The organism is Streptomyces sp. NPDC051217 (assembly GCF_044455465.1).
GTDB lineage: Bacteria > Actinomycetota > Actinomycetes > Streptomycetales > Streptomycetaceae > Streptomyces.
Genome location: NZ_JBITEV010000011.1, coordinates 1 through 54,975, shown reverse-complemented (window position 1 = coordinate 54,975; position 54,975 = coordinate 1). Strand labels below are relative to the sequence as shown.

The following is a 54,975-nucleotide window of genomic DNA, read 5'->3' as shown; positions in this document are numbered from 1 at the left end:
AGTACACCGCGCCCCGGTCGGCGGCGACGAACAGCCCGCCGAGGATCACGACGACGATCAGAAGAATTCGCACTGCGCGCATTGCTCGGTGTCCCCCACCCTGGTCGTACGAGCCCCCATGACGACCGTGAGCCTAACGGCAGCGTTGATCGCTCCGACGTGCGGATCTCGGATGAACTCGGTTGATCTCGGTTGATCTCGGTTGATCTCGAACACGGTCGTGCGACGACCGCATCTGGCTCGACGTCCGTGGCGGTGGTTCGGTTCCCGGGGGCCGTTGTCCCCGCGTCAGGCCAGCGCCCGTCCGAGCAGGTAGATCGCGGGCACGGCGACCGTGAGCGGCAGCGCGACCCCGGCCGTCATGTGCACGAAGCGCGAGGGGTAGTCGTAGCTCGCCACCCGCAGCCCGATCAGCGCGCACACACCGGCGCCGAGGCCGAGGAGCGCGCCCTGGCCTCCGATGTCCGTCAGTCCGCCCGCCGCGACTCCGGCTCCCGCGGCGGCCGCGAGCGCGACCACGACCGAGACGAAGCCCGGCAGCGGGAGCGCGCGGGCGACGGTCGCGGCGGCGACGGCGATCGCGCCGACCGTCACCGCGTCCGGCGTCACCGCGAGATTCCCGGTGGCGATGATGGCGAGCGAGGCCGAGGCGACGGTGGCCATCAGGCCCTGCATGCGTTCGTCGGCGCCCGCGTAACTGCGCAGTTGCAGTACGACCGTGAGCAGCACCCACGCGCCGAGCGTGCCGAGGATCGCGGCGAGCGAGTGTTCCTCGTCGACGGCGAGCACCGCGGCATCGGCGACGAGCGCGCCGGCGAAGGCGAGCGCGATGCCCTGGCGGGCGGGCCACATGCCGTTCAGCCGGAACCACCCGGCGGCGGTGACCGCCTGGAGGATGACGAGCGGGACGACCAGCGCGTACGGGCCGGCCGCCGCGCCGCCCGCGAGCAGCAGGGCGAGCACGGCGGTGAGCCCGGCGGGCTGGATGCCGGGCGGGATGATCGGCGACCGGCCCTCGGCGCGGGCGCGCTGGGCGTCGGTGATGCGGGCGTTGCCCATCGTGGTGGGCGAGCTGTAGCTGTCCGCGGCGGGGGCGGGGGCCGTGGCGGCCGGGACCGGAGCCGGCGCCGGGGTCTGCTGCTGGTACGGCGAGTGGCCGTTGGCCGGGACCTCCGGCGGCAGCGGGTACGCGCCGGACTGCTGCGGCAGATAGGCCGTGTCGGCGGCGGCCTGCTGCGGGTGGGGCTGCTGGTACTGGACCTGCGGCTGGTACTGCGTGTCCCAGGTCTGGCCCTCCCAGGTCTGCGCGCCCTGCCCGTTGCCGGGCTCCTGGTACGAAGGATCCGGGAACGAGGGGTCCTGGTACGAGGGGTCCTGGTACGGCTGCTGGTGGGGGTCGTACGACTGGGCCGGTCCCGGTACGCCGTACTGCTGCTGCCCGTGCTGCCCGGAGTCGTAATTCCGGTCGTGACCGGGACGGCCATGACCGTGCTGCCCGTGTCCCTGCCGGCCCTGCTGTCCGTGCCCGCGATGCTGGTCGTACTGGTCGTTGCTCATGCTCTGCTGTTCACCCTCCTGCGAACGGCGGGAGCACTTCGACCGTGCCGCCCTCGGCAAGCCGTACGGTCTCATGCCCGCGGGTCCCGACGGGGTCACCGTCGACGAGGAACGAACACCTCTGGAGTACGCGGACCAGCTCACCCGGGTGTTTCTCCCGTGCGACGTCGAGCGCCTGGGCCAGGTTGTCCGCCGCGTAAGGCTCTTCGGCGACACCCGCCGCCGCCTTGGCCGCGGCCCAGTAGCGGATGGTTCCCGCTGCCATGGCGCACTCCTCCCGATAATTTCTCGGCAATATTCCCGTCGGATTCTGTTCGGCTCCGTCGGCCCTCCATGATGGCCGATCCCCAGCCCCGCCACGGCATCCGGAGCCCCCGCGGTCTCCCGGGGCCGGCAGGCTGAACCAATAACGGGCTGTTCGCACCCTCTGACAGCGAGCGCCCGTGGGTTATTCTCCTCCGGAAGAGGATCCGGGCAATGTAGCCCCCGGGTCCTTTTGCGCTTTCCGACCCCAGGGCGCGGGCCGGTCAGTGGTGCCACATACGCCCCCACCCCCTCAGCGGTGTGGGAGGTGCCCCCTTGCAGGGACCGAGGAGGAACCGACGTAATGGGCGAACCAACGATGCAGACATGTGAATACTGTCCGACCCAGGCAGGTGGGCGGCGATGAGTTCTCTGCTGCTGCTCACCAATGCCCTCCAGCCTTCGACGGAGGTGCTGCCCGCCCTCGGACTCCTTCTTCACCACGTGCGGGTGGCCCCGGCCGAAGGACCGGCCCTCGTCGACACCCCGGGTGCCGACGTCATACTGATCGACGGCCGGCGCGACCTGCCTCAGGTGCGCTCGCTGTGCCAGTTGCTGCGCTCCACCGGGCCCGGCTGCCCGCTGGTTCTCGTGGTGACCGAGGGCGGCCTCACCGCCGTCACCGCCGACTGGGGCTTCGACGACGTCCTGCTCGACACCGCCGGCCCGGCCGAGGTCGAGGCACGGCTGCGGCTGGTCACCGGGCGTCAGCAGATCTCGACCGACGACTCCCCGATGGAGATCCGCAACGGTGATCTCTCCGTGGACGAGGCGACCTACAGCGCGAAGCTGAAGGGGCGGGTCCTGGACCTGACCTTCAAGGAGTTCGAGCTGATCAAGTATCTGGCGCAGCACCCGGGCCGGGTGTTCACCCGCGCGCAGCTGCTCCAAGAGGTCTGGGGCTACGACTACTTCGGCGGGACGCGGACGGTCGACGTGCACGTACGGCGGCTGCGCGCGAAGCTCGGCCCCGAGCACGAGTCGCTGATCGGGACGGTCCGGAACGTCGGGTACCGCTTCGTCACGCCGGAGAAGGTCGAGCGCGCGGCGGAGGAGGCGAAGGCGAAGGCCATCGCGGAAGCGGCGGCGAAGGTGAAGGCGACGCTGCCGCCGGCCGACGCGCGCGAGCAGGCGCCGGAGGGTGCGGGAGAAGGCTCCCGCGAGCCGGTCCGGAGCATGTCGCGGGCCGCGGACGACGACACCACTCATTCGGCTGACACGTCCGACGTACGCGAAGGGGCCGTCCGGCCTGCCGGGAGGTAGGTCACCACGCGTAGACTGCCGCGCGTGGCCAAGGTGACGCGGGACGACGTGGCACGACTGGCGGGAACTTCGACCGCGGTCGTCAGTTACGTCATCAACAACGGACCGAGGCCGGTCGCCCCGGCCACGCGCGAGCGTGTACTCGCCGCGATCAAGGAGCTGGGCTACCGGCCCGACCGGGTCGCGCAGGCGATGGCGTCGCGGCGGACCGACCTCATAGGGGTCGTCGTGCCCGACGCGCGCCAGCCGTTCTTCGCGGAGATGGCGCACGCGGTCGAACAGGCCGCCGCCGAGCGCGGAAAGATGGTGCTCGTCGGCAACTCCGACTATCGCAACGAGCGCGAGGTCCACTATCTGCGGGCCTTCCTCGGCATGCGGGTCTCCGGGCTGATCCTGGTCAGCCAGGGCCCGAGCGAGCGGGCGGCGGCGGAGATAGAGGCGTGGGACGCCCGCGTCGTCCTGCTGCACGAACGGCCCGAGGGCATCGACGATGTCGCCGTCGTCACCGACGACATCGGTGGCGCCCAGCTCGCCACCCGTCATCTGCTGGAGCACGGCTATCCGTACGTGGCGTGCCTCGGCGGCGTCGAGTCGACCCCGGTCGTCGGCGACCCGGTGACCGACCACGTCGAGGGCTGGCGCCGGGCGATGCGGGAAGCCGGGCTGTCGACGGAGGGGCGGCTCTTCAAGGCGCTCTACAACCGTTACGACGCCTACAACGTCGCGCTGACCCTGCTGGCCGGCCCCGACCGCCCCCCGGCGATCTTCTGCTCCACCGACGACCAGGCGATCGGCGTCCTGCGCGCGGCCCGCGAGCTCCGCATCGACGTCCCGGGCGAACTGGCGGTGGCAGGCTTCGACGACGTCAAGGAGGCGGGCCTCACGGACCCCCCGCTGACGACGGTCTCCTCCGACCGCCCGGCGATGGCACGGGCGGCGGTGGACCTGGTGCTGGACGACGGCCTGCGGGTGGCGGGATCACGCAGGGAACGGGTGAAGCAGTTCCCGTCGGCGCTGATCGTCAGGCGCTCGTGCGGGTGTTTCTGAGCGCGTGACCGCCCCTGCGGGGACGGGCCCGCCCGGCGCCTTTACATGGGACATACACGGTTCTGTCGGGCTTCTCAGGACGTCTTCAGACTGCTCTCATCTTGCGGGCGGAATCTCGGGGACATGGACGACAACTACCGTCGCAGCGGCGACGAAGACGCGAACCAGCAGGGCCCCGGCAGCCAGGCGTACCCGCCGCCGCCTCCGTACGACCCGAGCGGGTCGCAGGAGCCCCAGGCGGGGTACGGGCACCCGCAGCACGCGCAGCCGGGGCACGCCACCTGGGGATGGGGTGCCGCCGCTCCGGCGCACGCGCCCGCGCATGCCCGGCGTGCCAAGCGGCCCGTCGCGTTGCTCGCCGCCGCCGCGTTCGTCGCTGCCGTCGTCGGTGGGGGGACCGCCGCGTTGACCGAGACGTTGACCCACAACTCCTCGGACGCCGCCGCGAGCACCGTCAGCGGTACGACCGTGTCGCAGAGCAGCAAGGGCACGGTCGCGGGCGTGGCCGCGGCCGTATCCCCCGCCATCGTGGAGATCACCGCCTCGTCCAACTCCGGGCAGTCCACCGGCTCCGGTGTGGTCATCACGGGTGACGGCGAGATCGTGACCAACAACCACGTCGTCGCGGGCGCTGAGACGGTGAAGGTGCAGCTCAGCACCGGTAAGACCTACACCGCGGACGTCGTGGGCACCAGCCCGGACAAGGACCTCGCGCTGATCAAGCTCCAGGGCGCGAGCGGTCTCAAGACGGCCGCCCTCGGTGACTCCGACAGCGTGAAGGTCGGCGACGAGGTCGTGGCGATCGGCTCGCCCGAGGGCCTGACCGGCACCGTGACCAGCGGTATCGTCTCCGCGCTCGACCGGGACGTCACCGTGTCGAAGGAGCAGGGCCAGCAGCAGCAACAGCAGGGCGGTGGCGGCGGCCGGTGGCCGTTCGAGTTCGGCGGTCAGCAGTTCAACGGCGACACGGGCTCCTCCACGACCACGTACAAGGCGATCCAGACCGACGCGTCGCTCAACCCGGGCAACTCCGGTGGCGCGCTGATCAACATGAACGGCGAGATCATCGGCATCAACTCCGCCATGTTCTCGGCGAGCGGGTCCAGCGCCGACAGTTCGACGGCCGGCAGCGTCGGTCTCGGCTTCTCCATCCCGGTCAACACGGTCAAGGCCGACCTGAGCGCCCTGCGCGCCGGGTAACAGCGACCGGGACGCACCTGACGTGCGAGGCTGAAGCGCGCAAGAGACCCAAGGCCGTGAGAGAAAGAGCGACGACATGAGCCCCGCCGAAGGCGATCCGCAACGCGTCCTGATCGTCGACGACGAGCCCGCCGTCCGCGAGGCGCTCCAGCGCAGCCTCGCCTTCGACGGGTACGGGACCGAGGTCGCCGTCGACGGTGTCGACGCGCTCGCCAAGGCCGCCGCCTACCAGCCCGACCTGATCGTGCTCGACATCCAGATGCCGCGCATGGACGGGCTGACGGCGGCCCGCCGGCTGCGCGCCACCGGATCGACCGTGCCGATCCTGATGCTCACCGCACGCGACACGGTCGGTGACCGCGTCACCGGGCTCGACGCGGGCGCCGACGACTATCTGGTGAAGCCCTTCGAGCTGGACGAGCTGTTCGCCCGTATCCGCGCGCTGCTGCGCCGCAGCTCGTACGCGGGGTCGGCGGGCGGCGAGCTGCCGCAGGACGACGTCCTGGCCTTCGCCGATCTGCGGATGGACCTGGCGACGCGCGAGGTCACGCGCGGCACGCGCCGAGTGGAGCTGACGCGTACCGAATTCACCCTCCTTGAGATGTTCCTCGCCCACCCGCGCCAGGTGCTGACGCGCGAGCAGATCCTGAAGGCCGTCTGGGGCTTCGACTTCGAGCCGAGCTCCAATTCCCTGGACGTGTACGTGATGTATCTGCGGCGCAAGACGGAGAGCGGCGGCGAGCCGCGGCTGGTGCACACGGTGCGCGGGGTGGGTTACGCGCTGCGCGCGGAGGGCGGACCCTCGGCCACCGGCGGGCACGGCGGTTCCGAGTGACCTCTCTCGCCCGGCGGTTGCGTACGCTGCCCCTCCGCTCCCGCCTCGCGATGCTCGTCGCCACCGCGGTCGCCGTGGCCGTGGCGGCGGCGGCCGTCGCGTGCTGGCTGCTGACCCGTGCCCAGCTGGAGGCGGAGCTCGACAACTCGCTGCGCAACACCTCGGCGCCCCTCAATCTGGTGCAGGACGCGCTGAACAGGTGCAGGGCGGGCGAGACTCCCCAGGACACCTCCGAATCGGGGTTCGCCTACGTCCAGATCGTCGGCAGCGACGGCAGCCGGTGTGTGGACGCCTCGTCGCAGCCGGTGAAGGTCCAGCCCTCCGACGTGGCCGTGGCCCGCGGCACCGAGCGGAGCACGCTGCACGACTCCACCACCGCGGACGGCGCCGCGGTACGCGTCCACACCCAGCCTGTCCTGGTCGGCCGGACCGGTGAGCAGGTGACCGTCTCCGTGTCGCGTCCGCTCGGCGAGATCGACTCCTCGCTGAACCGGCTCGCCCTGCTGCTGACCGCCGTCGCCGGCATCGGCGTCGTCGGGGCGGGCGCCGCCGGGCTCTGGGTCGCCAGGACCGGTCTGCGGCCGGTCGACGGGCTGACCCGCGCGGTCGAGCATGTCGCGCGGACCGAGGACCTGAGCCTGCGCATCCCGGCCGAGGGCGAGGACGAGATCGCCCGCCTCTCCCGCTCCTTCAACTCGATGACGGCCGCGCTCGCCTCCTCGCGCGACCGCCAGGCGCAGCTCATCGCCGACGCGGGGCACGAGCTGCGTACGCCGCTGACGTCGCTGCGTACGAACGTCGAACTGCTCGCCCGCAGCGACGAGACCGGCCGCGCGATCCCCCCGGAGGACCGTACGGCGCTGATGGCGTCGGTGAAGGCGCAGATGACGGAGCTGGCCTCGCTGATCGGGGACCTCCAGGAGCTGTCCAGGCCGGACGCTTCCCACCCCGGCCCGCTCCAGGTCGTCGCGCTGCACACGATCGTGGAGAGCGCGCTGGAACGCGCCCGGCTGCGCGGGCCGGACCTGACGATAGAGGTGACGCTGCGGCCCTGGTACGTACGGGCGGAACCGGCCGGGCTGGAGCGTGCGCTGGTCAACGTCCTCGACAACGCGGTGAAGTTCAGCCCGCCGGGCGCGGCCATCGAGGTCGCGCTGAGCACCCAGGGCGAGTTGACGGTACGGGACCACGGCCCCGGCATCCCGGCGGAGGAACTCCCGCACGTCTTCGAACGCTTCTGGCGCTCCCCGTCGGCCCGCGCACTGCCGGGTTCGGGCCTCGGACTGTCGATCGTGGCGCGCACGGTGCAGCAGACGGGTGGCGAGATCGCGCTGCGCCCGGCGGCGGGCGGCGGCACGGTGGCGGCGATCCGCATCCCGGGCGCGCCGACCCCGCCGCCGGGCCGGCCGGGCACGTAGTCCCGGTCGGCGCGACCCACCGAGCGGGGGCGCGGTCAGTGGGCCTCGCGGACCCAGTCCCGGTAGTGCGTGGCCGCCAGGTGCGCGTCCGGCCCCGGGAGGAGCACCTCGCCGTCGATCACCGCGAACATGCCGGCCTGGTCGTCGACGACGACGTTCCGCGTATCGCCCTGTGCCTCCAGGGTGATCCCGCCGAGCTCGTCGAGCGCGAAACGGTCGGGTCCTCCGACGTTCCGGATTCCTCCCAGCGGCGCGCCGGTGGCGACCTCGAAGACGGCCGACGCGACGTCCGCGGAGGCCATCGGCTGGATCGGGGTCGCGGGCAGCCGGACGGTCTCGGCGTCGGAGGTCCAGGACATGACCGCGTTCATGAACTCGAAGAACTGGGTGGCGCGGACGATCGAGTACGGCGTCGGCCCCTGCCGCAGCAACTCCTCCTGGAGCGCCTTGGCCCGGTAGTAGTCCAGCTGCGGCACCTGCTCCACGCCGACGATGGAGAGAATCACCTGGTGCCCGACACCGGCCTTCTCCCCCGCGGCGAGCAGGTTGTCCATGGAGGTGCGGAAGAAGTCGAGGGACTTGTCGTCGAAGGTCGGTGAGTTGGCCAGGTTGACCACGACCCGGGCACCCTCCAGCGCCTGGTCCAGGCCCTTCCCCGTCAGCAGGTCGACGCCGGTCGAGGGCCCCGCGGGGAGGGCCTCGTGTCCCGCGTCGGTCAGCTTCCGGACCACCTGTGTGCCGATCAGTCCGGTCCCGCCGATCACCGTGAACTTCATCTCTGCCACCTTTCACGGCACGCCAACGGGCACACGGGGGTGCGCGCAGGACGCACCCCCAACTCGGATACTCCTTGTCCGAGATATTAGTCGGATATCCTTTGTCCGAGTCAACCGGAGGGAGGCGCAGGCGTATGAAGTTGTCAGGCGGGGTCGAATGGGCGTTGCACTGCTGCGTGGTTCTGACCACGGGGACGGAGCCGGTGCCGGCGGCCCGGCTCGCGGAGTTGCACGACGTGTCCGGCAGCTATCTCGCCAAACAGCTCCAGGCGCTCTCCCGCGCCGGACTCGTCACATCCGTCCAGGGCAAGGCGGGCGGATACGTCCTGACCAGGGCACCGGAGCAGATCACGGTCCTCGATGTGGTCACGGCCGTCGACGGCGACCGTCCCGCGTTCGTCTGCACGGAGATCCGGCAGCGCGGCCCGCTGGCCTCGCCGCCGGAAGCCTGCGAGCGGCCCTGCGCGATCTCGCGCGCGATGGCCGGCGCCGACGCCGCTTGGCGCGCGGCCCTTGAGGCGATATCCGTCGCGGACCTCGCCAGGGGCGTCGAGGAGGACTACGGCCCGACCGCGCTCGGAGGGATCCGCACCTGGCTGACCGGGCCGGGCGACGCGTCGCTTCCCGCGCGCTGATCGCGGCACTGATCGCGCGCCGGCCCGGACCGCGTATGTCAGCCGTTGTGGCGGATCAGTGAGTCCACCAGCCCGCCCCTGGTCTCCGGGAAGTCCATCGGCACGATGCCGAGTCCACGCCAGCCCGCGGCCCCCGAACTGTCGAGCAGCGTGTGCACCTGCGGGTTCAGCCGGTCGGAGTTCCAGCGGATGGGCAGGAGCGCGGCCGTGCTGACGAAGTTGATGAACTGCTTGCCCGGCTGCTGTACGGCCTTACGGAAGTGCGCCTCGATCTTGGGGTACTTGGCGCCCGGCTCCGCCATGTAGTCGTCCTGGATGTCGAAGAGCCCGCCGTCCCCGTACCGCACACCCGGCATCCCGCCGCTGTCCGCGAGCAGCACGACCTTGCCGCGCGCCTCGCCGAGCGTGGGCAGGTTGCTGTCGAGCCGGAAGAGGGAACGCCAGCCCTTCCCGTCCAGATAGGTGTCGAAGATCCGGCGGAACTCGCCGTCGCTCTCCGTCGAATACTCCTGCTTGAGGCGCATCAGGACTGTCTCGGAGGGGTGCGCCCGGAGGAAGTCCCGGCAGGCGCCCAGGACATCGTCGAAATTGAGATTCTGGTAGTACGCGCCGTGGTGGATCGGGAAGGCGTTCTCGAACGCCCGGCAGCGCACGTCGAGGAACCTGACACCGGTGTTCAACTGCTCCGCGATGGTGGTTCCTTGGCAGGCGACGTACGCACCGCCACTGCGCGCGCCGGAGTTGTGCGTGCCGGGGAGGGTGAGGCGCTGTACGGGGGTGGAGTCGCCGATCCCGGCGAGCCAGTCGGAGGGGGCGAGGGCGCGTCGGACCTTGGCGGTGGACGCGCCGGGGGCGGCTGCCGAGGCCGTCGCGGAGCCCGTACCGACGAGTGCGGTGGCGGAGAACGCGAGGGCGCCGGCGAGAACTCCGCGTCGGCCAAGTCCAGTGCTGGTGGGGGGAGTTGTGCCTCTGTCTGTGACCATGCGGCAAATTATGGCGTGTACGCATCACGCACGGACAGGGTCGGCGGACGGCGATTGGCTCACACCGGAGGGCCCGCTCCCCAAGGCCCGCCGAGCACTCGCGCGGCGGGCCCCCGGCACGGGCAGGCTCTTGCCGCCACCACCGCTCGGGGCGGGATCGCGCGGCGCCTCGGGGGGCTTGGGCCCTCCGTCGTGCTTGCCGCCGTCGTCCACCGACCGGTTCGCGGGGTGACGGAACGGAACGCCCCGCCACTCCTCGGCGTCCGGCGTGCGCGTCTCGTAGGTGTCGAGGGTCCCTGCGCTCATGCGCCGACCTCCTCTTTCGTGAAGGGCCACGCCGCCGTACGGTCGACGGCGTGACCGGTGAACCGTGAGGCTTCAGCCCCACGGGCTGGCCATCCGCCCCGACCACTTGACCTGTCCAGGGTTCTCACCGGTCGGGGCGGACGTTTGATGGGGCTACGACGCGCGGGGCAGGAGCGACAGGTCGCTCACGTCGAAGGCCAGATACGGGCGTACGGTCCACTCGATCCACCGCCCCTCGCTGCTGAGCGAGAACCCGCACGGCTCCCCCCGGTACAGCGCGGCGACGGCCCCGACGGAGCCCCCGGGCCCGGTCCACCGCAGGGCCCGCTCGCGCTCGGCGGGCGCCAGGGTGTCCTTGATCGCACGCACATCGACACGGATCGCGCGGATGGCCTCGCCCGGGTTGGGCCGCGAACACCGCGAGGTGTGCGTACGGCTGTCGGCGCCGAGCGTTTCGTACACGACCCGCTCGCACCAGAAGGCTGTGAGCGGTGGGCCAGGTTGACGCGATTGACGCATGCCGGGACTCCTGGGTGCGGCGGCGGCAGCCACCCCCTGCCTGCGGCCGGCGTGACGAGCGGCGAGCAGGGGGCGGCCCTTCGAACGCCCCCAACTGGCGCAGAGTTGGGGAGCGATGAGCCGAACGCTAGCGTTTGATACTGACCCGTATCAAGAGTGTTACGTCTAACGAGTGATACGCAAAATGCCAACGGGCGGTCCCACCTGCGCCGGTGGGGACCACCCGTTGGTAACGTGCTGCGGTTCAGGCGAAGTTGTCGAACTCGCCTTCCTTGGCACCGTCGAGGAACGCGCGCAGCTTTATACGGGTGGTGCGGATGACCACACCAGGATCGTCGCTCTCGCGCATCAAGATCTCGCCGTCGTGCTCAGCCAGTTCCAGGCAGCCGTCGCCGTCGCCTTCTGCCGACTTCGAGGACTTGCGCCACTGAATTGCCATCGTTCTCACGCCTTCATAGTTGCTGTGCGATTGTGCGGATGAAGTCCCGCGAACTGTCCGGATCGAGCGAGCACTCCTCGGTACGGTCGAGCACCGCCCGCCAGTTCGCGAGCGGCGTTTCCGCGTCCAGGAACGCCGACCCGCTCGGGGTGTCCGTCTGGACGGTGTCGAGCTGCGGAACCACGCCGTATACGTACTGAGTCGAACTACCCGGGTTCGGGAAACCGCCCGCCGCGAAGGGGATCGCGCGGATGGTGACATTGTCGCGCTCGGACTCCTTCAACAGGTGATCGAGCTGGCTGCGGGCAACTTCGACCCCGCCGTACGTCATCCGCAGTGCCGCCTCATGAATGAGGAACGTGCAGGCCGGCGGGTTCTCACGGTCGAGCACATCCCGGCGCTTCAGCCGATGCGAAAGCCGTCGCCGTAGGCGCGCGGGGCTTGGCTTCGGCACAGCGCCCGAGTAGAGCGCGCGGATGTAGTCCTCGGTCTGAAGCACACCGGGTACGTGCATGAGCTGCACGGACCGGATGCCTGTGGCGTGGTGTTCCAACTCGGCTAGGTCCAGGGCTCTGTTGACCAGCTCGTTGCGATACTCCTCCCACCAGCCATGGCCGCGTTCGGCCGCCATGTCGGCGAGCGCGTCGATGTAGGCCGTGTCAGGACATTGGTAGGCGTTGGCCCACGCACGTACCCGCTCAGCACTCACACCGAATCTCGCCGACTCGGTATTGCTGATGGTGGTGCGGTCGGTGCCGACCATCTCGGCGCCCTCGGCGATGGTGCACCCCGCGCGCTCCCGCATCTTGCGCAGCTCGGTACCCAATCGGCGCTGACGTGCCGTAGGCGCTTTCCTCGGTGGCATCGACCTCTCCATCTCGTCGGGTCTCAGTGTGTCCCGGCCCACGACGGTAGTTCAACAGTCACTCCACTGCTCCCCATGTGTACAACTAATGATACGTACCGCTACGGTTCTTCCAACACTGGCCCCCACGCTGGGAGACAACGCCATGACCACCCCCATGCCAACTCCCCTTCAAGGCGGGGAGATCTACCGACTCGCCGTACCGAACACGGCCGCCGCCCCAAAAATCGCCCGGGACTTCCTCGATTCAGTCCTCCGTGTCAGCCGGCACGGCTCCCTCATGGACGACGCCCGCCTCTGCGTAACCGAGTTGGTCACGAACGCACACCGGCATACACAAACGCCCCTGATCCGCGTGACCGTCGCCGTCAACCGGAAGCGGATCACCGTGTACGTAACGGACGACACGCCCTGGTCGCTGCCCGCACCCAACCTCAACCCCACGGAGCACGAACTCGGCTGCGGCCAGGGCGTGTTCCTGCTGGACAGGGTCGCCGAGACATGGGGGTCGACCATCTACGGGGGACTGACCCCCAGCCACAAGGCCGTCTGGTTCACCCTCGCCGGGAAAGGCACACCGACATGACCCACCCCGCGGCTCCCGACCAGTCGCTGTGGGACTTCGTGGTTCCGGCCATCTGCCTTGGGCTGCTCGCCGGCTCGCTCGTCTTCACGTCCGCTCCGAAGCGCCCCAAGAGGCCGGGGGCGCCCACCGATCCCGCCCGCACGTCCAACCCGGGGGCGGAGCCCCCTCTGTGAGTTTTGCCCTGGACAGGCGAGTTCGGGAACATGGATCGAATGGCCACCTCGAAGCAGTTCGATCCCGCATCCGGGACCCGCGATTTCCTCGCAGCCGAGTTCGAAAAGCGCGAGCGCGCCTTCGCGACCATCCGTGCGGAGTTCGCGCGCTTCGGCTTCCAGCCGCTCCAGACCCCGGCGTTCGAGCGTCTTGACGTGCTCACGGGCAAGTACGGTGACGAAGGCGACAAGCTCATCTTCAAGATCCTCCGGCGCGGCGAGCATGAGGCGAGCGGGGAGGCGGACCTCGCACTGCGCTACGACCTCACGGTCCCCTGGCCCGCGCATCGGCGGCCTACGGCAGCCAACTCCCGTCGCCGTACAAGCGATACGCCATCGCTCCGGTGTGGCGAGCCGACCGCCCCGGCAAGGGACGGTTCCGGGAGTTCGTCCACTCCATGACGTTCTCGCGGCGCTGGGGGTCCATGAGTTCCGTTTCCTGGTGAACTCCCGGCACGCGCTGTTCGGCCTGCTGGAGGCTTACGAGGTTCCGGACGAGCTTGGTTCCGGGGTGCTCATCACCCTCGACAAGCTCGACAAGCTCGCTCCGGCGGCAGTCGTGACCGAGCTGGTGTCCAGCCGTGGCCTCTCGCCCGAAACCGCGGAAGGGCTGGTGGAGGATCTCACCGCGACGGATTCGGTCGAGCGCGTCACGACGCGACTGAAATCCAGTGAGACCGGCCAGGCCGGCCTGGCGGAGGTGGATCGGCTGCTGGAACTGACCAAGGACGCGATCCCCTCCGAACGAATCGGATTCACGCCGAATCTCGTACGCGGGCTCGACTACTACACCGGCATCATCTTCGAGGTCGTCGCCCCCGGAACACCTGGATCGATCGCCTCGGGTGGCCGGTACGACGGCCTCATCGGCAAGCTCGGCGGCAAGGACTCACCCGCGTGCGGCGGTTCGCTGGGCATCGAGCGCATCCTGCCCCTGCTGACGGATGCGGACGAAGCCCCCTACTCGCAGATCGACGTGGCGGTCACGGTCATGGGTGAGGAGCAGTCGGCGGACAGCTTCCGGCTGGCGGAGCGGATCCGCCGTACCGGAGTCCGCACGGGCATCTATCTCGGGTCAAGTGGGAAGTTCGCCAAACAGATGAAATGGGCCGGCGATCAAGGAGCCCGATTCTGTGTGATTTATGGGGCAAATGAGCGCGAGGCGGATACGGTCACACTGCGGGACATGGAGAGCGGCGAACAGACCCAAGTCCCGTTCGATCAGGCCGCCGACGAACTCTCACGGCGGTGCGCACCATCCAATTGACGCGCGGCGGACTCACTCCGCCGACGGCTCGTTCCGAGGAGGAGCGGATGGGAACGCAAGGCGATCGCATCTCTCACATCACCGCTGAGCGGGGTTTCCGGACCCCTGACTCAGCTTCGGAGACTCCCTCTGCGACGAGGCAGCCCTGAGCACAGAGCTGACCCGCGCCACCGGGCGGTGGCATGAAGCCTGGGACGGCGAAGTCGCCTCCGGTGTGGTGGACCGCATCACGTCCATCGAGTGCGACCTGGCCAGCATCGAAGCGCCCATGCATTGCGACGTGTGCAAGAAGACGATCACCGCGCTTTTGTACCTGGATGAGCCGCAGGCCTGACTCGATCGGCACGACGCACCGCCCTCCCCCTCGGTACCGGTGGGCGGCGGGCTCCCAGGCGCGCCGCCGATCGGCACAGAACTCGACCTGCGGCGGCTGGGGGTGAGCCCGAAGTCCGACTGACGTTACCCCCTTCCCCTATCACTCCCCATTTTCCACTTCGAGCGGCACTTGGAGTAACATTCGCACCTATGGAGAGCAGTGACCGCGAGCTGTACTCGGTCAGCGAGGTCGCCGAGCGGCTGGGGCTGCATGTGCGGACCGTGCGGAACTATGTCCGGGACGGGCGGCTGAAGGCCGTGCGGATCGGCAAGCAGTACCGCATCAGCCGGGCGGACTTCGAGGCACTGACCGGGGAGTCGGCGGCGGCGGCCGGGATTCCGCGCGGGCGGCACGTGGAGGTGTCGAGCATCGTGCAGATCGACTCGGTCGGCCCGGAGTCCGCGAGCCGGCTGAGCACGTTCGTCACGGCGAGCGCGCAGTCCGCGCGGGGTGCGGCGCACTCCCTGCGTATCCAGACCGTCTACGACCGGGAACGGGGCCGTATGAAGATCGTGATCCTCGGTGACGCCGCCGAGACCGCCGATGTGCTGCGACTGCTCGACAGTGTGCTCGGCCCGGACAACGACCTTCTGCCCTCCGAGGGACGGGAGACGGACCGTGCCTGAACCGCTCGTGGAGCACCACGGCGTACCTGTGCTCGTGCTCGACGCCGAGGGCGCTCCGATCGCCACCGCGCAGGACGCGCTCGACCTCCTGGTGAGCGCGTCCTACGAGGGAGCGGAGCTGGTGGCGGTCCCGGCCGGGCGGTTCGACGACAGTTTCTACGACCTCAGCAGCGGTCTGGCCGGGGAGATTCTCCAGAAGCTCGCCAACTACCGGCTGCGGCTGGCGGTGTTCGGTGACATCTCGCACCATCTGCGAGCCAGCAAGGCCCTGCCCGACCTCGTACGGGAATCGAACCGGGGCCGGGACGTCTGGTTCGTGGCAGATCTGGACGAACTGACGGCGCGGCTCTCGGGCTGAGCGCACGCGAAAGGGCGGCGGGACGAGTATCCGTCCCGCCGCCTGCCGATGACTGATGACTACTTGATGACCGTGATCCGGTCCGTCGCCGGCGGCGCCAGCGGCGCCTCGGCCGTGGAGTGCGCCGCCAGGTAGGCGTTGAACAGGTCCAGGTCGGCCGGGCCGACCAGCTTGTTCGTGCCCTGGCCCAGGGCCGCGAAGCCGTCGCCGCCGCCGCCGAGGAACTCGTTCATCGCGACGCGGTACGTCTTCGCCGGGTCGAGCGCCTCGCCGTTCAGCTTCACCGTGTCGGTGACGATCCGGGCGGCGCCCGTCTTCGTCATGTCCAGGGTGTAGGTGAAGCCCTTGGAGACCTGGAGGATCTTGTTGGACGCCTCGTTGGAGCCGCTGACCTGCTGCTGAAGAGCGGTGATGACCTGCGCGCCGGTGAGGTCGACGACGTTCATCATGTTGGTGAACGGCTGCACGGTGAACGCCTCGCCGTACGTCACCACACCGTCGCCCTCGCCGCCCGACGCCGCGTACACGAGGTCGGCGCGGATACCGCCCGGGTTCATGAACGCCAGCTGCGCGCCGCCCTTGTCGGCCGGAGCCAGTCCTTCGAGCTGCGCGTCGGCGATGACGTTGCCGAGCGGCTGCTCCGGCGTGCCGGCGCCGCGGCCGTTGATGTCGGCGGAGATGAAGCCCTGCGGGGCACTCGCGATCGGCGCCGCCGTCTCGTTCCAGCGGGCGATCAGGTCGGTCATGTCCTTGGCCTTGGCCTGGTCACGGCTGACGACGTGGTTGGCCGACTGCACCTTCGTACGGACGATGTCCTTGGTCCGCAGGTCGTAGGTGAGCGTGGTGTCGGTGTAGACCTTGCCGAACGACGCCGCCGAGGTGACCATGCGGTCGTTGCCCGCCGGGTCCGGCACGGTGCACGCGTACGCCTGGTGCGTGTGGCCGGTGACCAGCGCGTCGACCTTGGGCGTGATGCCCTTCGCGATGTCGACGATCGGACCCGAGATGCCGTCACCGGGGCCGGGGCTGTCGCAGTCGTAGTTGTACGAGGTGGAGGCCGGGGCCCCGCCCTCGTGGATCAGCGCGACGATGGACTTGACGCCCTGGCGGTCGAGCTCCTTGGCGTACTTGTTGACGGTCTCGATCTCGTCGTGGAACTTCAGGCCCTTGACGCCCTCTGCGGTGACGATGTTCGGGGTGCCCTCCAGGGTCACTCCGATGAAGCCGACCTTGACGCCGTTCTTCTTCCAGACGGTGTACGGCTTGAGGACCGGCTTCCCGGACTTCTCGTACGTGGCGTTGGCCGCCAGGTAGGGGAAGTCGGCGCCCTGGAACTTCTTGCCCTTCTCGTAGCAGCCGTCCGTCGGGTGACAGCCGCCGTTCTGAAGGCGGGTCAGCTCCGCGGAGCCTTCGTCGAACTCGTGGTTGCCCACGGCCGTGACATCGAGGTCCATCTTGTTGAGCGCCTCGACAGTGGGCTCGTCGTGGAACAGCCCGGACAGCAGCGGGCTCGCGCCGACCATGTCGCCGGCGGCGGCGGTGATGGAGTACGGGTTGCCCTTGCGCGCGGTACGCAGCGAACTCGCCAGGTACTCGGCGCCTCCGGCGGGAACGGCCTTGACCGTGCCGTCGGCCTGGATCTCGTTGACATTCCCGGAGGACCCGGCCGGCGGCTCCAGGTTCCCGTGCAGGTCGTTGAAGGACAGCAACTGAACATCCACGGTGCGGGGCTTGGGGTGCCCGTGCCCATGGCCGTGCCCGTCGCCCCACCCCTGCGCCCCGGCGGCGGGCGCGGCGGCGGCGAGTGCGCCGAACGTGGCGAGTCCGGCCACGACGGCCAGCACCCGCCGGGCCGCGCGGTTTTTCTGTGGTGTCGCTGACATCGGTCCCCTTGTTGCTTCCGCTTGTAAGTTCCGTGTGAGGGAGAAGAGCTGCGAGCGGCAGCCTAAAGTCCACGCGCGTAGAGCAACAGGGGTGTTCTGGTTACGACCTGGTTGCCAATGGCCGTCAAGGGCGGTCCCCGCGTACCACCCGTGCGGCGGACATATCAACGCAGGAACGTCACCGCACGGACGAACACCGGAAGTGTGTACGCCATGGACAGCAAGATCGCGGCAAAAACCGTCGTACCCGCCCAGGCGTCCGGACTGCCCGCCGGTTTCTTCGCGTTGATCGACGACCTCAAGTCGCTCGTTCGCGGCGCGCACGTACGGGCTCAGCTCAAGGTCAACACGGAGATGATCCAGATGTACTTGGACATCGGCAGGACGATCCTGGAGCGGCAGCGTGAGGAAACGTGGGGAGCGAAGGTCATCGACCGGATCTCCACCGAACTGCGGACTGAGTTCCCGAACCAGCGCGGCTTCAGCCGCAGCAATCTCAAGTACATGCAGCAGATGGCCCGTACCTGGCCGGAGCCAATTGGCCAACAAGCTGTTGGCCAATTGCCCTGGGGCCACATCGTGGTCCTCATGAGCAAGTGCGACACCCGCTTCGAGCTGGACTTCTACGCCCAGCACGCGGGCCCAGCCCGCGCACCTCGGGCAGCTCGGCTTCTATGTCGGCGCCGTGGACGCCTTCCTCCGTGATCCGGACCGGGACGACGACACCATCGGCATCCTGATCGCCGAGAGCCGCGACAAGGCATCCGTCGAGTTCGCCCTTCAGCTCCAGAACCAGCCCCTCGCTGTCGGCACGTATGCCGGGCTGCCGGACCAGGTGAAGGAGCTGATGCCCAGCGCCGAGGATCTGTCACGGATCGCCGACAAGGTCCTTCACCCCGGGGCCGCCGACCGCCGGGCGTGAATCCTGGGGATCGGGTGGGGGCGCCGTACCCTCGACGCATGAATGAAACGGCAGCCCTCGACCCGGGCCGGCAGATCGACACCCTTGACGAGATCACCCCTGAGCAGGCACGGGACGTCCTCGAACTGCTCGACGCGGCAGCCCGTTCCGACGGGGTGCAGGCCGTGTCCGAGCAGGGGCGGTTGCAGTTGCGCGGGGGGCCGAGGGTCGGGGTGCGGCATTTTCTGCTGACCGTCGGTGGGGAGCTGCTGGGGTACGCCCAGCTGGAGGACACCGATCCCGTCGAGGCGCCGGCCGCCGAGCTGGTCGTGCATCCGGCGCAGCGGGGACGCGGGCACGGGCGGGCGCTCGGGGCCGCGTTGCTGGCCGCGTCGGGGAAGCGGCTGCGTGTGTGGGCGCACGGCGGCAAGTCGTCCGCCCGGCATCTGGCGCAGGTGCTGGGGCTGTCCATGTTCCGTGAACTGCGGCAGTTGCGGCGGCCGTTGGCGCCCCTGGACATCCCGGAGCCGGTGCTGCCCGACGGTGTCACCGTCCGTACCTTCGTACCCGGCCGGGACGACGCCGCCTGGCTCGCCGTCAACGCCGCCGCCTTCGCCCACCACCCCGAGCAGGGCGGACTCACCCAGCGCGATCTCGACGACCGCATGGCCGAGCCGTGGTTCGACCCGAAGGGCTTCTTCCTCGCCGAGCGGGACGGCCAACTCGTCGGCTTCCACTGGACGAAGGTGCACGCCGAGGAACAGCTCGGCGAGGTGTACGTCGTCGGCATCAGCCCCGACGCGCAGGGCGGCGGTCTCGGCAAGGCGCTCACCGCGATCGGGCTGCGGCACCTGGCCGCGCGGGGCCTGCCGACCGCGATGCTCTACGTGGACGCCGACAACACGGCCGCCGTGACGGTCTACGAGCGCCTCGGCTTCGCGACCCACGAGGTCGACCTCATGTACCGCACGGAGTCGTAGCAGCCACTCGGACAAGTACCCGAAGGGGCGGTGGAGTTGACACCGCCCCTTCTTCGTTCCATGCTTTCACTACTTCCCTAGTGAAAGGGTGCTTGCGGGTGATCGAATTCCGCATCGACCGGCGCAGCGGCATCGCCACGTACCTCCAGATCGTCCAGCAGACCAAACAGGCCCTCCGGCTCGGCCTGCTCGAACCCGGCGACAAACTGCCCACGGCACGCGAGGTCGTGGAGGCCACCGCCATCAACCCCAACACCGTCCTCAAGGCCTACCGCGAGCTCGAACGCGAGGGCCTGGCCGAGGGCCGCCGCGGGCTCGGCACCTTCGTACGCGGCACCCTCGGCGGCGACTCGGCCGACCACCGCGCCCTGCGCGCCGAGTTGCGCGCCGAACTCGCCGCGTGGACCGAACGGGCCCGCGCGGGCGGGCTGGAGAAGGACGACGTCACCGCGCTCTTCACCTCCGTCGCCGACGAACGCTTCGACCGCCCGGACACCGACCACCAGAAACAGGGGGAGCCCTCATGACCACCGCGGCGATCGAGGCGACCGGCCTCGGCAAGCGCTACCGGAAGAAGGGCCGATGGGCCCTGCGTGACTGTTCGTTCCGCGTGCCCGCCGGCCGCGTCTGCGCCCTCGTCGGCCCCAACGGCGCCGGCAAGTCCACCCTCCTCGCGCAGGCCGCGGGGCTGCTGCCCGCCACCGAGGGAAGCGTGCGCGTCCTCGGCGAGCGTCCCGCCGACGCCCGCGACCGCGTCGCGTACGTCGCCCAGGACAAGCCCCTGTACGGGCAGTTGACGATCGGCGAGACCCTGCGCATGGGGAGCGAGCTGAACCCCGGCCGCTGGGACGCCGAAACCGCCGAGCGGATCGTCACCGAGGGCCGGCTGGACCCGGCCGTACGCGTACGTACCCTCTCCGGCGGCCAGCGCACCCGCGTGGCTCTCGCCCTCGCCCTCGGCAAACGCCCCGAACTGATGCTGCTCGACGAGCCGATGGCCGACCTCGACCCGCTCGCCCGCCACCAGCTGATGGGCACGCTCATGGCCGAGGCCGCCGAGCACGACACCACGGTCGTGATCTCGTCGCACATCCTCACCGAGCTGGAAGGCACCTGCGACTACCTGCTGCTCGTCGACGGCGGGCACATCCGCCTCGGTGGCGAGACCGAGGACCTGCTGACCGCGCACCGGCTTCTCACCGGCCCCGTACGGGACCTGGCGCCGCACACGGTCGTCGAATCCCGCACCACGGGACGCCGGCTCACCGCGCTGATCCGCCCCGAAGGACCGGTCGACGGCGACTGGCAGACCATGGAACCTTCCCTGGAGGAACTGTTGCTCGCCCATCTGCGCTCACCGGGCGCGCCCGTCCTGCTCACGCCGTCCGCCGAATCACCGGACACCGAGCGCCCAGTGGCGGTGACGGCATGAGCGCGCTCCTCGAAGAACGGCCACCGGCGCCGAAGACCACAGCCGCACGACCGGGTGCGCGCGGCCCCCTGTGGCTGGTGCTGCGGCAACACCGCACCACCCTGCTGATCGGCGGCGGCGCGATCCTCGCGGGCGTCCTGGTCCTCGTCGCGTCCAAGATCTGGGCCGGCGGTGTCGTGGACGACTTCGCGGCGACGGGCTGCCGCGTCTGGAACATCGACCGCCCGGAGTGCTTCCAGACGTTCCGCGACTACAGCGACGACACGCACGGATTCGACCGTGTCCTGACGTACGGCAGCTACGTCCTGCAGTTCCTTCCCGGCGTGATCGCCGCGTTCGTCGCCGGTCCCATGGTCGCGCGGGAGCTGGAGTCGGGAACGTACAAGCTGGCCTGGACCCAGTCGGTCAGCCCGGCCCGCTGGCTCGCCTCGAAGCTGCTGGCACTGGCGCTGCCGGTGCTGGTGCTCGTCGCGCTGCTGACGGCCGTACGCGCGTGGGCCGCCACGGGGGTCCCCGACGACAGTCCCTACCCCGCCTCACAGTGGTACGAGCCGACCACCTACCTCTCGCTCGGCACCGCCCCGGTGGCGTACGCCCTGCTCGGAATCGCGGCCGGTGCGCTCGTGGGGCTGCTGGTGGGACGTACTCTCCCGGCGATGTCCGTCGCCCTGCTGGCGCTCGGCGGTGTGTTCCTGGCCATGAAGCAGGTACGCGACCGCCTCTGGCCGATCAAGACCGCCACCAGCCCCGGCGACGACATTCCGTCGGAGGACGGGACCAATTGGTGGCTGGACGAAGGCCTGGTCATGGCCAACGGCGACCGCGTCCCCGACGACAGGTGCAACAGCTCCTTCGAAGACCAGCTGGGGTGCCTCGCGGATCGGGGCGCCACGGGCCGGTACGTCGAGTACCACCCCGGCTCGCACTTCTGGCCGATCCAGCTGGTCGAGACCGGCATCGTGCTGGCGCTGGGCGCGGTGTGTCTCCTCGCGGCGTTCAAGGTATTGCGCCGCCGCCACGGCTGATCCGGCCGCACCCGCCCGATCCGGGCACCCGTCCGGTCCGCGCACACGCCCCATCCGGGCACCCGTCCGGTCCGCGCGCACGCCCGATCCGGCCGCACACGGCTCGTCCGGCCGCATACGAGGTCCCGTCCGCCCCCTGGCGGACGGGACCTCGCCCGTTCACCTGTACCTTCACCTCGGACAACCGTGCGCCGCGCGCCCACCGACCCCGTGGAGCCCCGCCCCGCTTCCCTGCACGTCATGTCGCCGTTACCGGCCATTCAGACGCGCTTGCGACCCTCTCGGAATGCAGCCCGCTGTGCCCCCCACTCCGAACGGCAGGTTCCACCTCGCCCCCGCCGGTTCCGACGCGCCTGTCGTGCCCTCCGCGCGGAACAATGGAGGTATGAGCCAGCAGCCTGCCGAGATCCCGGTACACCCGCAACCGTCCGTCGGGTCCATCGCCTCGCACCGGCCCCACGCGGTCGGCGCGCCCACGTCCGACCTGGAGCCCGACCTCGACGGCGATCTCGACTCCTACGAGCAGGACGGCGACGCCGAGGGCGGGGAGCTGCCCCAGGGCCGCTTCCTCGACCGTGAGCGCAGCTGGCTCGCCTTCAACGAACGCGTGCTGGAGCTGGCCGAGGACCCGGCCACCCCGCTGCTCGAACGGGCGAACTTCCTCGCCATCTTCGCGTCCAACCTGGACGAGTTCTTCATGGTCCGCGTCGCGGGCCTGAAGAGGCGCATAGCGACCGGCGTCGCCACCCGTTCGGCCTCAGGGCTCCAGCCCCGTGAGGTGCTCGACCTGATCTGGACCCGGTCCCGGGAGATCATGGCCCGGCACGCCGCCTGCTTCCAGCAGGACGTCTCCCCCGCGCTGGCCGACGAGGGCATCCACCTGATCCGCTGGGGCGACCTCACGGAGAAGGAGCAGGCGCGCCTGTTCACCCTGTTCCGGCAGCAGATCTTCCCCGTCCTGACGCCGCTGGCCGTGGACCCCGCACACCCCTTCCCGTACATCTCGGGTCTCTCTCTCAACCTCGCGGTCGTCGTCCGCAACCCCGTCAGCGGCCACCGGCACTTCGCCCGCGTCAAGGTGCCCCCGCTGCTGACCCGCTTCCTGGAGGCGTCCCCGCAGCGGTACGTGCCGCTGGAGGACGTCATCGCGGCCCACCTGGAGGAGCTGTTCCCCGGGATGGAGGTGCTGGCGCACCACATGTTCCGGGTCACCCGCAACGAGGACCTGGAGGTGGAGGAGGACGACGCGGAGAACCTCCTCAAGGCGCTGGAGAAGGAGTTGATGCGGCGCCGCTTCGGCCCGCCGGTGCGGCTGGAGGTCGAGGAGTCGATCGACCCGTACGTCCTGGACCTGCTGGTGCGCGAGCTGAAGGTGCGCGACGCGGAGGTGTATCCGCTGCCGGGGCCGCTGGATCTGACCGGGCTGTTCGGGATAGCCGCGTTGGACCGGCAGGAGCTGAAGTTCCCCAAGTTCATCGCGGGCACGCACCGCGATCTCGCGGAGGTGGAGTCGGCGTCGGCGCCGGACATCTTCGCGGCGCTGCGGGAGCGCGACGTCCTGCTGCACCACCCGTACGACTCGTTCTCCACCTCCGTCCAGGCGTTCCTGGAGCAGGCGGCGGGCGACCCGGACGTGCTGGCGATCAAGCAGACGCTCTACCGGACGTCCGGCGACTCCCCGATAGTGGACGCGCTGATCGACGCCGCCGAGTCGGGCAAGCAGGTCCTGGTCCTCGTCGAGATCAAGGCCCGCTTCGACGAGCAGGCCAACATCAAATGGGCGCGCAAGCTCGAAGAGGCCGGCTGCCATGTGGTGTACGGGCTGGTCGGGCTCAAGACGCACTGCAAGCTCTCGCTCGTGGTCCGGCAGGAGGGCGAGACCCTGCGCCGCTACAGCCACGTCGGCACCGGCAACTACCACCCGAAGACGGCACGGCTCTACGAGGACCTCGGCCTGCTCACGGCCGACCCGCACGTCGGGGCCGACCTCTCCGACCTCTTCAACCGGCTGTCGGGCTACTCGCGGCGCGAGACCTACCGCCGGCTGCTGGTCGCGCCCAAGTCGCTGCGCGACGGGCTGATCACGCGGATCAACAAGGAAGCGGCACACCACCGTTCGGGCCGGCCGGCCTACGTACGCATCAAGGTCAACTCGATGGTCGACGAAGCGGTCATCGACGCGTGCTACCGCGCGGCGCAGGCGGGCGTGCCGGTCGACATCTGGGTGCGGGGCATCTGTGCCCTGCGCCCCGGCGTGCACGGCCTGTCGGAGAACATCCGGGTGCGCTCCGTTCTCGGACGCTTCCTCGAACACTCGCGGGTCTTCGCCTTCGGCAACGGCGGCGAGCCCGAAGTGTGGTTCGGCAGCGCCGACATGATGCACCGCAACCTCGACCGTCGTATCGAGGCGCTGGTACGGGTCACCGACCCGGCGCACCGCGCGGCCCTGACCCGGCTTCTGGAGACCGGCATGGCGGACGACACCTCCTCGTGGCATCTGGGAGCCGACGGGAACTGGACCCGGCACTCCGTCGACGCCGACGGGCAGCCGCTGCGGAACGTACAGGAAATGCTCATTGACGCCCGGAGGCGCCGGCGTGCAGCACCATGAAGCAGACACCGCCGGCTCGGTCGGTACAGCTCGCCCGGCAGGGCCCTCCCCCGCGAACGACGCCTTCGAGGCGACCGCGGGGCAGGTGCTCGCCGGGTATCTGAACACCCGGTGCGGGGACTTCCTGCGCAGCCTGCGGCTGTACGGGGAGAGCGGTTCGGACACGGCCGCGGCCGAGGAGGCGGCGTCGGCGCTGCGCTGCTCGGCGCGGCGGATCGGCGGCAGCCTGCACACCTTCCGGGTGCTGCTGGACCCCGTGTGGGCGGACCAGCTCCGGACGGAACTGGGCTGGCTGTCCGGCACCCTCGCGCAGGAGTACGCGTGCACGGCACGGCTGCACCGGCTGGTGTCGGCGCTGGGGCGCCTCTCGGGGCCGGGGCCGGCGGGAGCGGCGGCCCTGCCGGGCGCCCGTAGCAACGGCGAGGGCCGTACGAGCGGCGGTGGCGGTGGTGGCGGCAGCGGCGGTACGGGCGACACGGGCACTTCGGCTGCCGCGGGCGCGCTGACCGTCGGGGCCTCACGCGCCGGGGCGCTGCTGGAGCGGCAGTTGACCCTCGCGCGTACACGGGCGCACTCCGCGGCCCTCCAGGCACTGGGCTCGTCCCGCTTCCACGCGGTGGCCGACGCCGTCGCCGTACTGGCCTCCGAGGTCCCGCTGGCGCCGGTAGCCGGGGCGCCCGCCGCCGAGATCCTCGCCGCGCCGCAGAGCGCGGCGGAACGAAGACTCCTCGACGCGGTGTCCGTGCTGCCACTGGCCCGCGCCGCGCACCCGTACAACGCGGAAGCCCTGGTCCACGGCCTCTCCACGCCCTCGGACGGCGAGGCCCAGGACGCGCCGTGGCACCAGGTGCGGCTGCTGCTCAGACTGCACCGGTACGCGCAGGAGGTCCGCCACCTGGGCGGCGCCCCCGACCCGGTGCTCGCCGACGCGGGCCGCGCCCTGGACCGGCACCGCGACGCGGCCGAGGCCGCCGCAGCCGCGGCGAACGCGGCCCGTACCCCCCGGATCGCCCCCGCGACGGCGTACGCGCTCGGCGTGCTGCACGCGGACCAGCGCCACGAGGTCGAGGCGGCGCGCTACGAATTCCTCCAGATCTGGCAGCGGAGGGCGGCGACCGCCCCATGAGCGAGAGCGCCGGCGGTGACGGCACCGGCCGCGATACGCGCAGGCCGAGGTTCGGCACGGTCCTGGCGGCGGGCTGCGTGCTGTGGCGGAAGTCGCCGTACCGCGCGGACGGCACGGAGATCTGCCTCGTCCACCGGCCGAAGTACGACGACTGGTCGCACCCGAAGGGCAAGCTGAAGCACGCCGAGGACGCCCTCACCGGGGCGCTGCGCGAGGTCCTGGAGGAGACGGGCCACCACTGCGCCCCGGGCGCCCGGCTCGGCACCGTCAGCTATCTGGCCAACGGCCGCCCCAAGCAGGTCATCTACTGGGCGGCCGAGGCGACGGACGGTGCCTTCGCGGCGAACGACGAGGTGGACCGCATCCTCTGGCTCCCCCCGGCCACGGCCCGCGACCGGCTGACCCAGCCCCGCGACCGCCTCCTGGTGGACGCGCTGCTGGAGACACTGCCCGCGAGGACCGGGCCGGAGGTCTAGGCCCTGCCCGGCGGACAGGCCCTGGCGGGCGTCAGTCCTTCACGTCCGCGACGTCCTCCACGGATGTCGGACCCAGCTGCTTGGCGGTGGCGTACTCCGGCATCGACATGGGCCTGTCGAAGAGGAAGAACGACTGGTTCATCCCGACCGTGAACTCCATGAACACGCCGGTCGTGGCATCGAAGCCGTAGTACGCGTCGCACATCGAGCCCGACGAGTACGTGCCGTCCATACCCGGCAGCGCCACGACCACCCTGCCGTTGGTCGAGGAGTCCACCTTCTCCGTCGGGGTGAGCATCTGGCAGCGCGCGACCGGCATGCCCTTCATGACGAAGTAGCCGTACTCGCCCTTGGCGTTCTGGATGTAGACGTAACTCAGCTTGCCCTTCTTGCCCCAGGTCTTCACCCACTGGTTGATGGCCTCGCGGGTCGGCGAGTACTCCATCCTCCCGGCGGGCTGGTTCGCCACGAGCTGGTCGTAGCTCTTCTGCTTGGCCTTGGTCTCCTTGGTCTGGCTGGAGTCGTCGTCGCAGGCGGTCAGACCCAGCACCAGGGTGAGCGCCGCCGCCGAAGCCACGGAGATACGAGTGATCGTCTTCATGCTGTGCTGCCCCATTTCCGCGGGAGGACGGTGGTCAGTTGGCGCACGTCGTCCTGTCGGCCCCGGCGTCCAGGCGGTACGGCAGGTCCTTGTCACGGAAGGGAGCGCGGTGCTCCTGGACGGCCTTCGAGTTGTACTCGTTGACCGACTCGGTCCGCGTCGCCTTCAGCGCCGTGATCGACTGGTCGATCTGGCTCCTGCGGGCCGCCGAAGCGGTGTCCCGCTCCTCCTGGAGCGCCTTGATCGAACCCTCCGCGTTCTGCGCGGCCTCGCACAGATCGAAGAACTCCTGGTAGCTCGACTGCCGGAAGGCGCCCGATCCGACGGTGTTCTCCCGCTCCTCCGCCGCACCACGGAACGGGGCGGTGATCCACCCCGCGCCCCCGAAGACGAATGTGCCGAACACCGTCAGAATCGCCAGACCGACGACACAGCTGGCGATCCACACCCGGAGCCGTGCTTCCTCGTGCCTGACTCCCATCGCACTCCCTCTTTCCCTGGACGGACGGCCTCGTCGGACGCGGGACGCCGCTGGTACGTCGAGTGTGGCCGCGATTCAACCGGCAACCCATAGCAAGGAGTTGGAAACTGGATGTAATCGCTCCGCGCGCGAGCGGATCGGCCGGCTGGACGAGAGCCGCCCACGGCGCGGGCGCCAGGTTCTGCGGGGCGATGTCGCCGTGCACCAGGACGCGCGACACCTCATCCGCGGTCCGCTCCGCAAGACGGCCGAACCAGCCACGCAGCCGGCGCGCGGCCTCCGCGTCGGGCATGCCGTCCGCCGGCAGACCCTCGACCGGCCGGCGCGGGGGCCCCGGCATCGGGGTCGTACTCCACCGGGGCGCGGACCGGCTCCCCCACGCCCCCGGGCATCACCCGGTGCGGCCGGGCCGGCTCCCGCCCCACGTCCCACGACCGGAATCACCGCCGTCTCCTTCACCAGGTCGGCGACGAATTCCTCCGTACGCGGGACCCGTGGCACGAGCTCCGGACCCAGGCGAATGCCCGTTTCGCGACCCCCGGGACCACGGGGCGCACATTCTCGGCCGCTACGCCGTGTCGAGCCGCGATCAGGACCAGAGCCGCACCAGGCTGTCCGTCACGGTTCACCTCCCGTTCACTCCCATCCGTCAGCCACTTCACCTGATCTGCCTAATTTCGGCCTTACACGGTGACCGGCATACCGCCGGACCCACCATCTCGACGCACGCCGCCGTAGAAGTGCGAACAAACGCACACAGGCGGCTTCTGGAAGGAACACCCGAAGTGAAGCTTCAGCGCAAGAACCGGCTGCGCGCCACCGCGCTCGGTGCCCTCGCCGTCTCCGGCGCCCTGGTTCTCTCGGCGTGCGGCTCGGACGACAACACGAAGAACTCCGGCGACGGCGACAAGACCGCGGCCGCCTCAAGCATCAAGTGTGACGACGCCAAGGGCCAGATCCTTGCCGCCGGATCGAGTGCCCAGAAGAACGCCATGGACCTCTGGGTCAAGAACTTCCAGCAGGCATGCGCCGGCGTCGAGATCAACTACCAGCCGATCGGTTCCGGCGGTGGCATCACCAAGTTCACGCAGGGCCAGGTCGCCTTCGCGGGCTCCGACTCCGCCCTGAAGCCCGAGGAAGTCACCGCCTCCGAGGAAGTCTGCAAGGGCGGCAAGGGCATCAACCTCCCGATGGTCGGCGGCCCCGTCGCCATCGGCTTCAACGTGCCCGGTGTCGACAGCCTGGTCCTGGACGGTCCGACCCTCGCCAAGATCTTCGACTCGAAGATCAAGAAGTGGGACGACAAGGCGATCGCCGACCTCAACCCGGACGCCGAGCTCCCGAGCACCGCGATCCAGGCCTTCCACCGCTCCGACGAGTCGGGTACGACGCAGAACCTGAACAAGTACCTGAAGGCCGCGGCCCCGGCCGAGTGGAAGTACGACGACAGCTCGAAGTCGTGGGAGGCCAAGGGGGGCCAGGCCGCCAGCGGCTCCTCCGGCGTCGCGTCCAGCGTCAAGGACACCGAAGGTGCCATCGGCTACTTCGAGCTCTCCTACGCGACCGCCAGCAACCTGACGACGGTCAAGGTCGACACGGGCGCCGGCGCGCCGGTCGAGGCCACCACGGAGAACGCCTCCAAGGCGATCGCCGCGGCCAAGGTCAAGGGCACGGGCAGCGACCTGGCCTTGGAGCTGGACTACGCCACCAAGGCCGAGGGTGCCTACCCGATCATCCTGGTGACGTACGAGATCGCCTGCGACAAGGGCAACAAGGCCGAGACCCTGCCCAGCGTCAAGGCGTTCCTCAACTACACCGTCAGCGAAGAGGGCCAGAAGGTCCTGAGCGAGGCCGGCTACGCGCCGCTCCCGACCGAGATCGCGGCCAAGGTCCGCGAGATCGTCCCCACCCTGTCCTGACTCCAAGACGTGGCCGGTCCCTGCTGAAAAGGGACCGGCCACGTCTTCCGGTGCACCGCCGCCAGGAGCCGTGACCCGGCTCCGCAGACCGGAGAAGACCTGATGGAAACAGAAGCTCCTCACGACGCCCCACCACCCCCCACCCTTGAGAACAAGAGCGCGAGCAACGGACCGAGGCAGCTCGGCGACCGGATCTTCCTGGGTCTGTCCCGGGGTTCCGGCATCACCCTGCTGGTCATCATGGCCGCCATCGCGGGCTTCCTCGCCTACCGCGCCGCCATCGCGATCTCCAAGGACGAGACGAACTTCCTCACCACCTTCGAGTGGAACCCACAGGCCGACCCGCCCTCCTTCGGCATCGCCGTCCTCGTCTTCGGCACGGTCGTCAGCTCGATCATCGCCATGGTGATCGCCGTCCCGATCGCCATCGGCATCGCGCTCTTCATCTCGCACTTCGCGCCCCGCCGGCTCGCCACCCCGATCGCCTACCTGGTCGACCTGCTGGCAGCCGTACCGAGCATCATCTACGGCCTCTGGGGCGCCGTCTTCCTCGTCCCGTACCTCGACGGCCTGAACAAATGGCTCAACGAATACTTCGGCTGGACGTACCTCTTCGAGAAGACGAACGAGGGAATCGCCCGCAACCTGTTCACCGTGGGCATCCTGCTGGCGATCATGATCCTCCCGATCATCACCAACGTCATACGTGAGGTCTTCCTCCAGTCGCCGAAGATGCACGAGGAAGCCGCGCTGGCCCTCGGTGCCACGCGCTGGGAAGTCATCCGGATGTCCGTGATCCCGTTCGGCCGCTCCGGCATCATCAGCGCCTCGATGCTGGGTCTCGGACGCGCGCTGGGCGAGACGATGGCCGTCGCCGTCGTCCTCTCGCCGAGCTTCCTGCTCTCGTTCCACATCCTCGACGCGGGCGGCGGCACCTTCGCGCAGAACATCGCCGCCAAGTTCAACGAGGCGAACGAGTTCGGCCGGGACGCGCTGATCGCCTCCGGCCTGATCCTCTTCATCATCACACTGCTGGTCAACGGCGCGGCCCGCGCGATCATCGCCCGCCGCAAGGAGTACTCGGGGGCCAACGCATGAGCCACACGCTTCAGGACAAGCGGCCCGCGGTCGCCGACGAACCCCAAGGCTCGCTCTCCCACGCGCGCATGCCCCGCTGGGCCCCCCTGGCCATCGCCGTCGGCTCCGCGGCGCTGGGCTGTCTGATCGGGGTGGTCGCCGGGCTGGACAGCAAGATCCAGTGGGGTCTGCTGGCCGCGCTGATCTTCGTCGCCGGCACGTACTTCATCACCGCCAAGGTGGAAGGCCCCCGGCAGGGCAAGAACCAGGTCGCGACCAGCCTCGTCTGGGTCTGCTTCCTCGTGGCGGTCGCCCCGCTGCTCTCGCTCGCCTGGACCACGGTCAGCAAGGGCGCCGGGGTCGTCGACGGGTACTTCCTGTCCCACTCGATGAGCGGACTCCTCGACACGGACGAGGGCGGCGGCATCTACCACGCGCTGCTCGGCACCATCGAGCAGGTCGCGATCGCCTCGTTGATCGCGACGCCGATCGGTCTGCTGACCGCCGTCTACCTCGTGGAGTACGGACGCGGAAGGCTCTCCCGCGCCGTCACCTTCTTCGTGGACGTGATGACCGGTATCCCGTCGATCGTGGCCGGTCTGTTCATCCTCACCTTGTGGATCACGATGCTCGACTTCGGCTTCTCCGGATTCGCCGGCGCCCTGGCGCTCGCGATCCTGATGATGCCGGTGATCGTCCGCTCCACCGAGGAGATGCTGAAACTCGTCCCGAACGAGCTCCGTGAGGCATCCTTGGCGCTGGGCGTGCCCCAGTGGCGCACGATCCTGAAGGTGGTCCTGCCCACCGCGATCGGTGGTATCACCACCGGCGTGATGCTCGCGCTGGCCCGTATCACCGGTGAGACCGCGCCCGTGCTGCTGCTCGTCTTCGGTACGAAGCTCATCAACACGAACCCGTTCGAAGGCGCTCAGTCGTCACTGCCGCTGTATGTGTTCGAGCAGTACTCGGTCGGCACCGACGCAGCGGTCGACCGCGCCTGGGGCGCGGCCCTCGTACTGATCGCCTTCGTCATGATCCTCAACCTGGTGGCGCGCGGCATCGCCCGCTGGAAGGCCCCCAAGACCGGCCGCTGAGGCCCCGAAATCCGGCTCCGCCGAAGCGGGGTCACGCAGAAAGCAGTGATTCAGATGGCCAAGCGAATCGACGTCAGCGGCCTGACCGCGTTCTACGGCAACCACCGGGCGATCGACGACATCTCCATGACCGTCGAGCCCCGCTCCGTGACGGCCTTCATCGGCCCGTCCGGCTGCGGCAAGTCCACGTTCCTCCGCACCCTCAACCGTATGCACGAGGTCACGCCCGGTGGCCGCGTCGAGGGCAAGGTGCTCCTGGACGACGAGAACCTGTACGGCTCCAATGTCGACCCGGTCGCCGTGCGCCGCACGGTGGGCATGGTCTTCCAGCGCCCCAACCCGTTCCCGACCATGTCGATCTTCGACAACGTCGCGGCCGGACTGCGGCTCAACGGCAAGTACCGCAAGAACGAGCTCGGGCACGTCGTCGAGAAGTCCCTCAAGGGCGCCAACCTCTGGAACGAGGTCAAGGACCGCCTCAACAAGCCCGGCTCCAGCCTCTCCGGCGGTCAGCAGCAGCGCCTGTGCATCGCCCGCGCGATCGCGGTCGAGCCCGACGTCCTGCTGATGGACGAGCCGTGCTCGGCGCTCGACCCGATCTCGACCCTCGCGATCGAGGACCTGATCGGTGAGCTGAAGGAGCGCTTCACGATCGTCATCGTGACGCACAACATGCAGCAGGCGGCGCGGGTCTCGGACCGTACGGCCTTCTTCAACCTGTCGGCGGTGGGTCAGCCCGGCAAGCTCATCGAGATCGACGAGACGGAGCGCATCTTCGCCAACCCGTCCGTACAGGCCACGGAGGACTACATCTCCGGCCGCTTCGGATAGGCCCCGGCAGGAAAGCCGTCCTGCGGTGCTGCATGGCGGTGCCACCGCAAGACGAAGGGCCCGCCCCCTCTCCCAGGGGGCGGGCCCACACGTTTTACGGGGGTACGCAGTTGCGGCTCGGGCGTCACACGGGCCTACGGCTCCGGCGTAACCCCGACGCTCGGCCACGGCCTCAGCCGAAGGCCAGGCCGACCATCCAACCGTGCCAACCCGGGGACAACCCCCGGGCCCCCGGCCGAAGGCGACCGCCCAGCCCTCTCAGCCGAAGGCCAGGTCGACTATCCAGAAGCTGAGCGCGGCGACGAGCGCGGCCGCCGGCATCGTGATGAACCAGCCCAGGACGATGTTCCTCGCGACACCCCACCGCACCGCGTTGACCCGCTTCGTCGCGCCGACGCCCATGATCGCCGAGGTGATGACGTGCGTCGTCGAGATCGGCGCCTGGAAGATGAACGCCGAGCCGAACATGATCGACGCCCCCGTCGTCTCCGCCGCGAACCCCTGCGGCGGATCCAGCTCGATGATCTTGCGGCCCAGCGTCCGCATGATGCGCCAGCCGCCCGCGTACGTACCGAGCGACAGCATCACCGCACAGGCGACCTTCACCCAGATCGGGATCTCGTCGCCCGGACCCTCGACATCGGCGATGACCAGCGCCATCACCACGATGCCCATCGTCTTCTGCGCGTCCTGGAGACCGTGCCCGAGTGCCATGCCGGCCGCCGACACGGTCTGCGCGATACGGAATCCGCGCTTGGCCTTGTGCGGATTGGAGTGCCGGAACATCCACATGATGCCCACCATCACCAGATAGCCGATGAGAAGACCGACGAACGGTGACAGGAACATCGGGATGACGACCTTCTCCAGCACCCCGGTCCAGATCACCTCGGTCCCGCCCGCCAGCGCCGCGCCCACCATGCCGCCGAAGAGCGCGTGGGAGGAGGACGACGGCAGGCCGTAGTACCAGGTGACCAGATTCCAGACGATCGCGCCGACGAGCGCCGCGAAGAGGATCCCCATCCCTCGCGACCCGTGCGGCGTGGCGATCAGGCCTTCGCTGACGGTCTTGGCGACCCCCTGGCCGAGAAACGCCCCCGCGAGGTTCATCACCGCGGCCATCGCCAGCGCGGCGCGCGGGGTCAGCGCACGCGTTGACACCGATGTCGCGATGGCGTTCGCGGAGTCGTGAAAGCCGTTGGTGTACGTGAATCCGAGCGCGACTCCGATGGTCACGATCAGGGCGAAGGTGTCCACGTGGTTCAGGACTCCTTGACCGCGATTGTCTCCACCGTGTTCGCGACGTGCTCGAACGCGTCGGCGGCCTCCTCCAGCACATCCACGATCTGCTTGAGCTTCAGGACTTCCATGGCGTCGTATTTACCGTTGAAGAGCTGGGCGAGCAGCTTGCGATGGATCTGGTCGGCCTGGTTCTCCAGGCGGTTGACCTCGATCCAGTACTCGGTGAGGTTGTCCATCGTCCGCAGGTGCGGCATCGCCTCGGCGGTCAGCTCCGCCGCCCGCGCCAGCACCTCGATCTGCTGCTCGACGCCCTTCGGCAGCTCCTCGACCTGATAGAGGACGACCAGGTCGACGGCCTCCTCCATGAAGTCCATGATGTCATCGAGGGACGAGGCGAGGTTGTAGATGTCCTCGCGGTCGAACGGCGTGATGAAAGAGGAGTTCAGCTGGTGGAAGATCGCGTGCGTGGCGTCGTCCCCCGCGTGCTCGGCCGCACGCATCCGTTCCGCGATCTCGGCTCTGGCGGAGGAATCCGCCCCGAGCAGTTCCATGAGGAGCTTGGAGCCCGTGACGATGTTGTCCGCGGACGCGGCGAACATGTCGTAGAAGCTCGTCTCCCTGGGGGTCAGACGAAAGCGCACGGGGGATCCTCGGGTTACATCGGATTCGGTCAGGCTGATGCTAGGCGCATCATCCGGCCACGGCTAACCGGCGTACTTCAGTGTGCTGCATAGGACACGACGATCATGACGTGCCCCTGCCCCTTCGTGCGCGACTGGGTACCATATACCTACCTGGGGTATTTTCTCCCCTTTCGGACATTCATCCCGAACATCCCACCAGGAGGACGCGATGACGACCACCGAGGCGGCCGGCGCGGCGACCAACGACGCGACCTCCGGCACGACCCCGACGGCGGCCACACCCACGGTCGGCGGAGTCGGCGACGAGATCGTCACCGACCACGACCGCGGTGTGCACGGCTACCACAAACAGAAGGACGAGCACCTCAAGCGGCTCCGCCGGATCGAGGGCCAGATCCGCGGCCTCCAGCGGCTCGTCGACGAGGACGTCTACTGCATCGACATACTCACCCAGGTCTCCGCCTCCACGAAGGCGCTCCAGTCCTTCGCCCTCCAACTGCTGGAGGAGCACCTGCGGCACTGCGTCGCGGACGCGGCGGTCAAGGGCGGCGACGAGATCGACGAGAAGGTGCAGGAGGCCACGAAGGCGATCGCGCGCCTGCTGCGTACCTGACGGAGGGGCCGGCGCTCAGCGGCAGGGCGATCTCTCGCCGCACTCCACGCGCACCTTCAGCACTTCGTCGATACGGTCCGGACTGAGCCGTTCACCGTCCGCGGCCGACGCCGCGATCATCAGCTCTCCGCAGAGTTCGATCTCGGCGAGGGCCACGTGGTCCTGGACGGTCGGCGTGCGCAACAGCGCCACGTGCGTTCACCTCTTCCTGCCGGTGTCGTCTTCCTGGCGGTGTCGACTGCCGACTTCCTAGGGTAAGGAGGGTGAGGCGTGACGCGCATGGCACGTCCGGACCATTTACAGCTTGATCTTCCCGGTGAAGATCTGGTCCTTCGGGGGGAGTCGCACCCCGAAGGACACCCCGAACTCGTACAGCAGTGTGGTGGAGGCGACAGCGACCGTACGCCCCTGATTCCGGTAGCTGAACTGGTGCCTGACCTTGCGTAGCCGCCCCGCGTCGTCCAGATAGGCATCGAAAGGCACGACGTCCTCGGCGAAGCCCCGCGCCGCCGAGGCCAGCGCCTCGCGCGCGTAGGGCGCCGCCCGCTTCGCGGCCCGCCCGATGTCGGTGACGCCCCGGTAGTGCGAGACACGGACGCCGGCCAGCTCCTGCTCGCCGACGTGGACCACGTCCTTCGCGGCGCGCAGCAGTTCGGCCGCGGTCAGGGGATCGGTGGCGCCGCCGGTGACCAGATTGCCGTCGTCGAGGGTGGTGGAGTCGAGCATGACCCACTTGTCGTCGGGCACCCCGGCGCCCCGGTTCTTCATGTAGAGGGCGGCCGGGGCCAGCAGTTCCGAGATCGGCCGGTGCCCGTCGGCGCCGGCCGGGTCCTTGGGCAGCACGACCGACAGCTGCCCCATCCGTTTACGGAAGTCGTACCGCCCCTCGCCCCTGATGGTCACGCGCGTCCCCCCCGTCGCCATCACCAGTGAGGTCCGGGCCTTGGAGCTGCCCGCCTCGACCAGGACGTCCGCGGACCTGAGAACCGCGGCCGGGTCACCTACGGGTCTGTCGTCGGCGGCCGCGGCGCCCTCGCTCCCGGAACAGCCGCCGGTCCCGGCCACGACTCCCGCCACCGCCACGACAGCGGCGACGACCGCCACGCCCCTGCGTCTGTGCTGCTGCACCATCGCCTGCCAACCCCCAACGCCCTACCGTTGCTTGCCGTTGTCCGCCGTCGCTCGCCGTTACTCGCGCTGCCTGTCCGAAAGCCGCCCTGTCCCCATAACGACGTCCCGCGCGCGTCGTCACGCACCACCGCGCGGCCGGGAACGCACGCGCGAGTACGGTGTGAAGGTGCGCGACCAAGAGACGTCGGATCCGCCCACCTCCCCCCACGAACACCACTGCACATCGACCGTCGAACGAGGCTCGTTCCTAACCGCCCACTGCACGTGCGGCTGGTCGGGACCGGCCCGGCGCTCCCGCGACCGGGCACGAACGGACGCCGCGTCCCATCAGGCGGCACACTGACTCCACTCACTGAACCGACATCACCTCCGACATCACTGACCAGCGGGTCGGAGGGGGGAAGGCGTCCGATGGAACGGCGCACACTGCTCGCCGGCGCGCTGGCCGTGACCACGGGCGGCGCGGTCGGCGCCTGTACGGGCGACGGCGGGAACGGCTCACCGGACGCCTCGGCGAACAAGCCGCCGTCGACGCGTACCTCCCCCGCCTCCCCCGCCCCCTCCGCGACCGGTTCCGCCGGGCCGCCGCACTGGGACGCGCTCGCCTCCGGGATGCACGGCAGGCTCGTACGGCCGGGCGACGGCGAGTACGCGACGGCACGCCAGCTCTACAACACCCGCTTCGACGACCTGAAACCGGCGGCCGTCGCGTACGTCGCCGGCGAGGACGACGTCAGGGAGTGCCTGGACTTCGCCCGGAGGTACGGCATGCCCGTCTCGATCCGCAACGGTGGCCACTCCTACGCCGGTTGGTCCAGCGGCAACGGCCGGCTCGTCATCGACATCTCCTCCCTCGACGGCCTCGGCGACGCCGCGTCGGACGGTGTGATCGGCGCGGGCGCGAAGCTCGTCGACGTGTACGGGGCGCTCGCCCGCAAGGGCCTCACGGTCCCGGGCGGTTCCTGCGCCACCGTCGGTATCTCCGGTCTCACCCTGGGCGGCGGTCACGGGGTCGTCTCCCGCGCGTACGGTCTGACCTGCGACAGCCTCACCTCCGCGACCGTCGTGCTGGCCGACGGCAAGCGCCTGACCGCCGACGCCGAGCAGAACAAGGACCTCTTCTGGGCCCTGCGGGGCGCGGGCAACGGCAACTTCGGGGTCGTCACCGAGCTGCGCTTCCGTACCCACCCCGCCACCACCGGCGTCGCGGCGAACTTCAACTGGCCCTGGTCAAAGGCCCGTTCGGTGCTCGCCGCCTGGCAGGAGTGGGGGCCCGACCAGCCGGACGAGATCTGGTCGTCGTTCCATGTCGCGGTCGGCGCGGGCGGCGGCGCCGACCCGACGGTCGCGGTGTCCGCCTTCACCCTCGGCAACGAGGACGACCTCAAGAACGCCGTCGACAAGCTCGCCGACCGCGCGGGCTCCTCGGCGAGCTTCGTCTCACTGCGCCCGGGGACCTACGAAGAGGCGATGCGCGCGTACGCCGGCTGCGCCGGACTCGGCGACGAGCAGTGCCGACTGCCCGGCACAACGCCCGGCCGCGGAAAGGAAGGCGCACTGCGACGGGAGACGTATGCCGCGACCTCCGACTTCTTCGACCGGTCGCTCCCGGCCGCGGGCATCGACACCCTGCTGTCGGCGGTGCGGGACTTCAGCCGTATCAAGGTCGCCGACGGCGCGGGGTCGGGCACGATCACGCTCACGGCGCTCGGCGGCGCGATCAACCGGGTGGACCCCTTGGCGACGGCCTTCGTGCACCGCCGCTCCCGGATGCTCGCGCAGTACGTGGCGTCCTGGCGCCCCGGCACGTCCGGCACCGAGCAGCGCGCGTGGCTGAGAACCGGCCAAGGCGCGCTGCGCAGGTACGCCTCTGGCGCGGCGTACCAGAACTACACCGACCCGTCGCTGACCGACTGGCGCACCGCGTACTACGGCCCGGCGGCCGGACGGCTGAAGAAGCTGAAGGAGCGGTACGACCCCGACCGCCTGTTCGACTTCCCGCAGGCCCTCTGAGCCGCCCGCGCCTACGCGGCGAGGTTGTTGTCGTCGGGCCGCGGCTCGGGGATGCCGAGCGGCCGGGTCCCCGGCGCCTCGACGGCCTCGGCCCGGTCGGCGTCCCGCGCGGCACGCGACCGTACGAGCAGCCCCGCCCGCCCCGACCGGCAGACCGCCGACACCAGGGGGGTGAGCAGCGCCATGGCGAGCGGCGCGAGGAGCAGCACCACCGCCGTACCGAGGGCGAACCCGCCGATGACGTCGGTCGGGTAGTGCGCGCCCATGTAGACCCAGCTGAAACCCTCGGCCAGCGCGAGCCCGATCGCGGCGAGCCCGAACCCGCGGTGTGCGACGAAGATGCCGGCGGCCAGGGCCATCGCCATCGTCGCGTGGTCGCTGACGAAGGAGAAGTCGGTCCGGCCGGGCACCAGGACGTTGAGCCCCGGGTGGTCGACGAAGGGGCGGTCGCGCCCGACGAACTCCCGGATCGGGATGTTGATCAGCAGCGCGACACCGGCGGCGAGCGGCGCCCAGAGCAGCCCGGCGACGGCGGCCACCGAATCCTCGGCCGTCCCCCGCCGCCGCACGCTCCACCAGCACCAGAGCGCGACGAGGACGAGCGCGATCATGATCCCGTACTTGCCGGCGAACTCCGCACCGCGGTCGAACCAGTCGGGGGCCGACTCGGCCAGACCGTTGATGTCGTAGAGCAGGCTGACGTCGGGGTTCGACCCATCGATAGCGAGTCCAGCCATGTGCTGCGGCCCCTTGCCTTGTTGCCCACCACGACACACCTCCGGGCGTGTCGCTTCCACCAACCCCCGTGGTGCCTGCGGTCAGTGCTGCGCGATCAACACCACAGCCCCAGTCCAGGGAACGGCCTGACACCCCACCAGGTTCCAGACTTCACCGGACGATCTCCAGGACGTTATCGAAGAGTGACACATCGCCCCAGCTCAGAGGGGTGAACGAACGAAGAATTCCGGCCACCCGAGCCCGGCAGAGGTCCGACTCCACCCTTCCGGGTGTCAACTCGCGGCCCATCCTACGACCCGTCGGACGGACGCCCCGTCAGCCGTTTCACGTATCGGACTTCCGCTCGGTGGGCAGATCGGTCGGCAGCGATTTCGCGCCGTCTTCGGTGACTCTGGTCGCTCCGAAGTAGTCAGGGGTGTCGATTTTGTCGAACCGGATCACGGCTCCGGTGTACGGAGCATTGATCATGTACCCGCCACCGACATAGATGCCGACGTGCCGGATGGCCCGTGAATTGGTGAGGTCGTCGGAGAAGAACACGAGATCGCCGGGCATGAGTTGGTCGCGCGAGGGATGCTCGCCGGCGTTGTACTGATCGTTGGCAACGCGCGGCAGCTCGATCCCGACGGACCGATAGGCGGCCTGCGTAAGCCCGGAACAGTCGAACCGCCCCTGCTGCTCGGGGGTCCCGTTACCACCCCACAGGTACTTCGTGCCGAGCTTCTTCTGCGCGTAGTAGATGGCACCGGCGGCCTGGCGGGAGGGTTCTACGCGGCCGACGGGGCGGGCGAAGCTCTGTTCGAGGGTGGTGATGACCTTCACGTAGTTCTGCGTCTCGGGGTACGGCGGGACGCCTCCGTACTTGATGACCGCGTACGCGCCCGCGTTGTAGGCGGCGAGCATGTTCTTGGTCTGGTCGCCCGGCACGTCGTCGACGTACCCGGCGAGCTTGCAGTCGTACGTCGCGGCCGACGGAATCGCGTCCTGCGGGTCCCAGACGTCGCGGTCGCCGTCCTTGTCCCCGTCGACCCCGTGCGCCTCCCAGGTCCCGGGGATGAACTGCGCTATGCCCTGGGCCTTCGCCGGGCTCACGATGTCGGGATCCCAGCCGCTCTCCTGGTAGAGCTGCGCGGCGAGCAGCGCGGGATTGATGGCCGGGCAGAGGTTGCCCCAGTCCTGCACCAGCCGCTGGTACTTCGCGGGCACGGCGCCCTTGGCCAGCGCGACGGCCCCACCGCCTCCGGCGCCGCCGAGCCCCGCGGCGGCGGAGAACGTCCCGACGACGAGCAGCGCGACGAAGCTCAGGCTGAGCCCGAGCCCGATCGCGCCGCCGATCCAGAATTTACGCACCCCTCAACCCTCCCCCATCCGGGACACGTTCACCGCCATTTTCCCGTCTGTCGTGTCGGCTCTATTCGGACACGGTGCCGGTGGACATGAATCCGGCGCAGAGGACACTCTTGTGGGCCTTGTCCGAGGTGGCGTGGTGGTAGACGACGGTCCACTCGCCGAGGTCGTCGGAGAGCGGCAGCGCGGGCCGGACCTTGCCGTCGGCGCGGAAGGAGAAGTCGTCGGGGTAGGTGAGGAACGTCCACTCGGTCTCGTCGCCCTCGTACAGATCGGCGGCCTTGCTCACGAAGCCGAACCGGTCGCTGTTCCGGTCCGAGGTACCGGGGCGGCCGTTCGCGTCGAGCCGGTGGGGAGGCTTGATCTCGACGGCGAGGTAGTACGGCGGGAGGTTCGGCTCCTCGTACTTGAGCCGGTAGCCGATCTCCACCTTGCCGGGCGCGAGTTCACCGGTGAAGTCGGTCTCGGCGGTGGTGACGGAGTACTGGAACTGGAGCGGCGGCTCCTCCTCGCCCGGGAGGTTGCAACTGTCCCTGAGACCGTTCCAGGCATGCCTGGAGGTGCCGATGTCCTGGATGTACTGGGGAGGGCCGTCGGGTGTCGGGTCGTCGGCGGGCTTCTTCGGTCCTTCGCCGACGGCCGGGTCCTTCGTGGAGGCACGCCCGCTCGGGGAGGCGCCGTCTCTTTCACCGCCGTCGCCTCCGTTCCCCGGGAGGAGCCACACCGCCGTGGCGACGGAGATCCCGACGACGGCGCCGACACCGGAGGCGACGAGCCAGGGGGTACCGCGCCGGGAGGGGCGTGCCGGGGCGGACGGCGGAGGCCCCTGGGTCGGCAACTCGTGCATCGCCGGTGGCGTCGCGTGGTGGGGTCGTCGGGGCGTGTCCGGCACCACGTCGGCCATGGCAACCAGCGGCTGGTAGGCGGGATCGTCCACGAGGGCCGTGTCCACGGCACACCGCCGGATGAGCTCCGCCGGATCGGGCCGCCGGGCGGGGTCTTTGGCGACGCACTCACGGATGAGCGAGGCGAGACCGGGCTCGACCCCGGCGATGTCGATCTCCCCGTGAACGGCCCGGTAACTCACCGCGGCTCCATCCCCGACCCCGAACGGCGCGCGCCCCGTCGCCGCGTAGGCGACGGTCGCGCCGAGAGCGAAGACGTCGGCGGCGTCACCCACCTCGTTGCGGGCGAGCACCTCGGGCGCGGTGTAGCCGGGTGTACCGGGGGCCTGGCCGTCCTGCGTGAGCGCGGTCTGCCCGGCCCCACGGGCGATCCCGAAATCGATCAATTGGGGCCCCTGGGCGGCCAGGAGAACGTTCTGCGGTTTCAGATCGCGGTGCGTGACGCCGTACGCGTGGACGCTGGCGAGCCCCTCGGCCATGGCGGCGACCAGCCGTCGACAGGTCTCGGCGGGAAACGGCCCCCGCTCGCGCACGGCGCGGGCGAGGGTGGGGCCGGTGACGTACTCGGTGGCGATCCAGTACGGGGCCGCGTCCAGCCCGGCGTCGATGAGGTTCGCGGTGTACGCGCTGCGCACGGCCCGAACGGTCTCCGCCTCCCGCCGGAACCGGGCGAGAGCCTCGGGATGCTCGGTGATCTCCTCCCGCACGACCTTGACGGCCACGAGCCGCCCGCCGGGCGACCGCCCGAGATACACCTGCCCCATCCCACCCGCCCCGAGCCGCGCGAGAATCACGTAGGCACCGATGCGCGCGGGGTCCTGGGCTCTGAGGGCATCCACGAGAACGACTGTGCCACAGGGGCGGGCGGGGGGTCATGCGGAGCTGACTGCCGGTCAGGGGAGGGGTGGGGGCGTGGTCGCGGACCAGAAGTCGTCGTGGACGTCGGGTCGAGGAATAGGGCCGCCGGCGTAGTTGGGCCCATCGGTCTCAGCCGTGGGGTCCGCGACGGCCGAGTTCTCCACGCATGGAGTGGCGACCTCGAAAAAGGCCTGGCCCTGTCCACCGATGCTGAGTCTGATCCCGAAGCCGTCGAGAGATTTGGCATAGATGGCCGGGAACCTTGGGCTGCTGTTGACGGAGGTGATCTCGTAACCGCTCTTCCGCCAGGACCGCTCGACAACTCCGAGGAATCCGCCACGTCGCTGCTCGGAAATGATCGTCATCACAGCCCTACGCCGCGACAAGTCGCAGCTCCCCGCCGTTGTCTCACCGTGCGTCCACCTGACCCCGGGCCGGATCGCGCGAAAGGTGCCCTCAAGAATGGAATCCGCACGGTCCGCTGCCTCCTGCATATTCAAAGCCCGCTCCCCATCCGCTCCAGAGCCGTCGGGTGCCGAGCACCCGACCATTGTGACGCAAGCCAACGCAAGTCCCAGGGCACGCCGCAATTTCATCCCCTCCTATGCCCGTCCATCTGAACGTATTGGTAGTCCCCAACAACAATCCTGGCGATATTGTCGGCGGACGTGACATCCTTCCCGGGATTGAAATAGTTGGAGTGCGCCTTCACCCCACCCACAACCGGATGCGGCCCGTCATCCACCCTGAATCTCCTCGCCCCGAAATCCTCATGCGCCGGATCCGTGCCGAACCAGATCTCGCTCTCCCTCGTCTGTGCGTCCTGCGCGAAGTACGCCATCGTCGCCCCGCCCACACCCCCGACCGCCGCCCCCACCGGCCCTCCCAGCACCGCCCCCGCCGACGCGCCCCCCAGCGCGCCCATCCCCATGCCCTGCGCTTCCCCCTTCGCCGGCGCCCGCGTCACCGGGTCGTTCTCCGCCGCGCCCACGTAGACATGGTCTCTGCCCACTCCCAGGTCATCCGCGGAATCCGCGCCCGTTCCAGGGCTGCCCACCAGCACAATGTCGTCCACCCCCGGAATACCGCCGTCCCGCTGGGCGGCCTGGCCCACCGTCAGGGAGCCGTACGAGTGGCCCACGGCCGTCATATGCGGGTTCTCGTTCTCGTTCGTCGCCGCGATTCCCGCCATGAAGCCGCCGTACGCCGTCGCCCCCGCCTCCGCGCGGCCGGTGAACATCACGTCCGAATTCCCCGGGATGTCGTCCAGCGAAAGCTGCGGCGCGTCATAGCCCAGCCACACGATCGACGCCGTGGACGCGTCGTACTCCTGCGCACCCATCCACGTATCCCTCGCCCGCTTCAAATCGTCCTCCGCAAACCCCTCGTCCAATCCCGTCCCCAGCCCCGGCACGTACGCCGACACATTCCTCGCCGTATCCGGATTCCCGTACGACACGATCGCCCGCCCATTTCCCTCGTCCCCGATCCCCAACAGGAACATCGGCGGATGCCCCCCCGCCCGCAACTGCCCGTCGATGGATCTCAGACCCGCCAGCATCGTCCGCGACCTGTCGTCCTCCGCACCCTCCAATTTCCCCATCAGCAGCGCCAAGTTGTCCCGGTTCGCCGCGTCGCGTACCGCCGCCGGGATGCCGTCCAGGTTGCCGATCAGGTCGGGGTGGACCGCCAGGTACTCCTCCTGCTGTTCCGCCGTCAGGCCCTGCCACCACGCCAGCCGTTCCGCCGGCGTCGCACCGTGCGGGATAGCCGCCCGGAGATAGTCCGCCGTCAGCGCGCGCACCGCCGTCGCGTCCGCGCTCGCGTCCGCCCACATCGCGGCCGTGACCTTGAGACCGTCCCCGGCGGTCAGCTTCCGCAGCGTCTGCGCGTACCGCGCGTCGACCTCCGCCGCCTCGCCCAGCGCGCGGGCGATCCGGTCCGCGATGGCCTGCGCCTTCGCCGCGAGCGGGTTCGGGCTCGTGAATCCCGGCGGCGGGGCGGACCGCAGATACGCGTGGCCCGTAACCGTCCCGCCGCGCAGCTTCTCCTTCGTGAACGGGTCCTCCCCCGCCGCCGGATAGCTCACCGACCCGTCCACTTGCACGGTGAACCTCAGACCCGCCGCCTCATCCAGCGCGTCCTTGAGCTGCCGCTGCGGGCCCCGCAGGTCTTGGGCCAGGCTGTTCAGCGTCGTACGGACCAGCCCGCACTCCGTGTAGATGTACTGGAAGTTCCGCCCCAGCGCCCGCAGCCGCCCCGCCGCCGCCCGCGCCGCCTCACCCTCCTGAGAGGCGGTCAGCCCGGCCAGCAGCTGCTTGTCGATCCGGTCGCGTGCCGCGTCCGCGCGGTTGCTCGCCCTGCCCCAGCCGTCCGCCGCGCCCTCCAGCTCGGCACATCTCACGTCCCGTAACTGCGCCCAGGTGAGCCCGCCGCTCACCGCCCCGCCCCCGCGTCGACCCCCGCCAGCCCCGACCTGATCGCGGTGTCGTGCTCACCCTGCGTCCTGGCCACCGCCCGTAGCGGGCCCGCCAGGCTTCCGCACTCGTCGCGGGCTGCCTCGATGCGCCGTTCCCATGACGTACGTACGGTCGCGAGCACCCCGACGACGCTCAGCCCTTCCCCGCCGCCCGCCACGCCCTCGTGCGCCGTTTCGAACTCCGCCTTCAGGTAAGCCATCTGCGTACGCATCACCTCCGCCCCGCCGGCCGCCCGGGTCCACGGCCCGTCGCTGTGCCTCAGCCGCTCCCCCGCTCCCCCGCCGGAACCCCCGGCCGCCGCGCCCGCCTCGTCGGCCAGCGCCCGCAAACCGCCCGAATAGCCCGCCATGCCCGCCATGCCACCCGCCCCTGTCCTCTGTTGTCCGGGATGTCGGGTGGCACTGTCCCAACCCGGGACCGCGCAGGTGCCGCACGGAAAGGAGGGGGAAGAACGGACGGAGCGGCCACGGGAGGGCGGAAGGCCCGTTCCCCGTTGGCATCGGCCGCGTCCCTCACCGTCGCGGCGTCCCGCGAAGGTTCACCCGTACGGTGGGCCCGCCTCCGCCCGCGACTGGCGCACGGATGGCGCACGGACGCAAAACCGCGGCGGGCTCAAGAGTGCACAACGCCAATCATTGCCCGGAGTCACTCTCCGTGATACACAGAGTGACCGTACACGTACGCGCATACTCCGGTTCACGACACAGGTCAGGGCAGTCGGATCGGTCAAACGTGCGGGGATCGGGTAAAGAGACCCGCCAAGTCGGCATACGAGGCCGGTTCCATCAGCGAAGATAGAAGGCGATCCGTGCCGCCGGGCGCGGGCACTTAACAACCCAACAGGGGCGGTGAGTTGCATGGACGTGGAAGCCGAGAAGGGCGACATCAACACCATCATCGGTGGTATCGCTCCGAGCTGGGGGCCCTTCGGGAACCTGGGCACGGAGGCTCGCATCATTGTCGAGGTGGTGATGGCCATCGCCATCCTGCTCTGTCTCGCCATCGCGATCTGGGGTGCGGCCAAGCAGCGTATCGGCGCGACCGCGCTGCGTGACACCTTCAGCGCGGAGCAGGGCAAGGGTCTGATCGTCGCCGGGCTGACCGGCGTCTTCATCATCGGGTCCCTCGGGACAGTCTTCACGATTGTGTACGGGATGGCTGTTTAGCGTCACATCGGACCGATCCACACCGGGTACGCCCGGCCCACCTCTACCTCATCCGAATCGACACCATCCGTCCCCACACCATCCGTCCGTCGCGCCCATCCGCCGAGGTTGCGTCTCCCTGATGTCGAGTCACCACACCGCGCCCGCGCGGAAACCAGTGCGGCTACCGTCGTGCCCAGCGGTACTGCGAGCGGTAGCGCAAGCGGAACTGCACACGGTTGAACCGGTCGAGGGGGCGGACGCGGCATGAGCTTCGGCGACGAGCACGGGAACGACCCGGGCCGGACGACGGACGACGGCTTCGGCGGGATGGGCCAGACGCGCACGCGTCTGCCCGACGGCGGGGCCGGCGACGGATACGGGGGCGGTCGTCGCCCGCAACGGAGTTCGCGCTCGCTCATCGCGATGGTGGGTGTGGTGGTGCTCCTGATCGCGGCTATCGCGTTCGCGAACCGCGGTGGCGGCGACGACACGGGCGCGTCGGGCGCAGGAGGCGGCGGCGACAACGCGTCGGGCCCGGAACCGACGGCGGCGTCGGGGGTGAAGCCGGTGACGGGGAAGAACGGGGGGATTCCCTCGGGGTTCGCGAAGGATGAGCAGGGGGCGGAGAGTGCGGCGGCGAATTACGCGGTGGCACTCGGCTCCGACGGTATGTTCACCCCCGACTCGCGCCAGCAGATCGTCCGGACGACTCACGATCCAGCAGCCGTCGACACTCTCCTCGGCCAGCTGGACGCGGCCTACTCCCCGGCCTTCCTCAAGAACGTCGGCCTCAACGACGATGGGACAGCACCGAGCGGACTCACCTTCGTGTCCAGGACCATGCCCGTCGGCACCAAAGTGACCGAAATGAATGGGGACACGGCCACAGCTGAGGTCTGGTGCACCGGCCTTGTGGGGATGGCCGGCGAGGGTTCCACGAAGCCCGTGACCGCCACGTGGTTCACCATCACCGAGAAGCTCAAGTGGGTCGGTGATGACTGGAAGATCGTGTCATCAACGCAGTCCGAGGGTCCGACGCCTGTCAATGGTGACAATCGAGCCTCCTCGGCCGACGAGATCGCCAAGGCTGTCGAGGGATACGGAGGTTTCACCTATGCCCGGTAGCCGTCGCTTCAGCCTGTCCTCGCTCCTGGGGTCCGTGGCCAGTGCGTCCGCGCTGGTCATGATGCTGGCCACACGCTCGTCCGCAGCACCGTCGCCCACTCCGACTCCGAGCCCCAGCGACAGCGACAATCCCTGCGATCTCATCGTCGGACTCGCCAAGGACTACTGCGAAGACGGCGAACCCGGCAGCTCCTCCCGCAACTCCCCCCTCGACGACCCCACCAGCGTCGTCGACCCCCTCACCGCCCTCGCGCGCGGCTGCGCCGACGCCGCCGCGTGGACCGTCGACACCCTCTCCAAAGCCGTGAAGGAGACCGCCGAGGTCGACTTCACCAACACCACCTTCCTCTCCCAGTACGCCGTCGTCTTCGCCGCCGCCACCATCCTCACCCTCATCCTCTGGCTCCTCGCCGTCGCCAAGCGCGCCATCCGCGGCGTCCCGCTCACCACCGCCATCTCCGAGGCCATCGGCTTCCTCTGGCTCACCGTCCTCGCCTCCGCCTTCACCCCGCTCATCCTCTACACCCTCGTCTCCGCCACCGACGGCGTCACCGACGTCATCGCCGGCGGGACCAGTGGGCAGACCGATGTGTTCTTCGGGACGTTCTCCGAGGCGCTGAAGAAGGACACCGACATCGGCGGCGGGCCGATCATGCTGATCGTCGTGTCCCTCGTGACGATCCTCGCGGCCGGCATCCTCTATCTGGAGCTGTTCATCCGGGCGATCCTGCTCTACGTCGGCGCCCTCCTCGGCGTCGTCGTCTACGCCGGGCTCGTCGACAAGAACATGTGGGGCCATGTACGCCGCTGGGCCGGGCTCATGATCGCGGTCATCATGGTGAAACCCGTGATCGTCATCGTCCTCGGCCTCGCCGGCGCGCTCACCTCCGACGACGGGCCCGACTCGTTCTCTGCCGTCGTCTCCGGCCTCGCCATCATCATCCTCGCCATCTTCGCGTCGGCCATGATCTACCGCTTCGTCCCCGGCTTCGGCGACGAGATCGCGAGCGCCCGCAGCAACGCCAAGCTGTCCACCGCCGGCGGCCGCGCCGCCGCCGTGATCAGTTCGCCCGCCGGTGTCGTCTCGCAGGGCATCAAGACCCACAGCGGCCGAAGCGGCGGAGGCGGCGGCGAAAGCGGCAGCAGCGGCGGGGCCCGGCCCTCCAACCCCGTCTCCGGTGGCGTCGCCGCCCACAGCAGCCGCGCCTCCTCGGGCGGCGGAGGCGGAGGTGGCAGCGTCCCCTCGCCGGCCCCCGCCCCCCGCTCCAGCAGCCCCACCAGCGGCACCCCCCACAGCAGCCGCAGCAACCACGGAAACCGCGGAACCGGTAACAACAGCACAGGAGGTGGAGGGCGTTGACGACTCAGTCCCATCCGGTCGCGCCCCGCCGTACGTATCTCATCGGCCGCGCGCGGCCGAACGCGATCGTCGGCAAGAACCGTGAGACGGGCGAGATCGCGCTGATCATCGCCGGCGCGTTCCTCGGCATGATGAGCGGGCTCGTCGTGCCCGTCCTGTCGCTGCGGATCGTGACGCTGCTCGGGTTCCCGCTCCTCGCGCTGGCCGCGGTGTACGTCCCGTACAAGCACCGCACGGTCTACAAGTGGTTCGAGATCAACCGCAGTTTCAAACGGACCCTGCGCAACGGCACCACCTACCGCTCCCCCGCCATGGAGTCCGGCACCATGGCCGACGGCCGCGAGGTCGAGATCGGCCCCCCGCCCGGTATCGGGCGGATCAACTGGCTGGCCGCGCCCTTCGGCCCCGACGAGATCGCCGTCCTGCTGCACGCCGACCGCCGCACCGTCACCGCCGCCATCGAGATCGAGGGCCCCGGCGTCGGCCTGCGCGACAGCGAGGACCAGGAAGCGCTCGTCGACCGGTTCGGCACGCTCCTCAAGCACGTCGCCAACGGCGACGGCTTCGTCACCCGCCTCCAGATGCTCGCCCGTACGCTCCCCGCCGACCCCGACGCGCACGCCAAGGACGTCGCCCAGCGCGGCGACTCCGCGTCCCCGGGCTGGCTCCAGGAGTCGTACGAACAGCTCCAGTCCATGGTCTCCACCTCCAGCGAGCAGCACCGCGCGTACCTCGTCGCCTGCATGCACTACACCCGCGAACTGGCCTCCGAGGGCCAGGCCATGGCCCGCGCCACCCGCCAGGCCGCGGGCGGCGGCAAGGGCGGCCGGGGCCGCAAGCTCGACAAGGACGCCGGCCTCGCCGTCGTCATGGCCCGCGAGCTCACCGACATCTGTGCCCGCCTCGCGGAGGCCGACATCCGCGTCCGCCAGCCGCTCGGGCAGGCCCGGCTGGCCTCGCTGGTGCACTCGATGTACGACCCGGACCACCCCATAGACCACATCCAGGCCATGACGAAGCGCAACGCCTGGCCCGCCGAGCTGGACGCCATGGAGCCCACGTACCTCCAGGCGAAGACCCGCGAGTCCTCCACCCGCGCGCCCTGGTGCCACTCCACGGCCTGGGTGAAGGAGTGGCCGATGACCCCGGTCGGCGTCAACTTCCTCGCCCCGCTGCTCGTCCACACGCCCGACGTGATCCGTACGGTCGCGGTCTGCATGGACCTGGAGCCGACCGAGGTCGCCATCGAGCGGATGCTCACGGAGAAGACGAACGACGAGGCCGACGCGAGCCGCGCCGCCAAGATGAACCGCACCGTCGACCCGCGCGACATCGCGGCGCACGGCCGGCTCGACCAACGGGGTGAAGATCTCGCCAGTGGCGCGGCGGGGGTCAACATTGTCGGGTACATCACGGTGTCGTCCCGCTCGCCCGAGGCCCTGGCCAGGGACAAGCGGACGATCCGGGCGTCCGCCGGCAAGTCGTATCTGAAGCTGGAGTGGTGCGACCGCGAGCACCACCGGGCGTTCGTGAACACCCTGCCGTTCGCCACCGGCATCCGCCGATGAGAACCGTCCGCCGACCGACAACCGCTGGAAAACCGACCGTCCACCGCCGGCCCACATCCGTCCACCGCATGCCGACGACCGCCGTTCGAAAACCGACGACCGCCGTGCACCACCCGACGACCGCCGCTCGAAAACCGACCGCCGCTGATAGGGGCCTGTGATGCGAGATCCCATGTCCGCCTTCACGGACGCCTTCACCAGCTTCCTCTTCGGGAAGGTGGAGACCACCCGGCTCCCGGTCCGTACGTCCACCGGCCAGGCGCAGGCCGTCTACCTGCCGACCGCCGCCCCCGGCCTCGGCGACTCGGGCGTCATCATCGGCCGCGAGGTCTACAGCGGCAAGGGCTACATCTACGACCCCTTCCAGCTGTACGGGCAGCAACTCCCCGCCCCGCACTGGCTGGTCCTCGGCGAGTCCGGCAACGGCAAGTCGGCCCTGGAGAAGACGTACGTCCTGCGGCAGCTGCGTTTCCGCGACCGCCAGGTCGTCGTCCTCGACGCCCAGGGCGAGGACGGCGCCGGCGAGTGGAACCTCATCGCGCAGGAGCTGGGTATAACCCCCATCCGGCTCGACCCGATGGCGGCCCTGGACGGCGGTATCAAGCTCAACCCGCTCGACCCGGCGATCACCACGACCGGCCAGCTCGCCCTGCTCCGCACCATCATCGAAGTCGCCATGGGCCACGGTCTGGACGAGCGCTCCGGCTTCGCGCTCAAGGTCGCGCACGCCTACGTCCACGCCACGATCGTCGAGCGCCAGCCCGTCCTCATGGACATCGTGGAGCAACTGCGCCACCCGGAGCCGGAGTCGGCCGAGGCCATGAACGTGGACATAGACGATGTACGGGCCTGGGGCCTGGACGTCGCCCTCGTCCTGGACCGCCTGGTCGACGGTGACCTGCGCGGCATGTTCGACGGACCGACGACCGTCGGTATCGACCTGGACTCGCCGCTCATCGTCTTCGACCTCTCGCACATCGACCGCAACTCGATCGCGATGCCGATCCTGATGGCGATCGTCGGCGTGTGGCTGGAGCACACCTGGATCCGCCCCGACCGGAAGAAGCGCATCTTCCTGGTCGAGGAGGCCTGGCACATCATCAACTCCCCGTTCGTCGCACAGCTCTTCCAGCGGCTCCTCAAGTTCGGCCGCCGGCTGGGTCTGTCGTTCGTGGCCGTCGTCCACCACCTCTCCGACGTGGTCGACGGCGCCGCCGCCAAGGAAGCCGCCGCCATCCTCAAGATGGCGTCGACCCGGACGATCTACGCGCAGAAGGCGGACGAGGCGCGGTCCACCGGCCAGGTCCTCGGGCTGCCGCGCTGGGCGGTCGAGATCATCCCGAGCCTCACGCCGGGTATCGCGGTGTGGGACGTCAACGGCAACGTCCAGGTCGTCAAACACCTGGTCACCGAGGCCGAACGACCACTCGTCTTCACCGACCGCGCGATGACGGAGAACAGTCAGGCGTCCAATGCCTCCGACGCCGCCGACGCCCTGAGCGGCGGGCTGCCCGACGACGTACGGGCCGCCGAGTGGGAAGCGGAACAGCGCGCGATCCTCATGGAGCAGCAGCGGTTGAACGCGTCCTCCGAGTCCACGGTGGCGTGACGGGCATGGCGGCGGGCAATGGGGCGGCTCGGGAGGGCGGTGTCCCGGACGGGCTGATCCTGGGCGTGCTGGGCTTCCTGCTCGGGATCACGCTGTTCGTGTGGACGGCGACGGGCCTCGCCGCGCTCTTCGCGCACGGCTCGTGGCCGGACACGGTGACCTTCATGCGTACGCCGTCGGCCGCACGGCAGTTGGTCTCGGCCCCGCACGACCTTCCGGCCGCCTGGCCGGACACACCGCCGGGCGAGCTCTCCGGATACGGGCTGTTCTGGGGTCTGTTCATCGGCGAGCTGATGGTGGCGACCGTCCTGGCGGTGTTCGTGCTCGGCGTGGTGACCCGCTGGCGCGCGCTGCGTACGGTACGGCTCCGGGAACGCCAACGGGCGCGGGAGCGCGCCGAGGCGAAGGAGGCGAGGGCGGAGGAGGAGTACGTACGGGAGACTCCCGCCCCGGCCCCGGCTCCCGTCGAACGGCCCCCCGCCCCCGCGCCGGTCGAGCAGGCCCAACCCGTCGCCCCACCGGTCGCCCCACCCGTACAGGTGCCCGTCCCCGCCCCCCGTACCGCCCCGTACTCCCACGTCCGCTACGGCGCCCCCCACACCCGCCGCCCCGCCGCCGTGCAGGCCATCCAGGACGCCGAGGGCCCCGCGCTCGTCGTCACCTCCGACCCGACCGTCTGGGCCGAGACCAAGGACGCCCGCGCCAAACTCGGCCCCGTTCTCGTCTACGACCCCGGCCACCTCTGCGACACCCCGGCCCGCCTCCACTGGTCCCCCACCACCGGCTGCGAGGACGCCGACACCGCCGCCGCGCGTGCCCTCGCGCTGCTCGCGCCCGTACGTCCGCCGGCCCGCCTCGACGCCGCCATGGCCGACACGGCGGAGACCCTGCTGCGCTGCTGGCTGCACGCCGCCGCCGCCGACGGGCGGCCGTTCAAACAGGTGCACCGCTGGGCACAGGGAGGCGGCGCCCACGACGCCGTACGGCTCCTGCGTACCCACCCCAAGGCCGCCTCCGGGCTCGCGGGTCTGCTGGAGTCCGCGCTCACCGCGTACCCCGAACGCCGGGAGATCGCCCAGCAGTTGACGACCCGCGCGCTGACGTCCCTGTCGTCCGTCCACATCCGCGACGCGTGCACACCCAATCGCGCCGACTCGCTCGCCCTGGATTCTTTCGCGGCCGAGGGGGGCACGCTCTATGTGGTGGGTGAGCCGATCGAAGATCCGCGCACTCGTCCGGGAGCGATGCCGCTGCTCACCGCTCTCGCCTCAAGCGTGGTCGAGCACGGCCGCCGCATGGCCGTACGGTCATCCGCCGGTCGGCTCGACCCACCAATGACGCTGGTGCTCGATGACGTGGCGGCGGTGGCGCCACTGCCCGCGCTGCCCGAGCTGCTGGCCGACGGGGACGAGCAGGGGATGCCGGCGCTGGTCCTCCTGCGCTCACGCGAACAGGGCAGGGACCGCTGGCCGGACCGCTGGCCCCACCAGGAACTCCCCGCCTGAGCCGCCCCGTTCACCCCGCGCCCGCCGGCTTGGCCTCGTACGGCGGCGCTGACGGCTCCCGGCGCTCAGGTCCGCGGCCGCGACACCGCGAGCTCGAACTCCCGCGCGGAGGGATCGTTCTCCACGGGGAGGGTCTCCCCGGTCGGCTCGAATCCCAGCTTGCGGTACGCGGCCCGCGCACGCCCGTTCCGCTCGTCCACAAGCAGCCGCACCCGCTCGACACGCGGCTCCTCCAGCGACCACGCCCACTCGGCGGCCACGTCGAGCAGCTCCTTCAGCAGCCCGGCGCCCCGGTGCTCCGGCCGTACGTACACACCGACGATGTGCGCCTGGTCGCAGGCGCTCCGGCCGCCCAGCACATCCGACGCGCCCCGCCGCTCGACCAGCACCACCACCGAACCGGCCCAGCCCCCGTCCGCCAGTTCGGCCACGAACTGCCGCGCCGACGTGCCCCGCGCGGATCCCTCCGTCCGCTCCCGCCAGAAGGAGTCCGGGCGCTGTACGGCGTCCTCGTAGGTATCGAGGAAGGCGACGGGCGCGGCCGGATCACGCAGGGCGTCGAGCCCGAATTCCTTCGCCCTGGCCCATTCGTCGGCGCGTACGGCACGTACGACAGGTGTCTGGTTCATGCGGCGATCCTCCGCGCCCGGGACCCCCGCCCACAAACCAGTTTTCCGGAGACGGGTCTCAGGGTTCCCCGGGACCGCCGTGGTACCGGGGTAGTACGCCCCGTACGCGGTGCCCGCCCGCGGTCCGACGTTCCCGACCCGCGAACCGCCTACCGTCGAAGCCATGATCAAGGCCAACGGACTCACCAAGCGATACGGCGGCAGAACCGGCGGGACCCACACGCGCGATGTATGACGATGGAGAAATGACGAGCGCGGGGCCGACAGCGGGAGCAAGGGTGCGTGGCGACAACAGATCACTCACCCAGCTGATCAACCGCGCGGCCCGGCGGATCGACGCCTACGACAAGACTCACCCGCTTGTCCGGGACCTGCTTCTGGTGGGCTGTCTGCTGATCGGCGGCGCGATCGACGTGGGCGGCGGGGGCTGGCGATCGGTCTCGCCCAACCCCGACGCGCTCCTGTGGCCGGCGGCGGTCTGCGTCGTGGGCTTCCCGCTGCCCCTGCTGCGCCGACGTACGCATCCCCTCGAAACGCTGCTGGCGATGTTCCCGTTCGCCCTGGTGCAGGCCTGGTCGGGCGCCGGGCTCCAGATCGCCGTCTTCTGCGAGCTGATCGTCATCTTCAACATCGCGCTCCGCCTCCCGATGCGCCAACTGGCCCTGAGTGCGGCGCTGTTGAGCGTCCCCCTCGTCGTGGGCGTGGCGCGCCACCCGGCGGAAGGCTGGGTCATCCCCCTCCAGTCGTCACTGACGAGCTTCGCCGCGGTGGCTCTGCTGGGGATCGCGTGGCGCACGAGACAGGAGTACACGGCCTCGTTGAGGGAGCGGGCGAAGCAGTTGGAGATCGAACGCGACCAGCAGGCCCAGCTCGCCGCCGCCGCCGAACGCACCAGGATCGCACGCGAGATGCACGACATCCTCGGCCACAACCTGTCGGTCATCACGGGCCTCGCGGACGGCGGTTCGTACGCGGCGAGGAAGAACCCGCAGCGCGCGACCGAGGCCCTGGACGCGATAGCCATCACCAGCCGCCAGGCCCTCACGGAGCTCCGCCGCCTGCTCGGCATCCTCCAGAACGAGCCCCAGGCCGCCGCCGCCGAACTCGCGCCACAGCCCGGCCTCGGCGAACTGGACCAGCTGATCGACGGTGTACGGGCGGCGGGCCTGCCCGTCCATGTCACGGTCATCGGCGACCTCGGACTCGAAGCAGCACCGCGGGGCCGCCAGCTCACGGTCTACCGCGTCGTCCAGGAGGCCCTCACCAACACCCTCAAGCACGCGGGCCCCGAGGCCACGGCGACGGTCACACTCAGCCGTACGCCGGAGGCAATCACCGCGGAGATCACCGACACCGGCAGACCGGGTCCCACGCGGGCGGGAGGCCGCGGCATCACCGGCATGCGGGAACGTAGCGCCCTGTACGCGGGCACACTTGAGGTCGGACCGCTGCCGGCGCCCGACGAGGGCTGGCGGGTCCACCTGCATCTGCCGAACGACGAGGACGACCGGGTGTGACGACCGTACTGATAGCCGACGACCAGCCCTTGCGGCGCATGGGCTTCCGGATGCTGCTGGAGAGCCAGGACGACATGACCCTCGCCGCCTGCTGGACGCGTACGCCCAGCGCCTCCCGACCACGAACGGGGTTGCCGGCTCCGAACAGTCGGCGCCGGAGAGATCCCACCCGGAAATCGCCCTGCTCACCGGCCGGGAACGGGAAATCCTCACCGTCATCGGTCAGGGCTGGACGAACGCCGAGATCGCCGCCCGATTCCACCTCGCGGAATCGACGGTGAAGACGCATGTGGGCCGCGTGCTGGCGAAGACAGGCTCACGCGACCGCGTCCAGGCGGTAATCCTGGCGTACGAGGCGAGGTTGGTCCACCCGTCATAGAAAAGGGTCTTGAACGCGGAAATGCCCCGCACCATAAACGGTGCGGGGCACTCCCACAAAAATTGTTCGGCGGCGTCCTACTCTCCCACAGGGTCCCCCCTGCAGTACCATCGGCGCTGAAAGGCTTAGCTTCCGGGTTCGGAATGTAACCGGGCG

The 54,975-nt window shown here is 69.8% G+C and carries 57 protein-coding genes, 1 rRNA gene and 1 pseudogene (1 of these 59 only partly in view); 35 read left to right on the top strand and 24 right to left on the bottom strand.

The window, feature by feature from the left end; translation table 11 throughout:
• The 3 genes from ACIBBB_RS23805 to ACIBBB_RS23795 all read right to left on the bottom strand — a co-directional run.
• Window positions 1-82: the start of a DUF2993 domain-containing protein gene (locus ACIBBB_RS23805; RefSeq protein ID WP_398985145.1), read on the bottom strand. 665 nt of this gene lie to the left of the window's left edge; 82 of the gene's 747 nt are visible here — the first part of the coding sequence; the start codon lies at window positions 80-82; its stop codon lies off the left edge, out of view.
• Between the two features lie 206 nt (window positions 83-288).
• Window positions 289-1,557, bottom strand: coding sequence for a hypothetical protein (locus ACIBBB_RS23800; protein WP_398985143.1), 1,269 nt, complete (start codon window positions 1,555-1,557; stop codon window positions 289-291).
• A 10-nt stretch (window positions 1,558-1,567) separates the two neighbouring features.
• Window positions 1,568-1,822, bottom strand: a complete 255-nt coding sequence (locus ACIBBB_RS23795; RefSeq protein WP_189110565.1) for a MoaD/ThiS family protein — start codon at window positions 1,820-1,822, stop codon at window positions 1,568-1,570.
• A 401-nt stretch (window positions 1,823-2,223) separates the two neighbouring features.
• Here ACIBBB_RS23795 and ACIBBB_RS23790 point away from each other — a divergent pair, with 401 nt between their 5' ends.
• From ACIBBB_RS23790 to ACIBBB_RS23770, 5 genes are all read left to right on the top strand, one after another.
• A complete protein-coding gene (locus ACIBBB_RS23790) occupies window positions 2,224-3,123 on the top strand; it encodes a response regulator transcription factor (RefSeq protein WP_398985141.1) in 900 nt (299 codons plus the stop codon).
• Between the two features lie 24 nt (window positions 3,124-3,147).
• Complete coding sequence (locus tag ACIBBB_RS23785; protein ID WP_398985139.1) at window positions 3,148-4,170, top strand: LacI family DNA-binding transcriptional regulator; 1,023 nt, start codon at window positions 3,148-3,150, stop codon at window positions 4,168-4,170.
• Window positions 4,171-4,293: 123 nt separating this feature from the next.
• Window positions 4,294-5,370: a S1C family serine protease gene (locus ACIBBB_RS23780; protein ID WP_398985137.1), complete on the top strand. Its 1,077-nt coding sequence runs from the start codon at window positions 4,294-4,296 to the stop codon at window positions 5,368-5,370.
• A 76-nt stretch (window positions 5,371-5,446) separates the two neighbouring features.
• Entirely contained in the window at window positions 5,447-6,205 is a 759-nt protein-coding gene (locus ACIBBB_RS23775) for a response regulator transcription factor (protein ID WP_398985135.1), read from the top strand.
• A complete protein-coding gene (locus tag ACIBBB_RS23770; protein ID WP_398985133.1) occupies window positions 6,202-7,623 on the top strand; it encodes a sensor histidine kinase in 1,422 nt (473 codons plus the stop codon). The genes ACIBBB_RS23775 and ACIBBB_RS23770 overlap by 4 nt, the downstream gene beginning before the upstream one ends.
• A 35-nt stretch (window positions 7,624-7,658) precedes the next feature.
• Here the strand turns inward: ACIBBB_RS23770 and ACIBBB_RS23765 are convergent, their stop codons facing one another.
• Complete coding sequence (locus tag ACIBBB_RS23765; protein WP_398985129.1) at window positions 7,659-8,399, bottom strand: SDR family oxidoreductase; 741 nt, start codon at window positions 8,397-8,399, stop codon at window positions 7,659-7,661.
• Window positions 8,400-8,533: 134 nt separating this feature from the next.
• On the opposite strand from ACIBBB_RS23765, the gene ACIBBB_RS23760 reads away from it, so the two are divergent.
• Window positions 8,534-9,034, top strand: coding sequence for an RrF2 family transcriptional regulator (locus tag ACIBBB_RS23760; RefSeq protein ID WP_398985127.1), 501 nt, complete (start codon window positions 8,534-8,536; stop codon window positions 9,032-9,034).
• A gap of 38 nt (window positions 9,035-9,072) precedes the next feature.
• Here the strand turns inward: ACIBBB_RS23760 and ACIBBB_RS23755 are convergent, their stop codons facing one another.
• The 5 genes from ACIBBB_RS23755 to ACIBBB_RS23735 all read right to left on the bottom strand — a co-directional run bounded on the left by ACIBBB_RS23755 (window position 9,073) and on the right by ACIBBB_RS23735 (window position 12,146).
• Window positions 9,073-10,017 (bottom strand): phosphatidylinositol-specific phospholipase C, encoded by a 945-nt coding sequence (locus tag ACIBBB_RS23755; RefSeq protein WP_398985124.1) that lies wholly within the window; start codon window positions 10,015-10,017, stop codon window positions 9,073-9,075.
• A 24-nt stretch (window positions 10,018-10,041) separates the two neighbouring features.
• Complete coding sequence (locus ACIBBB_RS23750; RefSeq protein ID WP_398985122.1) at window positions 10,042-10,323, bottom strand: hypothetical protein; 282 nt, start codon at window positions 10,321-10,323, stop codon at window positions 10,042-10,044.
• A 153-nt stretch (window positions 10,324-10,476) separates the two neighbouring features.
• Entirely contained in the window at window positions 10,477-10,842 is a 366-nt protein-coding gene (locus tag ACIBBB_RS23745; protein WP_398985120.1) for a hypothetical protein, read from the bottom strand.
• A gap of 244 nt (window positions 10,843-11,086) precedes the next feature.
• Window positions 11,087-11,281, bottom strand: a complete 195-nt coding sequence (locus ACIBBB_RS23740) for a DUF397 domain-containing protein (protein WP_398985118.1) — start codon at window positions 11,279-11,281, stop codon at window positions 11,087-11,089.
• Window positions 11,282-11,294: 13 nt separating this feature from the next.
• Complete coding sequence (locus tag ACIBBB_RS23735; protein WP_398985116.1) at window positions 11,295-12,146, bottom strand: Scr1 family TA system antitoxin-like transcriptional regulator; 852 nt, start codon at window positions 12,144-12,146, stop codon at window positions 11,295-11,297.
• Window positions 12,147-12,291: 145 nt separating this feature from the next.
• Between ACIBBB_RS23735 and ACIBBB_RS23730 the strand changes: the two genes are divergently transcribed.
• The 6 genes from ACIBBB_RS23730 to ACIBBB_RS23705 all read left to right on the top strand — a co-directional run bounded on the left by ACIBBB_RS23730 (window position 12,292) and on the right by ACIBBB_RS23705 (window position 15,571).
• Window positions 12,292-12,732: an ATP-binding protein gene (locus ACIBBB_RS23730; RefSeq protein WP_398985114.1), complete on the top strand. Its 441-nt coding sequence runs from the start codon at window positions 12,292-12,294 to the stop codon at window positions 12,730-12,732.
• Window positions 12,729-12,905 (top strand): hypothetical protein, encoded by a 177-nt coding sequence (locus ACIBBB_RS23725; protein ID WP_398985112.1) that lies wholly within the window; start codon window positions 12,729-12,731, stop codon window positions 12,903-12,905. The genes ACIBBB_RS23730 and ACIBBB_RS23725 overlap by 4 nt, the downstream gene beginning before the upstream one ends.
• A 39-nt stretch (window positions 12,906-12,944) precedes the next feature.
• Window positions 12,945-13,346: an ATP phosphoribosyltransferase regulatory subunit gene (locus ACIBBB_RS23720; RefSeq protein WP_398985110.1), complete on the top strand. Its 402-nt coding sequence runs from the start codon at window positions 12,945-12,947 to the stop codon at window positions 13,344-13,346.
• On the top strand, window positions 13,291-14,211 hold the full coding sequence (locus ACIBBB_RS23715) for an ATP phosphoribosyltransferase regulatory subunit (RefSeq protein ID WP_398985108.1): 921 nt from the start codon (window positions 13,291-13,293) through the stop codon (window positions 14,209-14,211). The genes ACIBBB_RS23720 and ACIBBB_RS23715 overlap by 56 nt, the downstream gene beginning before the upstream one ends.
• Before the next feature lie 525 nt (window positions 14,212-14,736).
• Complete coding sequence (locus ACIBBB_RS23710; RefSeq protein WP_398985106.1) at window positions 14,737-15,213, top strand: helix-turn-helix domain-containing protein; 477 nt, start codon at window positions 14,737-14,739, stop codon at window positions 15,211-15,213.
• Complete coding sequence (locus tag ACIBBB_RS23705) at window positions 15,206-15,571, top strand: DUF4180 domain-containing protein (protein ID WP_398985104.1); 366 nt, start codon at window positions 15,206-15,208, stop codon at window positions 15,569-15,571. The genes ACIBBB_RS23710 and ACIBBB_RS23705 overlap by 8 nt, the downstream gene beginning before the upstream one ends.
• 59 nt (window positions 15,572-15,630) lie before the next feature.
• On the opposite strand, the gene ACIBBB_RS23700 is transcribed toward ACIBBB_RS23705, so the two are convergent.
• Window positions 15,631-17,454, bottom strand: coding sequence for a bifunctional metallophosphatase/5'-nucleotidase (locus ACIBBB_RS23700; RefSeq protein ID WP_398985100.1), 1,824 nt, complete (start codon window positions 17,452-17,454; stop codon window positions 15,631-15,633).
• A gap of 213 nt (window positions 17,455-17,667) precedes the next feature.
• On the opposite strand from ACIBBB_RS23700, the gene ACIBBB_RS23695 reads away from it, so the two are divergent.
• The 9 genes from ACIBBB_RS23695 to ACIBBB_RS23655 all read left to right on the top strand — a co-directional run bounded on the left by ACIBBB_RS23695 (window position 17,668) and on the right by ACIBBB_RS23655 (window position 26,005).
• Window positions 17,668-18,159: a DUF1016 N-terminal domain-containing protein gene (locus ACIBBB_RS23695; RefSeq protein ID WP_398985098.1), complete on the top strand. Its 492-nt coding sequence runs from the start codon at window positions 17,668-17,670 to the stop codon at window positions 18,157-18,159.
• On the top strand, window positions 18,140-18,376 hold the full coding sequence (locus ACIBBB_RS23690; protein WP_398985096.1) for a PDDEXK nuclease domain-containing protein: 237 nt from the start codon (window positions 18,140-18,142) through the stop codon (window positions 18,374-18,376). Before ACIBBB_RS23695 ends, ACIBBB_RS23690 begins: the two co-directional genes overlap by 20 nt.
• A 38-nt stretch (window positions 18,377-18,414) precedes the next feature.
• Window positions 18,415-19,335 carry a mycothiol synthase gene (gene mshD, locus ACIBBB_RS23685; protein ID WP_398985094.1) on the top strand — a complete coding sequence of 307 codons (921 nt, stop codon included), beginning with the start codon at window positions 18,415-18,417 and terminating at the stop codon, window positions 19,333-19,335.
• Between the two features lie 98 nt (window positions 19,336-19,433).
• Window positions 19,434-19,862: a GntR family transcriptional regulator gene (locus tag ACIBBB_RS23680; RefSeq protein WP_398985092.1), complete on the top strand. Its 429-nt coding sequence runs from the start codon at window positions 19,434-19,436 to the stop codon at window positions 19,860-19,862.
• A complete protein-coding gene (locus tag ACIBBB_RS23675) occupies window positions 19,859-20,767 on the top strand; it encodes an ABC transporter ATP-binding protein (protein WP_398985090.1) in 909 nt (302 codons plus the stop codon). Before ACIBBB_RS23680 ends, ACIBBB_RS23675 begins: the two co-directional genes overlap by 4 nt.
• Window positions 20,764-21,792, top strand: a complete 1,029-nt coding sequence (locus tag ACIBBB_RS23670) for a hypothetical protein (protein WP_398985088.1) — start codon at window positions 20,764-20,766, stop codon at window positions 21,790-21,792. Before ACIBBB_RS23675 ends, ACIBBB_RS23670 begins: the two co-directional genes overlap by 4 nt.
• A 385-nt stretch (window positions 21,793-22,177) precedes the next feature.
• Window positions 22,178-24,403 carry an RNA degradosome polyphosphate kinase gene (locus tag ACIBBB_RS23665; protein ID WP_398985086.1) on the top strand — a complete coding sequence of 742 codons (2,226 nt, stop codon included), beginning with the start codon at window positions 22,178-22,180 and terminating at the stop codon, window positions 24,401-24,403.
• The gene (locus tag ACIBBB_RS23660) at window positions 24,390-25,529 is read left to right on the top strand and encodes a CHAD domain-containing protein (RefSeq protein ID WP_398985084.1); all 1,140 of its coding nucleotides are present in this window, start codon (window positions 24,390-24,392) and stop codon (window positions 25,527-25,529) included. Before ACIBBB_RS23665 ends, ACIBBB_RS23660 begins: the two co-directional genes overlap by 14 nt.
• Entirely contained in the window at window positions 25,526-26,005 is a 480-nt protein-coding gene (locus tag ACIBBB_RS23655) for an NUDIX hydrolase (RefSeq protein ID WP_398985082.1), read from the top strand. The genes ACIBBB_RS23660 and ACIBBB_RS23655 overlap by 4 nt, the downstream gene beginning before the upstream one ends.
• A gap of 31 nt (window positions 26,006-26,036) precedes the next feature.
• Here the strand turns inward: ACIBBB_RS23655 and ACIBBB_RS23650 are convergent, their stop codons facing one another.
• Window positions 26,037-26,606: a hypothetical protein gene (locus tag ACIBBB_RS23650; RefSeq protein WP_398985080.1), complete on the bottom strand. Its 570-nt coding sequence runs from the start codon at window positions 26,604-26,606 to the stop codon at window positions 26,037-26,039.
• Between the two features lie 34 nt (window positions 26,607-26,640).
• Window positions 26,641-27,087 carry a hypothetical protein gene (locus ACIBBB_RS23645; RefSeq protein ID WP_398985078.1) on the bottom strand — a complete coding sequence of 149 codons (447 nt, stop codon included), beginning with the start codon at window positions 27,085-27,087 and terminating at the stop codon, window positions 26,641-26,643.
• A gap of 785 nt (window positions 27,088-27,872) precedes the next feature.
• On the opposite strand from ACIBBB_RS23645, the gene pstS reads away from it, so the two are divergent.
• The 4 genes from pstS to pstB all read left to right on the top strand — a co-directional run bounded on the left by pstS (window position 27,873) and on the right by pstB (window position 32,008).
• Entirely contained in the window at window positions 27,873-29,006 is a 1,134-nt protein-coding gene (pstS, locus tag ACIBBB_RS23640; protein ID WP_398985076.1) for a phosphate ABC transporter substrate-binding protein PstS, read from the top strand.
• Between the two features lie 102 nt (window positions 29,007-29,108).
• A complete protein-coding gene (pstC, locus tag ACIBBB_RS23635) occupies window positions 29,109-30,104 on the top strand; it encodes a phosphate ABC transporter permease subunit PstC (protein WP_398985074.1) in 996 nt (331 codons plus the stop codon).
• Window positions 30,101-31,177, top strand: a complete 1,077-nt coding sequence (pstA, locus tag ACIBBB_RS23630) for a phosphate ABC transporter permease PstA (protein WP_398985072.1) — start codon at window positions 30,101-30,103, stop codon at window positions 31,175-31,177. Before pstC ends, pstA begins: the two co-directional genes overlap by 4 nt.
• 54 nt (window positions 31,178-31,231) lie before the next feature.
• Window positions 31,232-32,008 (top strand): phosphate ABC transporter ATP-binding protein PstB, encoded by a 777-nt coding sequence (gene pstB, locus ACIBBB_RS23625; RefSeq protein ID WP_398985070.1) that lies wholly within the window; start codon window positions 31,232-31,234, stop codon window positions 32,006-32,008.
• 258 nt (window positions 32,009-32,266) lie between these two features.
• Here the strand turns inward: pstB and ACIBBB_RS23620 are convergent, their stop codons facing one another.
• Both ACIBBB_RS23620 and ACIBBB_RS23615 read right to left on the bottom strand, forming a co-directional pair.
• On the bottom strand, window positions 32,267-33,265 hold the full coding sequence (locus ACIBBB_RS23620) for an anion permease (RefSeq protein WP_398985068.1): 999 nt from the start codon (window positions 33,263-33,265) through the stop codon (window positions 32,267-32,269).
• A gap of 5 nt (window positions 33,266-33,270) precedes the next feature.
• Window positions 33,271-33,891: a DUF47 domain-containing protein gene (locus ACIBBB_RS23615; protein WP_052582416.1), complete on the bottom strand. Its 621-nt coding sequence runs from the start codon at window positions 33,889-33,891 to the stop codon at window positions 33,271-33,273.
• A gap of 211 nt (window positions 33,892-34,102) precedes the next feature.
• On the opposite strand from ACIBBB_RS23615, the gene ACIBBB_RS23610 reads away from it, so the two are divergent.
• Window positions 34,103-34,507: a metal-sensitive transcriptional regulator gene (locus tag ACIBBB_RS23610; protein ID WP_398985066.1), complete on the top strand. Its 405-nt coding sequence runs from the start codon at window positions 34,103-34,105 to the stop codon at window positions 34,505-34,507.
• A 15-nt stretch (window positions 34,508-34,522) separates the two neighbouring features.
• Here ACIBBB_RS23610 and ACIBBB_RS23605 read toward each other — a convergent pair whose 3' ends face one another.
• Entirely contained in the window at window positions 34,523-34,699 is a 177-nt protein-coding gene (locus ACIBBB_RS23605; RefSeq protein ID WP_398985064.1) for a hypothetical protein, read from the bottom strand.
• A gap of 105 nt (window positions 34,700-34,804) precedes the next feature.
• Window positions 34,805-35,638, bottom strand: coding sequence for a hypothetical protein (locus tag ACIBBB_RS23600; RefSeq protein WP_398985062.1), 834 nt, complete (start codon window positions 35,636-35,638; stop codon window positions 34,805-34,807).
• A 411-nt stretch (window positions 35,639-36,049) separates the two neighbouring features.
• On the opposite strand from ACIBBB_RS23600, the gene ACIBBB_RS23595 reads away from it, so the two are divergent.
• Complete coding sequence (locus tag ACIBBB_RS23595) at window positions 36,050-37,651, top strand: FAD-binding oxidoreductase (protein WP_398985060.1); 1,602 nt, start codon at window positions 36,050-36,052, stop codon at window positions 37,649-37,651.
• An 11-nt stretch (window positions 37,652-37,662) separates the two neighbouring features.
• Here ACIBBB_RS23595 and ACIBBB_RS23590 read toward each other — a convergent pair whose 3' ends face one another.
• The 6 genes from ACIBBB_RS23590 to ACIBBB_RS23565 all read right to left on the bottom strand — a co-directional run bounded on the left by ACIBBB_RS23590 (window position 37,663) and on the right by ACIBBB_RS23565 (window position 44,337).
• On the bottom strand, window positions 37,663-38,388 hold the full coding sequence (locus ACIBBB_RS23590; protein ID WP_398985058.1) for a phosphatase PAP2 family protein: 726 nt from the start codon (window positions 38,386-38,388) through the stop codon (window positions 37,663-37,665).
• A 325-nt stretch (window positions 38,389-38,713) separates the two neighbouring features.
• A complete protein-coding gene (locus tag ACIBBB_RS23585) occupies window positions 38,714-39,724 on the bottom strand; it encodes an NlpC/P60 family protein (protein ID WP_398985568.1) in 1,011 nt (336 codons plus the stop codon).
• A 76-nt stretch (window positions 39,725-39,800) separates the two neighbouring features.
• The gene (locus ACIBBB_RS23580) at window positions 39,801-41,480 is read right to left on the bottom strand and encodes a serine/threonine-protein kinase (RefSeq protein WP_398985056.1); all 1,680 of its coding nucleotides are present in this window, start codon (window positions 41,478-41,480) and stop codon (window positions 39,801-39,803) included.
• A gap of 54 nt (window positions 41,481-41,534) precedes the next feature.
• Window positions 41,535-41,864: a hypothetical protein gene (locus ACIBBB_RS23575; protein ID WP_398985054.1), complete on the bottom strand. Its 330-nt coding sequence runs from the start codon at window positions 41,862-41,864 to the stop codon at window positions 41,535-41,537.
• A gap of 227 nt (window positions 41,865-42,091) precedes the next feature.
• Entirely contained in the window at window positions 42,092-43,939 is a 1,848-nt protein-coding gene (locus tag ACIBBB_RS23570) for an alpha/beta hydrolase (RefSeq protein WP_398985052.1), read from the bottom strand.
• Window positions 43,936-44,337: a hypothetical protein gene (locus ACIBBB_RS23565; protein ID WP_398985050.1), complete on the bottom strand. Its 402-nt coding sequence runs from the start codon at window positions 44,335-44,337 to the stop codon at window positions 43,936-43,938. The genes ACIBBB_RS23570 and ACIBBB_RS23565 overlap by 4 nt, the downstream gene beginning before the upstream one ends.
• A 499-nt stretch (window positions 44,338-44,836) precedes the next feature.
• Here ACIBBB_RS23565 and ACIBBB_RS23560 point away from each other — a divergent pair, with 499 nt between their 5' ends.
• The 6 genes from ACIBBB_RS23560 (at window position 44,837) to ACIBBB_RS23535 (ending at window position 52,294) form a co-directional block, all read left to right on the top strand.
• Window positions 44,837-45,145 (top strand): hypothetical protein, encoded by a 309-nt coding sequence (locus ACIBBB_RS23560; RefSeq protein WP_189110607.1) that lies wholly within the window; start codon window positions 44,837-44,839, stop codon window positions 45,143-45,145.
• Between the two features lie 246 nt (window positions 45,146-45,391).
• Window positions 45,392-46,252 (top strand): hypothetical protein, encoded by an 861-nt coding sequence (locus ACIBBB_RS23555; protein WP_398985048.1) that lies wholly within the window; start codon window positions 45,392-45,394, stop codon window positions 46,250-46,252.
• The gene (locus tag ACIBBB_RS23550) at window positions 46,242-47,612 is read left to right on the top strand and encodes a hypothetical protein (RefSeq protein ID WP_398985046.1); all 1,371 of its coding nucleotides are present in this window, start codon (window positions 46,242-46,244) and stop codon (window positions 47,610-47,612) included. The genes ACIBBB_RS23555 and ACIBBB_RS23550 overlap by 11 nt, the downstream gene beginning before the upstream one ends.
• Window positions 47,609-49,180: an SCO6880 family protein gene (locus tag ACIBBB_RS23545; protein WP_398985044.1), complete on the top strand. Its 1,572-nt coding sequence runs from the start codon at window positions 47,609-47,611 to the stop codon at window positions 49,178-49,180. Before ACIBBB_RS23550 ends, ACIBBB_RS23545 begins: the two co-directional genes overlap by 4 nt.
• A 160-nt stretch (window positions 49,181-49,340) precedes the next feature.
• A complete protein-coding gene (locus ACIBBB_RS23540) occupies window positions 49,341-50,789 on the top strand; it encodes an ATP-binding protein (protein WP_189110611.1) in 1,449 nt (482 codons plus the stop codon).
• Window positions 50,790-50,794: 5 nt separating this feature from the next.
• A complete protein-coding gene (locus ACIBBB_RS23535) occupies window positions 50,795-52,294 on the top strand; it encodes a type VI secretion protein (protein ID WP_398985042.1) in 1,500 nt (499 codons plus the stop codon).
• 65 nt (window positions 52,295-52,359) lie between these two features.
• Here ACIBBB_RS23535 and ACIBBB_RS23530 read toward each other — a convergent pair whose 3' ends face one another.
• Window positions 52,360-52,923 (bottom strand): GNAT family N-acetyltransferase, encoded by a 564-nt coding sequence (locus tag ACIBBB_RS23530; protein WP_398985040.1) that lies wholly within the window; start codon window positions 52,921-52,923, stop codon window positions 52,360-52,362.
• Between the two features lie 245 nt (window positions 52,924-53,168).
• Here ACIBBB_RS23530 and ACIBBB_RS23525 point away from each other — a divergent pair, with 245 nt between their 5' ends.
• A complete protein-coding gene (locus ACIBBB_RS23525; RefSeq protein WP_398985038.1) occupies window positions 53,169-54,440 on the top strand; it encodes a sensor histidine kinase in 1,272 nt (423 codons plus the stop codon).
• A gap of 82 nt (window positions 54,441-54,522) precedes the next feature.
• Window positions 54,523-54,819: pseudogene (locus ACIBBB_RS23520) on the top strand (response regulator transcription factor); the annotation flags it as partial.
• Window positions 54,820-54,883: 64 nt separating this feature from the next.
• Here ACIBBB_RS23520 and rrf read toward each other — a convergent pair.
• Window positions 54,884-54,975 (bottom strand): 5S ribosomal RNA (rrf, locus tag ACIBBB_RS23515); the annotation flags it as partial.

What these genes read in the sequence shown, in the direction of transcription:
- ACIBBB_RS23800 (WP_398985143.1), bottom strand. Translation starts at nt 1,557, where the DNA reads ATGAGCAACGACCAGTACGACCAGCATCGCGGGCACGGACAGCAGGGC.
- ACIBBB_RS23795 (WP_189110565.1), bottom strand. Translation starts at nt 1,822, where the DNA reads ATGGCAGCGGGAACCATCCGCTACTGGGCCGCGGCCAAGGCGGCGGCG.
- ACIBBB_RS23790 (WP_398985141.1), top strand. Translation starts at nt 2,224, where the DNA reads ATGAGTTCTCTGCTGCTGCTCACCAATGCCCTCCAGCCTTCGACGGAG.
- ACIBBB_RS23780 (WP_398985137.1), top strand. Translation starts at nt 4,294, where the DNA reads ATGGACGACAACTACCGTCGCAGCGGCGACGAAGACGCGAACCAGCAG.
- ACIBBB_RS23775 (WP_398985135.1), top strand. Translation starts at nt 5,447, where the DNA reads ATGAGCCCCGCCGAAGGCGATCCGCAACGCGTCCTGATCGTCGACGAC.
- ACIBBB_RS23765 (WP_398985129.1), bottom strand. Translation starts at nt 8,399, where the DNA reads ATGAAGTTCACGGTGATCGGCGGGACCGGACTGATCGGCACACAGGTG.
- ACIBBB_RS23760 (WP_398985127.1), top strand. Translation starts at nt 8,534, where the DNA reads ATGAAGTTGTCAGGCGGGGTCGAATGGGCGTTGCACTGCTGCGTGGTT.
- ACIBBB_RS23755 (WP_398985124.1), bottom strand. Translation starts at nt 10,017, where the DNA reads ATGGTCACAGACAGAGGCACAACTCCCCCCACCAGCACTGGACTTGGC.
- ACIBBB_RS23750 (WP_398985122.1), bottom strand. Translation starts at nt 10,323, where the DNA reads ATGAGCGCAGGGACCCTCGACACCTACGAGACGCGCACGCCGGACGCC.
- ACIBBB_RS23745 (WP_398985120.1), bottom strand. Translation starts at nt 10,842, where the DNA reads ATGCGTCAATCGCGTCAACCTGGCCCACCGCTCACAGCCTTCTGGTGC.
- ACIBBB_RS23740 (WP_398985118.1), bottom strand. Translation starts at nt 11,281, where the DNA reads ATGGCAATTCAGTGGCGCAAGTCCTCGAAGTCGGCAGAAGGCGACGGC.
- ACIBBB_RS23735 (WP_398985116.1), bottom strand. Translation starts at nt 12,146, where the DNA reads ATGCCACCGAGGAAAGCGCCTACGGCACGTCAGCGCCGATTGGGTACC.
- ACIBBB_RS23730 (WP_398985114.1), top strand. Translation starts at nt 12,292, where the DNA reads ATGACCACCCCCATGCCAACTCCCCTTCAAGGCGGGGAGATCTACCGA.
- ACIBBB_RS23725 (WP_398985112.1), top strand. Translation starts at nt 12,729, where the DNA reads ATGACCCACCCCGCGGCTCCCGACCAGTCGCTGTGGGACTTCGTGGTT.
- ACIBBB_RS23720 (WP_398985110.1), top strand. Translation starts at nt 12,945, where the DNA reads ATGGCCACCTCGAAGCAGTTCGATCCCGCATCCGGGACCCGCGATTTC.
- ACIBBB_RS23710 (WP_398985106.1), top strand. Translation starts at nt 14,737, where the DNA reads ATGGAGAGCAGTGACCGCGAGCTGTACTCGGTCAGCGAGGTCGCCGAG.
- ACIBBB_RS23700 (WP_398985100.1), bottom strand. Translation starts at nt 17,454, where the DNA reads ATGTCAGCGACACCACAGAAAAACCGCGCGGCCCGGCGGGTGCTGGCC.
- ACIBBB_RS23695 (WP_398985098.1), top strand. Translation starts at nt 17,668, where the DNA reads ATGGACAGCAAGATCGCGGCAAAAACCGTCGTACCCGCCCAGGCGTCC.
- mshD (WP_398985094.1), top strand. Translation starts at nt 18,415, where the DNA reads ATGAATGAAACGGCAGCCCTCGACCCGGGCCGGCAGATCGACACCCTT.
- ACIBBB_RS23675 (WP_398985090.1), top strand. Translation starts at nt 19,859, where the DNA reads ATGACCACCGCGGCGATCGAGGCGACCGGCCTCGGCAAGCGCTACCGG.
- ACIBBB_RS23670 (WP_398985088.1), top strand. Translation starts at nt 20,764, where the DNA reads ATGAGCGCGCTCCTCGAAGAACGGCCACCGGCGCCGAAGACCACAGCC.
- ACIBBB_RS23665 (WP_398985086.1), top strand. Translation starts at nt 22,178, where the DNA reads ATGAGCCAGCAGCCTGCCGAGATCCCGGTACACCCGCAACCGTCCGTC.
- ACIBBB_RS23655 (WP_398985082.1), top strand. Translation starts at nt 25,526, where the DNA reads ATGAGCGAGAGCGCCGGCGGTGACGGCACCGGCCGCGATACGCGCAGG.
- ACIBBB_RS23650 (WP_398985080.1), bottom strand. Translation starts at nt 26,606, where the DNA reads ATGAAGACGATCACTCGTATCTCCGTGGCTTCGGCGGCGGCGCTCACC.
- ACIBBB_RS23645 (WP_398985078.1), bottom strand. Translation starts at nt 27,087, where the DNA reads ATGGGAGTCAGGCACGAGGAAGCACGGCTCCGGGTGTGGATCGCCAGC.
- pstC (WP_398985074.1), top strand. Translation starts at nt 29,109, where the DNA reads ATGGAAACAGAAGCTCCTCACGACGCCCCACCACCCCCCACCCTTGAG.
- pstA (WP_398985072.1), top strand. Translation starts at nt 30,101, where the DNA reads ATGAGCCACACGCTTCAGGACAAGCGGCCCGCGGTCGCCGACGAACCC.
- pstB (WP_398985070.1), top strand. Translation starts at nt 31,232, where the DNA reads ATGGCCAAGCGAATCGACGTCAGCGGCCTGACCGCGTTCTACGGCAAC.
- ACIBBB_RS23610 (WP_398985066.1), top strand. Translation starts at nt 34,103, where the DNA reads ATGACGACCACCGAGGCGGCCGGCGCGGCGACCAACGACGCGACCTCC.
- ACIBBB_RS23600 (WP_398985062.1), bottom strand. Translation starts at nt 35,638, where the DNA reads ATGGTGCAGCAGCACAGACGCAGGGGCGTGGCGGTCGTCGCCGCTGTC.
- ACIBBB_RS23595 (WP_398985060.1), top strand. Translation starts at nt 36,050, where the DNA reads ATGGAACGGCGCACACTGCTCGCCGGCGCGCTGGCCGTGACCACGGGC.
- ACIBBB_RS23590 (WP_398985058.1), bottom strand. Translation starts at nt 38,388, where the DNA reads ATGGCTGGACTCGCTATCGATGGGTCGAACCCCGACGTCAGCCTGCTC.
- ACIBBB_RS23575 (WP_398985054.1), bottom strand. Translation starts at nt 41,864, where the DNA reads ATGACGATCATTTCCGAGCAGCGACGTGGCGGATTCCTCGGAGTTGTC.
- ACIBBB_RS23565 (WP_398985050.1), bottom strand. Translation starts at nt 44,337, where the DNA reads ATGGCGGGCATGGCGGGCTATTCGGGCGGTTTGCGGGCGCTGGCCGAC.
- ACIBBB_RS23560 (WP_189110607.1), top strand. Translation starts at nt 44,837, where the DNA reads ATGGACGTGGAAGCCGAGAAGGGCGACATCAACACCATCATCGGTGGT.
- ACIBBB_RS23555 (WP_398985048.1), top strand. Translation starts at nt 45,392, where the DNA reads ATGAGCTTCGGCGACGAGCACGGGAACGACCCGGGCCGGACGACGGAC.
- ACIBBB_RS23550 (WP_398985046.1), top strand. Translation starts at nt 46,242, where the DNA reads ATGCCCGGTAGCCGTCGCTTCAGCCTGTCCTCGCTCCTGGGGTCCGTG.
- ACIBBB_RS23540 (WP_189110611.1), top strand. Translation starts at nt 49,341, where the DNA reads ATGCGAGATCCCATGTCCGCCTTCACGGACGCCTTCACCAGCTTCCTC.
- ACIBBB_RS23535 (WP_398985042.1), top strand. Translation starts at nt 50,795, where the DNA reads ATGGCGGCGGGCAATGGGGCGGCTCGGGAGGGCGGTGTCCCGGACGGG.
- ACIBBB_RS23530 (WP_398985040.1), bottom strand. Translation starts at nt 52,923, where the DNA reads ATGAACCAGACACCTGTCGTACGTGCCGTACGCGCCGACGAATGGGCC.
- ACIBBB_RS23525 (WP_398985038.1), top strand. Translation starts at nt 53,169, where the DNA reads ATGACGAGCGCGGGGCCGACAGCGGGAGCAAGGGTGCGTGGCGACAAC.